The organism is Streptomyces sp. NPDC060049 (assembly GCF_042736715.1).
Lineage (GTDB): Bacteria > Actinomycetota > Actinomycetes > Streptomycetales > Streptomycetaceae > Streptomyces.
In genome coordinates this window covers 1-57227 of the sequence record NZ_JBHWVV010000012.1, presented here as the reverse complement: position 1 = coordinate 57227, position 57227 = coordinate 1, and the positions used below count along the sequence as shown (strand labels likewise).

The following is a 57227-nucleotide window of genomic DNA, read 5'->3' as shown; positions in this document are numbered from 1 at the left end:
TCCAGCGTCAGCGTTGCCAGGCCGGCCGGGCCGTGGACGTGCAGGACCGGGCCCGTCGGGCCGGTGCCGACGGCCAAGGCGTGGACCGGGGCTCCGGTGAGCAGGGTGTGCCGGAGTTCCCCGGTCGACGGGTCCCAGATGCGTACGCCGCTCGGGTTCCCCGAGGCGAGCAGGGTGCGGCCGTCGTCCAGGGGGATCGCAGCCAGGGCCGATGTGTCGGGGGTGTGCCAGTGGGCGGCTGGCGAGCCGTCGGCGGGGTCCCAGAGTTGGATGTCGGTGGAGGTCGCGGAGGCCAACAGCATCCGCCCTTGCGACGGGAAGACGCACGGGCGCAGGAAGAGCACACCACCCCTGCGGTCTTGGGACCTCAAGGTGGTGACGATGCTTTCGGAGACCAGGTCGACCAGGACGATCCCGCGCCTGCCCACCACAGCGATCAGAGTGGTGGTGCCGTCCTGTGCGGGAACCGGCGCCATTGACTCCGGGGAGCTGATGCCCGGGCGGAGGAAGGCGGAGGAAGAAGGAAGAGGCGCTCTCCGTCCCGCTGACCGGATCCCACACCACGGAACGGATGACCCGCTCCGCCTCCACCCAGACGACCATCGGCAAGCCGTCCGGCGTCGTGGTGAGGCACGTCCGCAAGTAGGGTCGCGGGCGATGGTGTCACCGAGCTGCGCCAGCGTCACGGCGGGGTTCAGGGCAGCCACCGCATCCGGCGTGAGAGGCCGCAGCTGGTACACGTCGATGCCCGCGTCCAGGTCCACCGGGGTGCCGTAGTACCTCTGGGCCCATGCCTGGTACTTCTCAGGCGTCCCCTCGACCAGGCGGCGAAAAAGCCAGTCGGATCCGTCCGGAACGGAACGGCCGCCGTCGAATTCGACCGCTCCCGTCCACCACTGCTCGTCAGCGGTCTCCCGCCACAGGCAGATGGTGATGTGCGGGGTGCCCTCCAGCCGGAAGGCCGGATCCTCGACGCAGGACCGGAACACCTCCGGGACCGTGTCGACCACACCGGGCCACGGCGTCCCGTCGCCCGCGTACGGGCTCATCGGGGACGTGTGGTCGAACCCTCGGATGTACGCTCCGGCCGCCGAGAAGACGACGGAGTACGCGTCTCCCCCGCCATTGTCCATCGAGGCCAGCTCCTGCGTCGCGGATCAGTGGGCGTCGAACCGGTGGTGGCGCAGGTACGGTGCGCCGGGCTGGAGTACCGCGTCGAGCATCGCCATCGACCGGCACAGGTTTCACAGGGAGGCGATGTCCGGCAGCCGGCGAGCGAGATCACGAGCGTTCATCGGGCCATCCCATCACGCGGCGAGAGAACGGCGGACGGAGCCCCGGTGCTTCCGGCAGTCGGCTACCGACGGCTTCGTCCTGCCTGACCGGGCCCATCATCAGGCGGCGGTGCGAAGTGCGCAATCTGCCACGAGCCGCTGCCCTCGGGCTCGGCACCGCGGTGCGGTGCGGTGCGGTGCGGTTCTGGCGCTCAGCCCCCGTCGGCCTGGTGGGCGGCTGACGGAGCGTCGGCTGCGGTGCGGTGTGCTCAGTCTGTGAGGAAGGCGCCCTCGCGGCAGGCGCGGCAGACGAAGACGTAGCCCAGCTGGCCGCCGAGGTTCATCGCGGTCTGCGTGGAGATCCCTTCCTCCAGATGCGCCGCGAATTCCGTCGTGCCGGCGCAGGAGGGGCATGCGGGCAGTCGGTCGTCCTCGAGGTAGGAGGGACTGCCTCCGAGCGATCCGAGCACTTTGCGTTGCTTCCCGAATCGTTCTTCGGGTTCCCGCTTCCATCCCGAGCGGGCAAGGTCGTATGCGTCAGGCGCGGGTTCGTCGTGGTCGCCGTTCTCTTCGGGGTCGAGCGGCACCACGTGCGTGCGGATGGCCGAAGTGGCGGGCAGGAGCGTCACGCCCGTCTCGGGCACGGCTACCGGCTGCAGTTCCTCCCGGGGGAACAGGTAGACGCGGTTCGCGCCGGCAGTCGCGTCCCAGAATTCACATGCGCCGGGGTCGTTCTGGCACACGAATACCGACAGGACGCCGTCCTCGACGGGGAGATGGGCGAAGAACTGCAGCGGCCCTCCGCAGTAGGAGCTGCACATGGGCCAGGCGAATCCTGCGGGAGCCAGCGGCACGCCCCCGGTACGCGGGACGTCGGAGTCGGCCGGTGCGGTGCCGTCGTAGATCATCAGAGTTGTCTGCATGGCGAGAGGCTACGGGCGGCCCATGACATGGGAGCCTGCATGCCGTCCACTCCAGTGGTTGCGCTAGACGCTCAAGTGGCTGTTCGTAGACGCCGGTCCAGGGCAGGGGCACGGGTCTTTGCGCACCACTCGCGCGTTGTCGACGTACAGGAGCAGCGCGCCGTCCTCCGGGCATTTCAGACCGACCGAGATCCCCCGCAGCGTCGTACCGTCCACCGTCGTGCTGTCCACGCCGAAGGACAGCGCGACTGCGGCCTGGAACACGTCGTGGCCCGCGGGGCAGCGGGGCAGGTCCGACGGCTCGAAGCCGGGGCCCGGAGAGGCGGGGGGCAGCGGGGCCTCGGACGGTTCGAGCGTCCACGGGTACGCCGGCGGGTACACGTCCCCGTCCGCAATGCCGACCGGAAAGCAGCAGCCCACGCAGAAGCACTCGCCCTTGGCGACTTCGAGCCCGCCGCTCTCGGGACCGCATATCTCGCACTCGACGGCCAGCGTCTCGACCCGTCCGCCCGGTTCCAGGCGCGTGGCACTGCGCACCAGGCGCAGCACGTCGTCGTGGCCCGCCGACGGTTTCCCCGCCGACCCGTACGCCGTCCACCCGGCTTCCTGATCCATAGCCTGATCCTCGCACGCGGTCACACGGGCGGTCGGATCACTTCGTTCCCGGGCCGCTCCGGATCGTGGCCATGGCCGATGCCAGACGGCTGATGCCCTGCTGTGCCTCGCGGATGCCCCGGTATCGCCCCGGACCCCGACTGCCCGACCGCGCGCCTTCACCGAACTCTCGCGACCTGTCCCCGCGGCCAGTGCACCGGTTCCCGACCGGCGGCATTCAGCGGCTCGCCGGCCCGGCATCGAGTGGGCCCCCTGATTGCCCGCCAACGGACACCCCGATGACTGCCCCGCAATCACTCGGGCCGACGGTCCGGCCCGGGGCGACCGGATGTGTCCGATGAGCCTGGGCCGTCCGTTCAGGTGGCCGCGCCGGGGATGCGGTCGATGACACCGGCAAGGTCGAGGCCGGTGGGGAGGGTGCCGAAGGCCAGGCCGCGGTCGCCGGCGAGCCGCGAGGCGCAGAAGGCGTCCGCCACCGCGGTGGGTGCGTACCGGACCAGCAGGGAGCCCTGGAGCACCAGTGCCATGCGCTCGACCAGCCGGCGGGCGCGCAGTTCGATGTCCGCAGTGGGCACCAGCTGGTCGCGCAAGTCCCGCCAGGCGGCGTCGAGGCGGGCGTCGGCGCCCGCGGCGGTTTCGATCTCGGCGCGGAAGGCCTCGAAGGAATCGGGTTCGCGGGTCAGGGCGCGCAGCACGTCGAGGGTGCTGACGTTGCCGGAGCCCTCCCATATGCCGTTGAGCGGCGCATCGCGGTAGAGCCTGGGCATGCCGGATGCCTCGTCGTAGCCGTTGCCGCCGAGGCACTCGATCGCCTCCGCGACCATCGCGGGCTGCCGCTTGGTGACCCAGTACTTGCCGGCTGCCGTGGCGAGCCGCAGGAAGGCCCGCTCCTGGTCGTCGCCGCGCTGTGCGCGGTCGGCCGCACCGGCGACGCGTAGTGCCAGGGTGGTCGCCGCCTCCGACTCGACGGCCAGGTCGGCGAGGACGTTGCGCATCAGGGGCTGGTCGATCAGGGTCGCGCCGAAGGCCGCGCGGTGCCGGGCATGGTGGGCGGCGTGGGTCAGCGCGGTGCGCATCCCCGCCGCCGAGCCGAGGATGCAGTCCAGCCGGGTCATGGTCACCATCTCGATGATGGTTCGCACTCCGCGGCCTTCGGTGCCGACCAGCCAGGCGACGGTGTCGTCGAACTCGGGCTCGCTGCTGGCGTTGCTGCGGTTGCCGAGTTTGTCCTTGAGCCGCTGGATGCGGAAGGTGTTGCGGCTGCCGTTGGGGAGCACCCTCGGCACCAGGAAGCAGGAGAGTCCGCCGGGGGCCTGGGCGAGCACCAGGAAGAGGTCGTTCATCGGGGCGCTGGTGAACCACTTGTGGCCGCGCAGTCGCCAGGTTCCGTCGGGCTGCTTGGTTGCGGTGGTGGTGTTCGCGCGGACGTCCGAGCCGCCCTGCTTCTCCGTCATGCTCATCCCCGCCAGCAGGCCGCGCTTGCCGGCTGGAGCCCGCAGGCCGGGGTCGTAGACCAGGCTGGTCAGCAGCGGCTCGTATACCTCGGCGAGTTCCGGGGCGGAGCGCAGTGCGGGGATCACGGCGTAGGTCATCGACACCGGGCAGGTGTGTCCGGTGTCGGTGAAGCTCCACACCATGAACCCCGCGGCGCGTGCTACATGGGCGCCCTGCTTGTCCTCGGCCCACGGCGCGCCGCCGAGGCCCTCGCGGATCGCGACGTCCAGTAGGGCGTGGTAGGAGGGGTGGAAGTCGACCTCGTCGATCCGGTTGCCGTAGCGGTCGTGAGTGCGCAGCACCGGCTCGTAACGGTTGGCTTCCTCGCCCCAGCGCTGTGCCTGCTCGCTGCCGGCCAGGCGTCCCAGACGGTGCAGGTCCTCCACGTACCACTCGGCGCCCTCGCGGCATACGCCCTCGAGCAGGACCGGGTCGTCGGCCACGTCGTGGCCGACCAGAGGAGGGACCTGGTTGAACACCTCATGCGTACGCGCGGTGGGGTTGCTGCGCAGCGTGAGGTCGGCGGCAGTTGCAGTCATCGCGTGCACTCCACGGGTCGAGGGGTTGCCGAGGCGGGGCGGGCGCCCGCGCAGCGCAGGGACATAGCGGTCAGTTCGGTGACCAGGTGGTCTGCGGCGTCTTCGTCGGGTACGGACAGCGGGTCGACCAGGACTTCGCCGATCGCGCCGGTCAGGGCTGCGGCGGTGATCTGCGGGTCCTGGTCGGGCAACAGCCCGGCATCGACGCCTTCGCGGATCACCTCGGCGAACAGCTCGCGGTAGCGGCGCCGGAACTCCAATCGCTCGGCGCCGACCGCCGGCTCGGCCGGGGCAGCCAGCAGGGCTTGGGCCAGGCCACGCGCCTCCAGGGCGCGCCGCGCGAAGACGCCGACCCCCAGGGCCAGCCGCTCCACCGGGTTGCCGTCGCCCTGCCGGAGCACCTCGCCGAGCACTTCCACCTCCCGGGCCGAGGCGCGGCGGAAGACCTCGATGGCCAGTGCCGCTTTGGAGGGGAAGTGCTGGTACACCGAACCGGCCGACATCCCGGCTGCGGCGGCGACCGCGGTGATCGAGGCGCCGGCCCAGCCCACATCGGCCACCACGCAGGTGGCCCGTTCCACCAGGCGTTCCCTGGCGGTGGCCAGGCGGTCCTGCTCGGCAGGTGTCTTGCGGTATGCCATACATGAAGTGAACCACCGTTCAGAGCTTCACGCCAAGCCGCCAGGCCATGTCGTACACGGCGATTTCCAAGCTTCCGAGAGGCCGTTCCTCTCCCGACCCAGCTTTCCTTCGGGTGTTCCAGCAGGTGAGGTGTGCAACGGCGGCTCATTCATCGAGGATGTGCCGAACCCGCCGGGACGCCGATCTTGTCGTGGGCGAAGAACAGCAGGCCTGGATGACGGTTGCCTGGCTGTGCAGCCTCCCGTACCGTACTGCCCGCAACGCAGCATTGGTCTAGACAAGAGGTGATCCGTGGACTCGGCTCCTGAACTCCCCATCCGCTGGGGCATCCTGGCCACCGGGGGTATCGCCGCGGCGTTCACCGACGATCTTCACCGAACCCCGGGCGCGGTGGTCGCGGCCGTCGCCTCACGCGACGCAGGGACAGCACGCGCGTTCGGCGCCCGGCACGGGATCCCGCGAGCTCACGGATCGTGGCAGGGTCTGGCCGACGATCCGGACGTGGACGTGGTGTACGTTGCCACGCCGCACGCCCACCACCATCCGGCCGTCAAGATGCTGCTGGACGCCAGGCGGCCCGTCCTCTGCGAGAAGCCCTTCACCGTGAACAGCGTGCAGGCGCGGGAACTGATCACCCTCGCCCGCGAGCGCGGCACGTTCTTGATGGAGGCCATGTGGATGCTCCTGAACCCCGCCCTGCGCAAGGCAGCCGACCTCCTCGCCGACGGTGCGATCGGCGAGGTCCGCTCCCTCCACGCCGAACTCGGCTGGCGTGCCGAAGTCGACCAAAACCACCGGCTCCGCGACGTTACCGCCGGCGGCGGCGCCCTGCTCGACGCAGGTGCCTACCCTGTCGCGCTGGCGCACTTCCTGCTCGGCAGCCCGGACCGCATCCACGCGCAGGCCCACCTGACGCCGGAAGGCGTGGACGAGCACACGAGCATCCTGCTCGGCCACCCCGGCGGGGCCACCGCATCGCTGACCTGTTCCTTCGCCGCCACCTTGAGCCAGGCCGCCGTCGTCTACGGCACACGTGGACGCATCGATATCCCAGCGAACCTGTTCAACCCGCCAGGGATCGTCCTCCATCGTGAGGGACTCGACCCGATGCACTTTCCCGCCCCGGCCGTCATCGGCCACGGCTACGTGCCGGAGGCCGCCGAGGTGATGCGCTGCCTGCGAGCCGGGCAGACCGAGTCACCCTTGGTGCCCCTGGACGGCACCCTCGCGGTTCTCCGTACGCTGGACGCCGTCAGGCAACAGATCGGCCTGCGATACCCGCACGACGATCACGACTGATCTCCCCGATTGCCTGCGTGGCTGCGTGGCTGCCTGGCTGCCTGGCTGCCTGGCTGCCCAGACAGTCGCCGACCACCGCGGCGGTGGCGTACGGCACCCGGCGAGGACGGGCAGGAACCGAACGGTCCCGCCGGGTGCCCCTGCGGGAGTCGACCCGAGACCGCACGACGGTACGGGCTCGACTGCCGGAGGACACGCAGCCGGCCGGGGCCCACGCGGAGACGTGCCAATGGCCTCGAACAACTGGCCAACCCATCAAAGAGACACGCGCCAACCGTCCGCAGCGCCAGGGACCGACTGTCAGTGGCGTCGGTTCTTCGTAGGCCCGCTAAGGCCGGTGATGGGCAGGGTTGGGCCCGGACGGATGTTCGTGACGGGCAGGCCGTGCTCGGCGCGCAGGCGCTCGGCAACAAGCGAGCGTTGGCATGCCCGCGGATCGCGCTCGACGCAGAAGAGGGCGGTCACCGAGCCGCTCGGAAGCTCGGCCACGAGCGCGCCGAGGTCGAACGGGTCGAGGTCGAACGGGTCGAGGATCTCACGGGTGTAGCGCTCGGCGTACTCGGGCGCCGGCGCGACGCGGTTGCGTTTGCCACGCCCTGACGCATCGTCATCGCGGGACAACCACGATCGCGTTGCCGACCTTGCGTTCGGTGGGTGCGGTCGCCTGCCAGCTGTCCATAGGGCGGTTGTAGAGGGTCTCCCGTTGATCAGGAGGGTGGTATCGCCCCCGGAGCCGAGGCTCAGCGTCACTTGCAGCCCAGCGGGCGCTGTCCCTGCCGGCACCCGGCCGCCTCGCACGAGCCCGCTACCCGGTTTTGGTCTGAACCGAGTCCTGGTGGGTCAGCGGGCGAGGGAGACGGCGAAGGGCTTCAAGCCGTGTCGGCGCAGGATGTGGGGCACGACCAGGATCATGGCCTCGGTGGCGCGGGCTGTGGTGATGTCGCCGAGATCCTCGATCCGTTCGGGCTGCCAGCCCAGGTCGCCGAGCAGGCCGGTGACGGTCTTCTTCGCGTGTTCGTCATCTCCCGAGAGATAGGCGGTCGGTGGGATGGCCAGGGTTTCGGGAGCGGTCATGACCATGAAGAGCATGGTGTTGAGGGTCTTGACCACATGGGTGTCGGGGAGCGCGGACTGGAGCTTCTCGGCGAGGCTGCTGCCGGGATAGCACAGGTCGCCGGGCAGGCCGTCACCAGCGTCGCGGGTGGCGTTGGAGACGTCGACGAGGATCTTGCCGGCTAGTTCGGCGCGCAGGTCGGTGAGGCGTGCCAGCGTACTGTGGCCGGGCGTCGCGTTGATCACGATGTCCGAGGTGCGGGCAGTAGTGCGCTGGTCTGCGAAGGCCACCGGCGGGGCGAGCCCAATGGTGCGGGCGGCGGCGCCTTCTGCGCTCCGGCCGCCGAGGGTGACATGGTGTCCGGCTGCGGAGAGCTTGCCGGCGAGGTTGGTGCCGACGCGGCCGGCGCCCAGGATGCCGATGCTGGTCATGCGGTGATGCTCCTTGCGGTATCGGGGTGGGGAAGCGCGGAGACTTCCGGTCAGTCGGTCGGTGAGAGGACCTTGAGGGCGGCGCCGTGGACGCCGGGGGCGGCGGCCAGGAAGTCGCGGCTTCCGGTGTTCCAGGGGTCGCCCGCCAGGTCGGTGACGGCGCCGCCGGCCTCGGAGACCAGCAGGGCGCCGGCGACCAGGCCCGAGCGGACGTCGGAGAACTGCCAGAAGGCGTCCATGCGTCCGGCGGCGACGTGGATGAGCTGCATCGTGGCGGGAACGGACACGCGCACAACCAGCCCGTTGATGAGCATGGCGGTGACGGAGTCACCGATCCGCCGGAAGGTGCGCTCGCCCTCACCGGGCTTGGCCTGGCCGGTGCCGATGAGCGCGGCGCCCAGGTCGGTCTTGGCGGACACCTTCAGGGGCCGGTCGTTGAGGCGGGCACCGCCGCCGGCCACTGCGGTGTAGGTGTCGCCGGTCAGCGGCAGGTGGACGACGGTGAGTACCGGCTGGTTGTCGCGGACCAGGGTGGCGGTCACGGCCCAGTCGTCCATGCCGTGGACGTGGTTGATGTTGCCCTCGGCGGGGTCGACGACCCACCACTCCCCCGGCGGGAGCGCGCCGCCGGCCAGCTCGTCCTCGGCCCACCGCGCCCCTCGCCGGGCCCGCAACAGGGGTTCCCGCAGCACGTCCAGCACCGCGTCGTCGTTGGCGTGGATCTCGCCCACGACCTCGTCCAGACTCACGCCCCGGGCGTGCGGGGTGTGGCGGGCGCGCAGCGTGACGCCGGCGGTCTCCACCGCAGTTGTCACGTCGGAGAGGAGCGTCGTACCGGCGTCGAAAGGCATGGTTGTGCTCATGGTGGGCTCCCTGGGATCGGTCGAGGCGGGGCGGTCGAGGCGGGGCGGTCGAAGCGGGGCGGTCGAAGCGGGGCGGTCGAAGCGGGGCGGTCGAAGCGGGGCGGTTGCCTCGCCCCCGCACTTCGAAGGTAGGCCGCTTGGTCATTAACAACAAGTGCATGCTTGTCACTTGTAGAGTTACTGCCATGCAATTGGATCTGAACTTGCTCACGGCCCTGGACGCCCTCCTGGAAGAGGGCAGCGTCGCCGGCGCGGCAGCACGCCTCCACGTCACCGCACCGGCGATGAGCCGCTCCCTGGGCCGCATCCGCAAGGCCACCGGTGACCAGATCCTGGTCCGCACCGGCCGCAGCATGGTCCCCACCACCCGCGCGCTGGCCATGCGCGCCCAGGTCCACGCTCTGGTGCAGCAGGCCCACCAACTTCTGTCCGCGCAGCAGGAACTCGACCTGGCGGCTCTGGACCGGGTGTTCACCGTGCGCTGGCACGACACCCTGACCGCCGCATGCGGCACCGCGTTGACCACGGCAGTCCACCATCAGGCCCCCGGCGTCCGGCTGCGCCTGTCCGCCGAACCCGGGACAGACGACGCCGAGCTGCGCCGGGGTGAGGTCGACCTCGAATCAAGCTCCAGCGCTCCGACCCTCCCCGACATCCGCCACCGCCTCGTCGGCAGAGACCGGCTGGTTGTTGCCGTCCGCGCGGGCCACCCGCTCACCGCAGGCCCGCTGAGCCTCGAGCGTTACGCCGCCGCCGAACACCTCACCGTTTCGCGGCGCGGAAGCCTCCGCGACCCGATCGACGACGCTCTGACCACACGCGGCCTCGAACGACGCGTCGTCGCCGCCGGGCCCACCGCCGCCTTCGCGCTGAGACTCGCCCTCGACACCGACCTGGTCGTCACCCTCCCCGACGCGGTCACCCGCACGGCCCGGGAGCAACTGGGCCTGGCCACACTGCCGCCGCCGATCCCGCTGCCCGACGTACCCCTGTACCTGCTGTGGCACCAGCGCTACGACAACGACCGCGCTCACACCTGGCTGCGAGAGCTGGCCACCGAAACCGTCCAGGCACTATTCACACCGCCGACCGCCTCTTGAAGAGGATCCAGCCGCTTGCCTCGGGCCATGAGGACCAGCTTCGTCCGTCGGCACAGGGGGCGGAAGTGCTCTCCGCGGGCTTCCCGGTGGGCCTACGGTGAGGCCATGCTTCACGACATCACGCGCTTACATCACGTCGGCCACGTCGTCAGCGACATGGCACAGGCCATAGCGCTCTACCGGCGGCTCGGCTTTCAGGTTCCGCCGCCCAGCGTGCCGGCGCTGGCACCCCGTGAGGGTGCCGCGCCAGAGCCCTTCGGGGCAGCGAACACCCACGCCGACCTCTCCCGGAGCTTCGTCGAGTTGGTGACCCCGGTGGAGTCCGGGAACATGGCGGGCCTGCCACCTGACGCGCGGATCGTTGCGCTCCAGGCACCTCCGGAGAAGCTCTTCCTGGTCCTGTCGCGGATCGAGGCGACCAGCGCCCAGCTGGCCGGATGGCGTGATCGCTTCGAAGGACTCCACATCCTGATGTTCTCCTCGCCGGACATCGACGGCACGGGAACCCGGCTCACCGCTGCCGGCGTCGACCACGGAGGGGTGAACACCGTCGGCCGACCGGTCGAGACCCCCAACGGCGTGCGCACGGAACCCGTCCGCTACCTGGAGATCGACGGTGCGCCGGAAGGCCGGGTCGGCGTCGTTGCCGACTTGGACCCGGAATATCAGGACACCCGTCACCTCGACCACCCCAACGGCGCCCAGGACCTCGTCGAGGCGGTGCTGTGCGTACCTGACGGACAACTCCCCCTGGTGGGCCAGCGGTACGAGCAGTATCTGGGCCGGCCGATCTCCGCAGAGGGGCCGGTTACCCTCGTGGCCGAGGCCGACCTCCCGGATCTGCTGCCGGGTGAGGCTGCGCCCGCGCTCCCGGCGCTTGTCGCCTACACGGTCGCCGTCCCTGACATTGCCCGGGTGCGTACGCTGCTTGCAGAGAACGGACTGCCCGTACGCGAGACGGCCCGAGGGGAGATCTTCGTTCCGGCCGAAGCGGCCCTCGGTGCAGCTCTGATCTTCCGGGAGATCCGAGAGGGGGCATAGGGGCACTGCATTACCGCATTTCCGATGGCGCGGCTCGTTGGCAGGTGTCAGAGGTTCGCGGTCACCCTTCCGGGACCGGTGCGCAAAGCACAGTGCCTTCGCACACCGGTCGGCCAGGCTCTGCAGCGTTGGATAGTCGGATGACCACCATCTCGACGCGAGTGTGCGCGGGTGATCCTCGCTCAGCGGCGGCCGGTGGCGAGGACGACGAGGAACTGGCCGCCGCCCGCCTCGATGGCGGCGGTCACCGGCAGCCCCGGTACCAGTCGGGAGAACCGGTCCACCAGCCAATCCGCCGCCTCTTGTGCGTCCTTCCTGGTCGGACAACGGCCCACGATCTCGCGGCCCCCCTTGCGCTCCAGCCTGTCGGCAACGGCGATCAGCGGCGCGGGTTCGACTACGTACAGCCGCTCCGGCCAGGCGATGACCACCTTGACCGCGCCCTTGCGGGTGTTGCACCCGCGGTGTGCGAGCCGCTCGGCGACCTTGGCCTTCCGGTCGGCGGTCCGGCTGTCGACACTGGGCCCACGCGGGTCGTTCACCGACTCGTCGGGGTCGACCGGTTCGTCACACACCCAGCACTGCCAGCCGTCGCGCTCGGCCACATCATCAAGGAGACTCATCCGAGCAAACTAGCCTGCCCGGCCGCCACCCGCGCACCAGGGGCCCCGGCAAGGTCTCAACCCCGGCCAAGAGCGCTGCACCGTCTCGGCCTCACCGTAAGCCCGAGCACGAAGGCGGTCATCCTCTCCTCGGCTACCGCGCGGGAAGGATGGGTCGGCGCCGGCAACGGACATGCCCACGGCAGATGACCAGTCAGCCGAGACCAGCCGACGAGGGGCCGGATGGGCCACGGCTCGGCGGGCCGCGGCCGCGTCGCCGTCGGCAGCGGTACGGCTCCTGCCATCGTGGGCCCCCGCGCTCCGTCTTCCCCGGGAGGTACCTCCGTGTCCCCACGCCCGTATGGCCACGCCGGCCGGATCCGCCCGTCACTGCGCCTGGCTGCCACCACCGCCGTGTGCGGCGCCGTGCTCGCCGCCTCCGTGCAGCCCGCCCAGGCCGGCGCGGACCGCAATTCGCCGCCCCGGGCCTCTCTGCGCCAAGAGCTGCGGGAGCTGGTGGAGAGGCCCGACGGCCCTCCCGGAGTCATCGCCGTGCTGCGTAACGGCGACCGTACGGAGACCTACCGGGCAGGTGTGGCCGATGTGGAGAGCGGCCGGCTGCCGAAGGCGACCGACCACATGCGGATCGCCAGTGTCGCCAAGGCCTTCAGCGGAGCGGTGGCCCTGGGACTCGTCGACCGGGGACGGCTGCACCTGGACGACACGATCGGCGAGGTGCTGCCCGGTCAGCCTGCTGCCTGGCACAGGGTGACGCTGCGCCAACTGCTCAATCACACCAGTGGGTTGCCCGACTATTCCGCCTCGCAGGGGTTCATCGACATCGTCTCCGAGGACCCCCGCCACCACTTCGATTCCCGGGGCCTGCTGGAGTTCGTCGCCGACGAGGAGCTCGAATTCCGGCCGGGCAGCCGCTACCAGTACTCCAACTCCGACAACATCGCCGTGGCCCTCATGGCCGAGGCCGCCACCGGACGCCGGTACGAGACGCTGTTGCGCGAGCTCGTCTACGAGCCGTTGGGCATGGAAGCCACGAGCCTGCCGCAGGGTTACCGGCTGCCCGTGCCCTTCCTCCACGGCTACCAGATCGATCCGCAGGCCGGGCCCGTCGACGTCAGTGAGGCCGTGAGCGCCTCGGGGGCCTGGGCAGCGGGGGGCATCGTCTCGACGCCGAAGGACCTGACCGCGTTCATCCGGGGCTACGCGGGCGGCGCGCTCGTCTCGGACCGCACCCGACGGCAGCAGTTCAGGTTCATCCCCGGCGCTCTGTCCCAGCCTCCCGGACCCGGTCGCACCGAAGCCGGCCTGGCGATCTACCGCTACACCACGCGCTGCGGGGCGGTGTACGGCCACACCGGCAATACGCCCGGCTACACGCAGTTTGCGGCGGCCACGGCGGACGGCCGGCGCTCGCTGACCTTCTCGATCACCACGCAGACGGCCCTCAACAGCAACCCCGACCTGTTGGCACAGGTCCGGGAGGTCGAGGAGGACTTCGTCTGCGCCCTGCTGCGCGGGTGACCCAGGCGGTCGTGGAGACCGCCGAGGCCGTACGCGCCGTCAGCCGCGATTCCCAGCGGGTGCGAGGTTCACACCGATGGGGGAAGCTGGGAACGCCGTAGTGCCGGCGGGGGCAGAGTGGCGAGGAGGGTCCTTCGTGAACGTTTCAGCAACCGGCCGTCCCGTACGCACGTCCCGCCGGTGCCGGGTGCGCATGGCCACCCTGCTGTGCACGGCGGCGGCCATGACGGCCGCCGTGATCCCGGCCTCCGCGCACCCCGGTGGTACGTCATCGGCCCGGATCGTGGATCCTCTGGATCCGGTCGTGGTCGTCGACTGTTTCTCCCAGGCGCAGATGCGCCCCGAGGAGTACCTCCTGGCCTGCGGTGACGGTAACAACCGCCTCGTCGGACTCCGGTGGGACACCTGGGGGGCGAAGAGCGCGACGGCCACCGGCACCGACATGGTGAACGACTGCCGCCCCTACTGCGCGGCCGGCCGTTTCCGCGCCTACCCGGTCACGGTGACCTTGGGCAATCCGCAGGCCTGGCCCGAGCACCCCGACGTCCGGCGCTTCACGACGATCAGGATCCTCTACACCGACACCGCACCGGAGCCGGTCCCCAAGGACGTGACCTACAAGCTCGTGTACTGACGGAAGGACGCACCCACCAAGGACGCGGCGGAGCAGGAAGCCGCGGCCCTGGTGGGTCAGCCCGTGTCGACCACGAGATCCGCGCGGGCGCGGCCCGGGGCGATGAGCCGGGCGTTCGCCTCGTCCGAGCGCGCCACCCACTCGCGTGCGTGCGCCGGATCCTTGCCGTGGTGTACGTGCCGCTCGACCAGGCGCTCGATGCGCAGGGCCCGGTCCGGGGCGAGGTACCAGGCTTCGTCCAGCAGTGGCCGTACCGCCGCCCACTCCCCCGCATCGTGCAGCAGGTAGTTCCCCTCGGTGATCACGAGCGGTAGGGCCGGGGCGACGGGAACGCTGCCCGCGATCGGCTCCTCGAGGGAGCGGTCGAAGGCGGGGGCGTACACCGTGGCCGCGCCGGGTGCGCGAAGTCGGCGCAGCAGGCAGACGTAGCCGGCGGCGTCGAAGGTTTCCGGAGCGCCCTTGCGGTCGGCCAGCCCCAGCCGGGCCAGTTCGGCCTGGGCCAGGTGGAATCCGTCCATCGGGACGACCACGGCCGCCCGCGGCCCGAGCGCGTCGGCGAGCAAGGCGGCCAGCGTCGACTTTCCGGACCCCGGCGGCCCGGCGATGCCGAGGATGCGCCGCTTTCCCCGGACGGCGAGCGCACCCGCCCTCGCCACCAGTTCAGTCGTCTTCTCCACCTGTGCATCTTGCCCTAGGACCGCATCCCGCGGCGCCGGGAGCGGGCACCGCGAGGGGGCGCCGTCACGCCCGAGCCGTGCGGAATTCATTGACAGAAGGTGAACGGGGCCCGAGTCTGAGAGCGCTCTCAGCCTTCAAGCCGTCCAGTCGCTCCGTCCGCCCGCTCCCTCACCGGGCACCGCACTGGCCGGCATCAGGTCCCCCCACGAGGAGGAAAGCGTGTTCCGCTTATCGAAAGTACTGGCATTCGGGGTCGCGACGTCGGTCGTCGCCGCATGCCTGACGGTTCTCGGCCAGTCGGCGTCCGCGGAGGCCGTACCGGTCACCATCCCGCTCACGATCAAGAACAGCTCGGGACGGAGTGAGCCGGTCTACGTCTACAACCTGGGCACACTGCTCACGACGGGCCAACAGGGCTGGGCCGACGCCAACGGCACGTTCCACCCCTGGCCCGTGGGCGGCAATCCCCCCACCCCGGCGCCCGACGCGTCGATAGCGGGTCCGGCCAACGGGCAGACCAAGACGATCCGGATGCCCAAGTTCTCCGGACGCGTCTACTTCTCCGTCGGCCAGAAGCTCGTCTTCAAGGTCAGCACGGGCGGCCTGGTGCAGCCCGCCGTGCAGAACCCCTCCGACCCCAATCACAACATCCTGTTCAACTGGTCCGAGTACACCCTCAACGACGCCGGTCTGTGGATCAACAGCACGCAGGTCGACATGTTCTCGGCTCCGTACGCGGTCGGTGTGAAGGCGGCCAACGGTACGGTGGTGAATACCGGTCGGCTCAAGCCGGGCGGCTACAACGCAGTCTTCAACAAGCTGCGTTCGGCCGGCTGGGGAGGGTTGATCCAGAACCGCCCCGACGGCACACCGCTACGAGCGCTCTCGCCGGGTCACGGCATCGAGGCGGGCGGAATCCCGGCGGGCGTCATGAACGACTACGTCAATCGGGTCTGGACCAAGTACAGCTCCTCGACGCTCACCGTGACGCCGTTCGCGAACCAGCCGAACACCAAGTACTACGGCCGGGTCTCGGGCAACGTCATGAACTTCACCAACAGCTCGGGAGCGGTGGTCACCAGCTTCCAGAAGCCGGACTCCGACAGCATCTTCGGCTGCTACAAGCTGCTTGACGCACCCAACGACCTGGTCCGCGGCCCGATCTCCCGCACCCTGTGCGCGGGCTACAACCGGTCGACGCTCCTGACCAACCCCGGCCAGCCCGACGCGAACGGCGCCGACTTCTACCGTGACGCCGTCACCAACCACTACTCCCGCATCATCCACGAGCAGATGGCCGACGGTAAGGCGTACGGCTTCGCCTTCGACGACGTCGGCGCCCACGAGTCGCTGGTGCACGACGGAAACCCGCAGGAGGCCTTCATGACGCTGGAGCCGTTCAACTAGGTCGTCTCTTCCGGAATCGTGTCGGCCGAGCCCGCGGTGTCCGTGCCGTGCGAGGCGAGGCGGAGGGGCGCCCCAGTACCGGTCGTACTCGGGCGCCCCGCCGCGGCGGCCGACGAACGTGCCGGGCAGGTATACGTCACGACGCCCGAAGCTCTGGAGTTCCTCAAGTGCGGTTGGTCCGGCACCCCGGCGGGGGATCTCCCTGGCACGGACCGCATGGGGCCGGAAACCGTACGGTGAATGGGGGCAGGGGCATGGAATTCCTGGTGGTCGCGGGGTTCATCCTCGTCGCGCTGATCATGGCCGGGGTAAGGGGAAGCGGTGGGTCGTCGCGCAGGCGGCGGCGCAGGGGCTCGTGGGGCAGCGGCGGTGGGGACGGCTGCGGGGGCGGCTCGTCGTGCGGAGGCGGCGGGGGCTGCGGGGGCGGGGGCGGCGACTGACGGGGCTTGCGGCGCCGAGCCCGCCGCGCCGCCGCAACCGATCCGACCGGCTGCGTAGGGTCGGCCCTCGGCTCCTTCTCGGTCTCCGCGCGTGGCGGGACTGCCGCGCCCTCCACCGATCAGGTGGGGCGGCGGTGCGCGGCGGACGTCAGGCCGGGTCGGGGGCACCTCGCACGTCCGTGTCGCCCTGGGCGAGGGCGACGGCCTGGCGGACGGTGCGCTGCAGGGACTCCCTCGCCGGGTGCGTGGCGCACCGCGATCCACCGGCAGGCCTGTTCGTCGCCGCAGGCGGCGATGCCCGCCTCGCTGTCGCCCTGCGCGGGCACCATTCCCTTGGCGGCCGTCGGCAGCGAAGTCCGGGCGCCCCGCGGCACGCCCTCGTCGGCGCGGCATCGGCGCCGAACTCGACACCGGCCGATGTGAACTGGGCACCACAGTCCCACCCGCCGAAACCCGCCCCCGGAGTTCCGCGCCATCGCGGGCGCAGCGCTCTCGTGTTCCGGGGCAACAGGACGTCGGGGCGTCGCCCCTGCCCTCGTGCCGCGACCGCAGACGCTCTCTTCCCGGGCCGACATACGCGACGCGCGGGGTTCCGGTTACAGGTACGGGTCGAAGGGGATGCCCGCCGGCTTGGCCTCCGCCAAGTGGGAGGCGAAGGCACCGTCCTTCAGACCGAAGTGCGCGCTTCCGAAGTCGGCTTGGCTCAGTTTGTCGCGCAGGCCCGCGGGGTAGCCCGCCCATCCGACGAGCGCGGGGAACTGCCACGCCTGGCGATGGTTCTCGGGCGGTTCGTCGTTCGCGTTCGCCGCGCGGAAGCAGTGCGTGCCGATGCCGTCCTTGTGATACACGATCTTGGGGTGGGTGCCCTCCCAGCGGATCTGGTCGCGTGCGTGGATGACGAAGTCGCCGTGAGCGGAAGTCGAGACGTACTTGGCCTCGTTGCCCTGGATCCACACCACCACGTGCTCCCAGTCATGGCGGTGGCCGCCGAGACTGATGCCGGGTATGGCTTGGTCCTTCTCGAAGTACAGCCCGTACATCACGGCGCACCAGCCGTTGTTGCAGGTCCATCGGGAGTAGCCGTTGGTGTTGCCGAGGTCCGAGGCGTCCCGGCAGTTGCCGTTGAGGGCACCGGTGGGGCTGAGACCGCCGTTGAGAACTCCGCCCTGACCTATGGCGGCAGTCGGGTAGCAGCCGTCGGTGTCGTAGTCATAGGCCGGCTGGAAGGCCACCTCGATCGCTTCGGCCTGGCTGGGCAGGGCCGGGGGTGGCGCCGCGAAGGCCACCTGGGGAACGCCGACCACCAGCGCGAGGGCAGCGCCAACAACCCCTAACGACATCCGGATGTGACGGTTCGTCCGCAAAGAGTGCCTCCTGGCCGGTCGGGTTCGAGATGGGGGCGCATGACGACCACCGTCGGCCGACACGCCGGTGAGCATCATTCGCGAACGGGGGCGGCACAGCAAGAGTCCGGGCGACTCCTCTTTCTTACATAGGAGTCCTGAACTGTCCTATTGCTAAGGGAAGTTGAGTGCACCATGGAGATCGCGGGGGACTCCGTCACGCCTCCGTACGGTCAGCGGACAGAACCCTGGGCTCAGCCAGTCCGAACCAGGACGGACAGAGCCGGCCCGCGCGGAGGAACGCGCCACCGCAGAGCCGCGAAGCGTTCCGGCTGCTCAAGCAGACTCGGGAGCGGCCGACCGCTTGAGCCGGCTCGTCCCGGCCGCACACGCCCAGCTCCGCCTCGCTCGCCCGCGAACGCGGGATCCGCGTCGGCCGTAAGAGCGGCCGGCGGAACCGGACATGCCCCCGGCCCCGGTTCGGCGGGAGTGCAGGCGCCTACGGGCCAAGACGGGCCCTCCAGCCCGTTCACCGGATCGACGCGCACCGCCCCCGGCCGCCCGCTCGGCTCGAAGGACCGCGAGCCCGCACCCGTTACGCCCTCGGACGTGTCCTTGCGACCACGATTCCTACAGCCGACGCGCCCACCACGACGGTGGCACCGGACCCAGATGAACGGGCAGAAAGCAAGCTGAGCGTTGATGCCAACGGCGGCGTACCGGTGTCCACCCCGCGGCCGTGCTGGAGGCACACCCCGCCTGCCGCTCGAGCCGGCCAACGGCGATGTCGCCCTGCCGTCATGTCACCATCCGAGCTGTGGCTCGCCCAGCGCACGTCTTCACCCGCATGAAGACGTGGGAGATCCTCCACGACTCGGCGCTATCGGGCGCGAGCAAGCTCCGCTCCCGAGGTCAGGACAGCTTGCCGTCGTAGTCCGGCAGCTTGACGGTGAGTTCGGCGTGGCCGCCGACCAGGTCGCTCGCGTTGTTCCCGATGTTCGCGATGATCGTGTAGCCGCGGCCCTCGATCTCGGTGCGCTTGGCGGTCTTGTACGCGCTCACCTCGTCGAACAGGGCGGGCAGGTCGCGCACGTACAGACCCGAGACGGGGTAGCCGACGGACTTGAGGTTCCATTCGGTCAAGGAGTAGACGATCCCGGGGCGGGCGGTGACGAAGAAGATCGCCACTCCGCGCTCGTTGGCGTACCGGGTCAGCTCGCGGACCTTGGAGATCGCGGGGGTCGGGAGGGTCCAGAACCAGTGGAAGTCCGTCTCCAGCGAGCTGTTGTCGATGTCGAGCACGATCGCGGGCTTCTCACCGGCCGGCGAGGTGGCGATGCGTTGTTCGATGGTCGGGCGGACCGCGTCGATGACGGTGGCGACGTCCCGCTGCCAGGTTGCGTAGTCGATGCCGAGGATCGCCGCGTTGCCGCCGGGCGCGGAGGCAGACACCGACATGGTCACGGCAGTGGGCCGGACCGGCGCCGCCTCGGCGGCGGTGGCGGGCAGCAGGGTCAGGACTGCGGACGCGACGGCGACGCCGGCGGCGGCGGCGCGAGTCGTGCGGGTGCGGGTGCGGCGGGTGTCGAGCATGTGGGGGCGCTCCTGGGTCATGTCATAACTGGCATGTACGCGACCAGCGTTGGCCAGATTCATCCCCATGTCTACTGGCCGGTAGGAAACTTTTCGTGGCCGGGCGGTGAATCAAGGTGAAGGAAACGATCTCCGCCCCCCTACGGCCCCGTGTGAAGGGCGCTCAACGTGGCGATGTGAGCGTGGTGTCGTCTATCAGTGGTGCCGGACCGCTTGGGGCGTTGTCGCACGTGATGGAGTGATCGACTTCCGCAACAAGGAACGGGGCCCAGAACACGACGTGGTTCGCCGGCGCCGCGCTGGGCGGCGAGTTCGAGTTGGAGGTGTCGCAGAAGAAGTTGGCGGGCCCTCGTCGCGTGTCAGTCCTCGTAAAGCCCGTGCGTTCGGAGTCGGCCGGTAGAGACATGGTGGTCATCGATGAGGCACACCGGACGTCGTGGCCATGGGGCAAGCCGTGGGCGGCACGCCCGCGGTATCTGACCGGTACGCCCCGGGTCGCCGACCTGGGGACTGGAGCCGGCGAGGCGCCCGGGGCGCCCGGACAGCTGCACGCGGTCAACCGCGGTAGCGCCGAGGCGCTCATTGCGCGCCTCGCGGCGATCGTCCGTCGTACGGCCGGTTAGTCTCGGGGCATGCGGATCTGCGTTTCCTCGGACATGGACGAACCCGTGGCTCACGCCCTCCTCGGGGAACTGCGCGACCGCGGACACGATGTGGTGACGTTCGGGGCGCTGCGCCCCGGCGACGATCCGCAATGGGCGGCCTGCTCGGAAGCGGCGGCTCGCGAGGTCGCTGTCGGAAACGCCGACCAGGCAGTCGTGTGCTGCTGGACCGGTACGGGCGCGTCGATCGCCGCGAACAAGGTGCCCGGCGTGCGCGCGGCCCTGTGCACAGACGCCTATACCGCGGACGGTGCGCGCCGCTGGAACCACGCCAACGTACTCGCCCTCAGCTTGCGCCTGACCTCGGAACCGCTCCTCAAAGAGATCCTCGACGCCTGGTTCACCGCCTCGGTGAGCACGGACCCCGAGGACCAGGAAAACGTGGCGCGCATCGAACAGCTCGACAGCACCAGAACCACACCCTGAACGAAGAGGGTCACGCCCGCGGGTGGGTGGATCGCTTCCACCACCGCGATCCGGCCCGCTCCCCCGTGGGATGCGAGCCCGCTGAGGGCTGGCTGCGAAGACGCCCGTCGGGCGAAGGGGGAGCTAGTGCTGTGGTTTCGTGGCGCCGCGCACCGGGACCCAGCGGTCGTGGCGAACTCGCGAGTTGCCCCTCCGGTGTGGGACGCGGGAGCTAGAAGGCGGTTGAAACCGCCTACCAGGCCCTCCAAGGTGTCAGCGAAGCCCCGGGTTGTACAACGGGCTACTCGTGGTCGATCAGCGAGCCGTAGACCAGCAGCGACGAGGCGGCTTCGGGGCGACAAGAACGGCGCTGTGGGCCGACAGTACGCGCCAGGAAGCAGCCCGGGCCTGCAGGGCCGCGACGAAAGCGGGCTCGTCCGCGTCGAAGTCCGAGGGCTCCTCGTCGTACTCCTGCGGTCCTCGGCCACGAGCACGTCCCGGACGGAAGCGGCACCGTGCGGGCGGTTAGATCACCAGCCAACGTGCCGGTCGCGACCGCCTCGACCACGCCCAACTCGCCGACCTCGCCCACCTCGGAGTGCAATGGGCGCAGTAGCGGACTGGCCTGCGATGATGAGGACGTGCCAGAGCCAGGGACCACCGCCGTCGTCATTGTCTTGCCCGATGCCGCCCCGCTCCTCGATGCGGCGTGGCGTATCGACCCGGCTCTGGTGCGTCGTGGGGTGCCGGCGCACGTCTCGCTCCTCTACCCGTTCGTGCCGGAATCGGCGCTGACAGGCCAGGACGAGAACGACGTGCGTTCCCTGGCGGCGAGTACCCCGGCAGCTGATCTGCTCTTGGAGGAGGTCGTGACGGCGCCCGGCTTCGTCGCCGTCACCGTTCCGGGACTCCAACCGATCGTCGACGCGTTCCACTCCCAGTGGCCCGCGTTGCGCCCGTACAAGGGCCGCTTCGGGGTGCGGCCCGCCGCCCATGTCACGGTGGCTATGGGTGCGGACGACCCGACGACTGCCGCCTGTGTCCGCGCTGCGATCGGCAACCTGCTGCCGGTGCGCACCCGTGCGGCGGCGGTTCAGCTGGTCGTGCTGAGGGAGGAAGGCTGGCAGTCGCGGTTCACCGTGCCGCTCGGCGACCCGGACGGGCCGTGAACCTTCCGCCCGCCAGTCCCACGCCCTTGGCCGCGACTCACGCCGGCGGCAGACCGCGCGGCCGGCCGACAGCAGCCGTCTGGCCACCGTCGGCCGCTGGTCGCGGATGGCACCCTCTCAAGGCCGGGCCGGCGCACCGGCTCGATCGGTGGAGTACATGACCTGCTCGGCGTCCCACTCCACGAAGGTGTCGATCAGTCGCATGCCGATGGACTCGAGCAGCCTGCGGGAACGCTCGTTGGCCTTCTGGGTCACGGCGACTACCTCATGCCGCTCGGAGGCAACTGCGTCCAAGGCCCAGGACACCGCGGCGACGACCGCCTCGCGGCCATATCCGCAGCCCCAGTGCTCTGGCAGCAGCTGATACGACACCTCTGTCCGGCCGCCCCGGCGCGAGCATCGTTCGACCGACACCAGACCGACCACGGACCTGTCCGTGGTCAGGACCACGCTGAACGCGCCGAAGGCCGCGACGCACCCCTCCTCGCGGGCACGAAGTGTCTCCCCGGCCACGGGCCCACCGAGATAGCGGCGCACCTCGGCGTCGGTCCAGAGCCGCGACAGGGCGGCAACGTCACCGCGCTCGATCGGGCGCAAGACAAGTCGGTCCGTGCTGAGCGAAACGGGCCAAAGGCCAGGGTTCGAAGACGAAGACATGCCACTGATCCTGCCAGCTGAAGATCCACACCACGCCATCACTCCGGCCGCCAGCCCAAATGCGGCTGTCGGCCGCACCTTTGCGGCCCGATCGGTCTCCTGACGGCGGCGGGCGAGCGTCGCTGGACGAGGTTGGGGAGGCTGGTGCCGCCCGGTGCGCTGAGCTGGTTCAGGGCTGGTCCTGGGACGTGCACGCACCCGGTTGCCAGGACCCTGGCGCGTTCCTCCTCGACCGGCATCTTCAGGGTGGCCGTCGGTCGCCTGCGCTCAGGGCCGAGGGTGGAGCGGCACGGGCAGGCGGTCGAGCTCGATGCCGAACTCGGCACGGTAGACGGCGCGTACTTCCTCATCGGTCGCCAGCTCCTCCTCCGCGCGGTCGCCTTCCGCCGAGGTGGTGATGAAGGTGTGGTCCTTCAAGGTGATCCGGCCTCCGTCCTCGGTGAGACGGGAGCAGACCGGGCCCCTGGTGAAGCCGGACTCCGGGCTGGTGCGGTGCCACCAGGCGCCGGTCAGGAAGTCGGCGAGTGCGCGGGGACGGGTCTCCAGCCGGTACGCAGGCACGCCGTCGCGCAGCACCTCGAGGTCGCCGCCGCCACCGCCCACCTCGTCGTTCGTGCCGTGCGCGTCGTCCCCGGCCGGCCGGACGAGGAACACCCCGCCCGGATCCCTCTGCTCACCTGGCTCGTCCAGGTCGAGCGGGTATGCGCTGTGGTCGCCGAAACCCACGTCCGCCAGCCAGCGCCCGTCGACTCGTAGCGCCAGGTGGTCGTACGGAATGCTCAGCGCACCGTCCTTGCCGTACACCCGGGCCTGGAGGAGCTCCACCCGGTGGCCGAGGGCGCCCAGCAACTCGGCGAATCCGGCATTCAGTTCGTAACAGATACCGCCGCGGCCGACGGTCACGATCTTGTCGAAGACGGCGTCGCGGGTGAGCACGATGTCCTCGCCGAGGTGGATCGACAGGTTCTCGAACGGCACGGTGTGCAGGTGACGCAGGTGCAGCTCGCGCAGCGAGGCGGCCGTGGGCCGGGCGGGGCGCGCCGCGCCCAGGCGGCGCAGGTAGGCGTCGGTACGGGCGGAGTCGAGAAGTTCCATGGCAGCCACTCTTACGACCTGCCGCCCGCCGCGCCATGCGCCATTGGACCTAGGTCGACAGGCCGTTTCGTACGTACCAGGATGGAGGCGGGTGGTCCGTCAACGGCACCTGGGACAGGGTGTTCACCGCGCTGGTGGCCCGGGCCGACGCTGCGCGGCGGTCCCGGTAGGGCAGGTGGCGGCGTACACGTGAACTCTGCACAGTACGCGGACACCTGATGACAGTCCGCCTTGACGGGGTGTACGCGGCCGGCACCAGCCCCTGTGTTTCGAAGCCCGGGGTCATCATGGGGCCGCGCGTCACGTGGTTGAGAGGCGTCAGTGCCCATGCGCCGACCAGCCCCAGGACGAGCATGAGGACGGTGACCGGACCTCCGCCGACGAGCAGCTTGGTCGCCGGCCAGCGGCGCCGGCTCACCGACTGGGTGAGCCCGAAGACATGGGTGCCGTGCTCGAACTCGCCCGCGAAGAGCGATGCACCGGCGAACACGCCGAGGAGCACCGGCAGGCACAGCAGCACCATGGGGATGATGGACACGTACGTCTTGTACTCGGAGCTCAGCGCGGCCATGGCGCTCCGTGAACAGGGGTCGACGCCGATCCGCAGGCAGCCGGCGATACCCCGGTCCTGAATGAGGGAGACGGCGTCGAAGCGGTAGAAGAGCAGCACGGCGCCCACCGCCGCGATGAGAAGGGCGGTGATGAGGAGCTGGAGGCGCTGCCGGCGCCAGGCGACCCGGATCATGCTGCGGACGCCTCCACGACCTCGCCCTTGTGCGCCGCAGTCGGCCGCGCGGCCCTCAGGTGCGCCAATAGGCGAACCCGGACTCCTGCGCATGCTCGTAGCACCATCCTGAGCCACCGGGGAGAAACCAACAGCAGCCTCCGTCAACCCACCAGGCCCCTGGCGCGGCGCGTCGTCACCCGAGCTCAGCAACTCCCCGTCGGCGCGCCGCTCTGCGCGTCGACAACCTCCTCGCCCGTTCACGAGGTACGCGCTTCCGGGCCCGTTGGGGGCCGATCCGCTCACCGCCCACGGGCCCGAGGCTGTCCTCGAATCCTGCGCCGACGCCGGCAGTCGACGCCGGCACACCCGTAACGCCCGCGGCTGGGTAGCGCCGGATTCGCCTTCGGTTCCGCGGCTCATTTTGCGACGGTGACCAGAAACCCGAGTCCTGCGATCAGCCCGACGTAGGCGAGCACCAGCAGCAGACTGCAGAGGATGAGCAGCCATCCGGTCACGATGGCGAGCAGCGCCTTACCTCGGTCACGGCCCCCCAAGTGCTTGCCACGCCGGCGTCCGAGGTGCCCTGTCGGGATGGCTACGATGCCGCACAGGAACGTGCAGGCCGTGTAATAGCCGCCGTACATCAGCCAGAACATGGGCGTCACGACGATGCCCACGATCAGGCTGCTGCCCACAACAGCCGCCCAGATACCGGCCCGGGCGGGTGTGTTGCGCGACTCGACTGTCGGCACGGCTGTCTGCTGAGTGTCACCGGCCATGGATCTCCTCCCCCGTCAGCGCCTAAAGCCCTGGTCAGCTCGCACATTGGATCTGCCCCGGCTCAGGGCCTGGCGTACCAGCCGTTCTCGCCGCTGCCTTCCGACGGGTCGTACGACTGGTGCAGTCCGAGCAGCGCGGCCACCAGCCGGGGGTCCCAGCTCCCGTCGAGGACCCGGTACTCGTCCGCGACGCCCCGAAAGACGAGGTGCGCCCGCCGTGAGGAGTCGCGCCAGATCACCCTGCGCGGCTTGCCGAAGGCGTCGTCGCCCTCGCCGAGGAGGGACAGGATCAGCCACACCAGGCTCACGGGCAGGCCGACGGGCCACCACACGGCCCACCAGAACAGGCGCCCGCGGAAACCGCGTACGGAGTGTCCGGTCACCGACTCGACGGTCCAGCGGGCTCGGGCGCCGCGCAGGGCGCGGCCGCGCCGGTACGTGATCCGGCCCAGCGGGGCGCCGTGCGGGTCGTCGACGCGGTACACGGCGGGGCGTCCGCTCACGCGCGATCCCGTCCCCTCCGTCGACACCCGGGCGATCGCGATCTGGCCCTCACCGACGATGTCGAAGGTACGGGCGGAGGAGTGCGCGGCGCCTCCGTGGCCGTCGGGCACGCGGCAGAGCAGCCCGATGGCGATATCCCCCTCGCGTCCCGCGCCGTCGCCGTGACGCACGACGACCGGCAAGGACGTCCCGTACCGCACGTTGTACGTCATCCGCCCCTGGGCCACGCTCAGTCCTTCCCCCGCGCCGCCGCACGACGGCGCTTCCGGCCCTCATGATCTCATTCGCAGGTCGGAGAGCGATCGGAGGGGAAGCCCCGGGCACCCGGAGCACCGCGAGAAGACTCGGCGGGGGTGGTTCGCGACCCCACTCCTCCCTTGATCCTCGCCGCTGCGTGTGACCAGGTTTGCCGCCGGCAACCGACGATCAAGCAGGTGGGCGTATGGCGGGGCAACCGCCGTCGCCATGGGCCAGATGATGCAGGCGCACCCCGCACCGGGCGGAGCGCCGGTGGGCATCGCAGCCGTGTAGTGCACGTCATCGAGCCGAAACCGACCAGGATGCACCCATCGGCGCTGAACTCAGAGCACGCACCGGTAGCGGAGCTCCGTGAGTGTGATCTCGTCGTAGACGTCGTCTTGCGCCGCCCCGTCGGCTTGATAGCCGGCTTGCTCGTAGAAGCGCCGGGCTCGTTGGTTGTCACAAAGAACCCACAAGACCGACACCTCGAAGCCCTGCTTCTTCATCTGCGCGTGTGCCTCGTCCAGGAGCCTCCTGCCGATGCCCTGGCCGATCAGATCGGGAGAGACGTAGAGGGCGTAGACCTCGCCTGCCCGCCCCGGAGTAGACATCTCGGTCCCACACGGCCCGAAGCAGACCCAACCCACTGGGCCACGGTCACCGAGCGCCACAAGGTCTCGTGACGTCCGACCGGGTTGAGAGAACCGCTGCCGCCGTCGACCGGCATCACCTTCGACCGTCAGGGCATCCAAGTACGTCTGGGGAACCATGCCGGCGTACGCCGCCTGCCATCCCCGGACACGGATCGTCGAGACGGCCTCGATGTCAGCCCCATCCATCTCCCGCACATGCACCATCGCGCCACGGTAATGCCACGGGCACCCTGAACGAACTGCTTTACCGCTGCCGGTCCGTCAGGATCGACAGCACTTCCTGAGGGACGGTCGTCCGCAGCCGCGCTGGGGCGACAGCTCTCCTACCTCGCTTCCGGTGGCCACGGGCGTGAGGCTCTCACGCCGATTCCGTTCGGGCGACCGAGTCATGCCCTGTCCCGCCAGGGGCAGTACCCGGGGGGCCCCGCAACGTGCGCCCGCAACAGTTCGGCAAAATGGCGACGATGCTGCGGCATGAAGGCGCAGACGCGGATCGGCGTCGCCGCCGGCCCGCCTCTGCCCGGCCACCGCGACGACTGCAAGGCACGGGAGACGTACGGAGCCAAGGTCGCCGTCGGCAAGACCTCAACTCGCCCTAACGTTTGTGATGTTGCTCCCGTACCTGAGCGGGCGGCAGCTAGGTCTGCTGCCGGTGGATGCCCGCATGTTGGGGGCAACGGCGCCCGAGCTTGGTGCGGCCGGCCGAGACGAGCGAGAGCACCGTCCGATAGCGCGTGTTCGAGTTGGAGGACGACGAGGAGCTCGGTCGGGTGCGGCGGCCAGGAATCGGGACTCGCGCGGCCATGCACCGCTCTCTCCTCAAAGCCGGCGACTGCTCGAGTATCGCGGCCTCACCATCCCACCCACCACGCCAAGTCGCGCTGGACTACGCCAGGCTACAAGTCCTGGTCGGCCACCTACCGGGACCCGCCTGGGCCGGCCTGCGACATCACCACCCGTTTCGTCGGATAGCCGGGCAGCCCTCGACGTCGCCATCACCGACGCCGGTTCACCAGGATCTCCAGAGCCACTGCGGACACCGCGGCGGCCACACGTATCCACACGGCCTGGGACGTTGGCCCGGAATCGGAGGTTCCGGGGCAACACCCCACATCCCGTTCGAGCGTGCGTGGTTGGCCCATCGATCACGCTTGCTTTCCGTACAAGCGCCCTGAAAGCCTTCGTTCGATTCAGCTGACGCAGCAGCAACAGCAGTAACAACGGAGGCAATACGCATGTCCCCACGCATGTCCCGGCGCTCGTCCCGCATTCGAATACGCCGGGCGTGGCTGACGGCCACCACCGCAGTCACGCTGGTGCTGACCGGCCTGTCGGCCCCGGCCCACGCGGAGGGGACTCCTCCGCCGGTGCCCGAATCGTGGCGCCAGGATCCGCAGACAGCTGCGAGCGGTGCCGCGCCCTTGGGCACCAGGGCGTGGAGCAGCCCCGGCGGCAAGGCCGACCCCTCGGACTTCGTCCTGCAGGCCGGCGCGATGAACGGAACGACCGCCGACCGCGTCGCCCGTCTCGACGGCGTACTGCCGAAGGCGGGCGTATCGAAGCTCCTCGCCAGTGCCAACCGCACCGTCAACACCACGTCGTGCAGCCGTGACCCGTTCGGCACGGCACCCGCTCCGGCCCTCAAGTGGTGCCTGGAGGGCGACGACTCGACCTCGCGCGAGTGGATCCCGCAGGCCATGACCGGCGTCTCGGACGCCGCGGACAATGAGCAGTACGGCGTCGGCAACGACGCGAACATCCAGCTCTACGCGTCCTACGACAACTGGGACCCGGGTCGCGACAGCAATGGGAACGAGGTGGGCGACTGCAACCCCGACGAGTTGAAGGCGAACGACGCCTGCAGCCAGAAGGGTGTGCGGATCTCCTTCGTGCAGCGCCGCACCGACGGCACGGTGAAGTACCGGCATGTGCTGCTGGCCTGGACGTACATGAACAATTCCGACCACGTCTCCTTCGACGGAGTGCACTCCGACGAGGGCTCGACGGTTCCGAACCCGGACGAACACATGCAGAACGGCCTGCACGCGGGCGGCATGGTCTGGTACGGCCACTATCTCTACGTCGCCGACACCCGGAACGGCATCCGGATCTTCGACATGGAGAAGATCATGGACCTGGATCCCAACGGGGACGGCAAGGCCGGTGACGAGATGGGCGCGGACACCGACGGGGTGAAGACCACGTCCAACGTCGAGGACAAGACCAAGGTCGGCCGCCAGAACAACGTCTGGTACGGCTTCGGCTACCGCTACGTGATGCCGCAGGTGGCAGCCTGGAAGTTCAAGGCCGAGCAGTCCAACCCCTCGGGTTCGTTCAAGTGCGTCAGCACGGGCGCCCCGAAGGCGTCCTACCTGTCGCTCGACCGCAGCACGACACCGGACCGGCTGATCATGGGTGAGTACTGCCGTCCTGAGAGCGGCTACCCCTCCCCCGGGCGGATCGCCTCGTTCCCCGTCAAGAACCTCGAGAACCGTTCCGGCGAGGTGGCGGCCGAAGGCTGGGCCAACTACCTGCCGATGACCAACGGTGGCGCTCAGGGTGCGCTGGCGATGGGCGAGAAGCTGTACGTCAACCAGAGTGCCGGCCACAACGACCCGGGCAACCTCTGGCGTTACAAGTGGAGCAACGGTGAGCTGGTGTCCAACGGCAGCGCGATCAAAACCGCCACGGGTGCCGAAGACCTCTACTACGAACGCGGCGCGCAGCGTCTGTGGTCGGTCTCCGAACACTACGGTCCGGCGGTGAACGCCGAGGCCCTCGAAGACGGCAAGTCGGCGCCGTGCCTGGGCCTCGTGTGTGAGCGCGTCCTCTACGCCCACAGCAAGGCTCAGCTGGACGCCCCGTAGTCAGGCTCCGAGCCACCACCGACATCGGCTCCCGCTGCGCTGATCACGCGCGGCGGGAGCCGATGTCATTGCGTTCCGGGCAGGACCCGCAGACCCGTAGCGCGAGGAAACCACGCCAGGCCCGTGCCGCCTCCGGTGATGAGGATGGTCCTGCCGGTGAAACGGTCTACTCGGGTGTTCCCGTCAGGGTGCGCACGAGGTGGTCGCCGAGGTGGGGCAGCCAGTCGGGCCGTGCGTTGCCCAGGAGGTGGCCGCCGTGGGGAACGGACAGGTAGCCGCCGTGCGGCGCCAGGCGGGCCAGGATGCCCGAGCCGCCGACGATCCGCCCCCAGCACCGGGAGGAGCTGTCCGTGCGTGGTGAGAACACCTGAGACCTGTACGGCCGGTCACGTGCGGAGCCAGATGGTGAGGGCCGCGGCGGTGGCGGCGCCGGCTACAAGGGGCGAGACGGCGTCGCGGGCACCCCGGACGGCACTATTCGGCCAGGGGTAAAACCATGGTGCTCCACGGCTCACGTAGGGGACCGTCGGCATACGCGGGAGGCCCAATGAGGGTTTCCCCGGTCTCTACGAGGAGGCACCGTGTACGTGCGCAAGCTTTTCGCGGTGATTGCCGCTGCGGCCGCTCTACTGGGGGGCACGTCCCTTGCCGGGCAGGCGTCGGCCGCAGCCCAACCGTCCGTCTACGGCCAACAGGCCCGCGCGGCAGGACTGACCAGTGCCCAGGCGGGCCGGCTCCAGAACAAGGTCGACGCCTACCTGGCCGACCACACCGGAAGCCGGCAGATCTCGGCGAACAAGCTCGCCACCGAGTTCGGCACGGTGACGGTCAGCGCGCCGGGCCAGGCCCAGGCCCGGGACCTCGCCGCCCCGGGTGTCGCACTGGCGTGCGGCAACGGCCACCTCTGCATCACGGACGGCCTCGGCTACTACTACGACTACTACTACTGCGGGCTCTACAACTTCAACGGGGTAGGGATCGGCTCCTTCAACAACAACCAGACGTGGGGTACGAAGGCCTGGTTCTACAACTCCGACCGAACCATCCGCTTTTACCACACCGCGAAGGGCAGCAGCAGCAACGTGGACTGGTCTCCCGTGTACTTCATCAAGCCGTGCTGACCTGACCAACGCCTCACCAGCGGGCGCTGAGAGAGCCCCTGCCCTCGCTCGGGTGGGGGCTACCTGCTGTCCAGCGGCAGAACGCCGACACAGACCTCTCCGCAGTGCTCTGCTGCGCGGGGGAAGAGGTCGAATGGCGCCGGGCACCGAAAACAGGTGGTCCCCTCGACACGCCGGCGCCGCCCTGAGGCGGCCGGTCGGACGACCGGCTCCGCATCGGCCCCTTGCGTCTTCGTTCAGGCGGCGACGACGCGGAAGAAGCGTTCCGGGATCAGGATCCGTCGGCGCCTTTCCGCAGCTGGTACAGCTTTCCGGAATCCGAGGGACCGACGTTCTGGTGGATCCCGGGCTCCCGGTCGGTGCCGCCGACGCCCCACGCCTGCCAAAAACACCCGGGGACGTGGACGCGGACCTCCTGGGTCCAGACGTTCCACCCGGGCTCGTACGACCAGGTGCCGGAACCCGAGCACCGCCGTGACGGGTCGCCGGGTTCGTCGGAGGGGCGGTGATTGCCGACGCCGGCGGCCGTGACCCGGCCGTCCGAGGTGAAGACCAACCTTCCGCCCGTGTGGTCGACCCAGGTGCCGACCATGGTCTCCGCACCGATCGCCGGCGGCTCGTACGCGGGCAGCAGGCCGGAGGTGAGCCCGAGGGCGCCGAGGAGGCCCGTTCCCACCACCACCGCGGCGCCCCCCAGGGCCACTTGCCGGACCAGTCCCGGGTGCCGGGGCCGGGCGACCAAGCCGCCCACGGAGAGTGCGGCCGTGGCGTCCGCCCAGAAGACGAGCACGAGCCGCGTGTCCACGCTGTTGTACGCCGCGAAGGCCGCGATCGGCGGTGCCACCAGGGCCGCCACCGTGAGCGGAACCCACCACCACGCCTCGCGGCCGCCGATGCGGCGGCCGAGCAGGTCGGCCAGCGCCACCGCCGGCAGCACGAAGACCAGGGACAGCACGAACGCGATCACCCCGACGATCACGCCTAAGGAGAACAGGGCCGCCACCAGGGCGGCGTAGTCGACCGGGGTGTCCGGCGGCGGTTCCGTCCGGACGTACAGAAGGACCACGACGACGGCGAGCGCGACCTCCAAGCATCCCGCCAGCGCCGAGACCAACAGCATCCGGCCGTACGACCGCTCCTGATGCACGGCCAACCCCCCTCGCGGCACGGCGAAATGAACGCGTTCGCCAGACTGGCGGCGTGGATCCATTCTGCCAGCCGGACTGAACGCGTTCAATTAATTCTTCGTGCGCCCCCCTCCCCGCCACCCAACACCGCCGCCGCCGCCGACACCGCTGACACCGCTGACACCGCCGCCGCAGCCGAACAGCGCACATGCGACACCGGCAGGGCGAGCGAAGGGCCACCGCCTCCCCCAGCGGCAGCCCCTCAAGTGCCGCTGCAGGGCTCGCCGCTGCCACGGGTCACCGGGAATCAGTCACGGCCGCCCGGCCCTCGTCGTACAGTCGATCAATGATTGGCCGGCGGCATTCCTGCACGGCCGAGAGGAGCCGTTGATGACCACTCCGCGGGACTTGTTGATCGTTTCCATGGACCTGGAGTCCAGTCGCCCTGTCGAACAAGGCGACCTGTCGCTTGCGCTCGCAGGGGCCGAGGTGATCGACCTCCTCGCCGCCCAGGCCATCAGGCTGGACGGGGATCACATCGTGCCGGGTGATCAGCCGACCCTGGTTGATCACCTGTTGGACGAGGCAGCCGCGTCGCTCGTTCGGGAGGTGCCTTACGAGTCGGTCGCCGACTGGCTGTGGCGCAGGGGCCGCGGTCTGTCCGCGGCCTACCAAGCCGCGCTCGAGCAGGAAGGGCAGCTCATCAGGCAACGCCGCCGCGGGATCTCCTTCCGGGCCGGTCAGCTGGTGCTGGTCGATTCGCCCAGCCGCCGCCGGTCTGCGGACCGCTGGGCTTCGGACGAACCCGTACTCGCCACCCTCGCGGAGGCCGTAGGGGTCCGCGGAAAGCGGACGGAAGACACTCCGGACTTGGCCGACGACGTCGCAACCGTGCTGGCCACCGTCAACGACGCGTTGGTGGAACTGGCGGCCGTACGACAACGCCGAGCCATCGAGGACGCGGCTTTCGACAACATTTGGCGGGGCGGCGCCGGATGACGACGGAGCGTCCGCAGGCTCCCCGGCCCCCCGTAGAGAACTCCATCGGTCACCGCCGGGGCGAAGCCGCCGTCGGCATGCCGTGCGCACCAGCATCCTTCACCGCGCTGAAGTACCACCCGGCCGTGCCGGACCACCCCGCAGCCGGGGGAACCGGCCGCGGCCACTGAACCTGATCGAGTGGGGTGAGCGCTCTCCCGCCGCGGCGGCCAACGCGGGACAGGAGCGGTCGCCGCGGGCGAGGCGTACTCACCCCACGGCAACCGCCCCTGCCTGCGTAGACACGGAGTGAAGGCAATCATTCCGGAGCGTAAGGACCAAGGCTCCAACCGGGAGAAGAAGGGCGCGAGAGGCGGGTCGGCTCGTCGGCCACGACGCCGTTCTCCACAAGGAACGGAACACCGTCGAACGCCCTGATCAACAAGTTGAAGGCCTGGCGCGGCATCGCCACCCGCTACGACAAGACACTGGAAGCTGCCTCGCCGGCCTCCACCTCCGCGCCTCAATGACCGGATCGACGACCTCCTGGAGGTGGCCGACCGATCACATCATCACACAGGCCCTAGTTGCCGATACCCGCGCTGCCGATCCCCGTGTTGCCGATGCCCGCACTACCGACTCCGGTGTTACCGAAACCGGCGTTGCCCACTCCCCCGTTGAAAATGCCGGAGTTGCCCACCCCCCAGTTGGCGATGCCCGAGTTGCCCACCCCCCAGTTGGCGATACCCGAGTTGCCCACACCCGAGTTGCCGATGCCGGAGTTGCCGACGCCGTCAGCGCTCGCCATGGCGGCTCCGCCGAGGGTCATGACCGCAGCGGTACCGACGACAGCCGCCACGCGAAGAAGATGCGCACGCATCACTACATACCTCCTGTTTCTGGACATTTCCCTACATCTCTAACACGTCGCTCTCTCGAAGACCCGGCATAACTGCGCTCACGCCCCCATGTGGCTCACGACAGGCGGTCAACGGGGGACCGTCTGGCGGGCAGCTTGGCTGCGGCCGTGACGACTCGCACCCGCGGAGTCGCTCAGTCAGCCAGAGGGTCGCGCAGTGTGCGTCGAACCTCTACTCCGCTGCGAGGCAGCTCGCGAGGACGCCGGAGCCGGGGACGCACTCGGCGGCCAGGGCGAGCATCAGCTCGAAGGTGACGTGGCGGGCCCGCAGTTCGGCGGCGAGGCGGTTCTGGGCGGCCGGCCAGGCCGGCCAGGTCGAACCGCTGTCCGAGGCGCCCAGGTCCCAGGGCTTGCCGGAGGTGAGCTGCGGCCACTCCCCCAGTCCGGCACCAGGGCATCGGGAGTGCGGCCGGGGGAGCGAGTCTGCGTTCGGATCGTCGGCGTGGCGGGGCGGGGTGATCCGACGGCCGGCGAGTGGGAGCAGCTGCGCTCAGCAGGAGGCGCCGATCAGGGATCTGGAGCAAGGGAACGGAGCAGAGGAACGGAGCAAGTCGCACGCCACCTCGGACACATTTACGATTAGGGTGACGCCCTCGGGGTTCCGGCGACGTGTGTTCGCCCAGATCGAAGGGGCCTGCCATGGCCAGGTCTCATGCCTTCCGAGGAGCCCCCTGTCGCCGCGCGGCAGTTCCGGCGGCGGCGGCTCTCCTTCTCGCCTCCCTGTGCACGGGCACCGCCCCCGTCGGAAACGCCGCCGCACCGGTGCGGACGGATTTCGACACGGCCACCGTGGAAAAGCTGGACGCGGCGCTGACGAAGGCGATGAAAGAGGCCCGTATCCCGGGTCTCAACGTCGGTCTGTGGATCCCCGGCCGCGGTGTGTACGAGAAATCGTTCGGCGTCGGCGACAAGGCGAACGACACACCGATGAAAAGCGACCTGTTCACCCGGATCGGCAGCGTCACCAAGCCCTTCACCGTCACCGGGGTCCTCCAGCTGGTCGACCACGGCAAGGTCGGACTCGACGACCCCATCTCGAAGTACGTCAGCGGTGTCCCCGGCGGGGGCGCCGTCACCGTCCGCCAGCTCGCCGAAATGCGCAGCGGACTCTTCGACTACACCCACGATGAGAAGTGGCTCGCGAACCTGAGCGCCGATCCGCACCGCGCCTACACCCCGCGCCAGCTCCTCGACACCGCCTTCGAGCACCCCGCGAACTTCAAGCCCGGCGCCCAATGGGAGTACAGCAACACCAACACCATCCTTCTCGGCCTGCTCGTCGAGAAGGTGAGCGGACAGCGACTCGCCGACTACCTCCAGGCTCACGTCTTCGCCCCCCTGAACCTCGACGACACGTCCCTGCCCGGCGACGGCACCATGCCCGACCCGCACGCGCACGGCTACACCGACTTCACCCCCGACGGCACCGTTGCCGACGCCACCAACTGGAACCCTTCGTGGGGCTGGGCCGCCGGCGCGATCGTCTCCGACCTGGAGGACTTGCACACCTGGGCCCCGGCCCTTGCGGACGGACGGCTGCTGACGAAGAAGACGCAGGCCGAACGGCTTCGCATGCTGCCGACCGGCTTCCCCGGCATCTCCTACGGCCTGGGAATCCTCAACACCAACGGCTGGATCGGCCACAACGGCGAGATCCCCGGATACGAGTCGATAGCCGTCCAGCTCCCGGCGGAGAAGGCCACGCTCGTCGTACTCGTCAACTCCGACATCGACCACCAGGGCAAGAACCTGTCCTCCATCGTCGCCAACAGCGTCACTTCCATCGTGACCCCTGGCCATCTCTGGCCCGCCCCGGTGCCGGCCAAGCCGCAGTAGCCCGACCCACTCGTTGCCTTTCCCCGCCGACCTGACCGGCTGCGTCCATGTCTCCGCCAAGGGCCGTATGCGGACATGAGCGGGAGGGGGCAGCCTGTGCAGGACCCAGACTGCCCCGGTTGCGCTGTCAGTGCAGTCCGCTGTACGCGGCCATCACGATCTCCATGCCACGGTCGTCCTCCTGCCGGTCCCGGTCGATCATCTGGTTCATGACATAGGCCACCGTCATGCGTGAGCCGGGATCACTCACGACCAGTGAGCCGCCCCATCCGCCCCAGCCGAAGGTGTTGCCGAACTTGCCGAAGCCCGCCGTCCAGGACATCGGCGTCCTCAGAACGCGGTCCTCGCCGTTGAACACCGCCTGCCACGCGGGCTCGCAACCCTGGGGGGACAGCAGGCGCACACCGCCGACCGTGCCCTGGTTCGCCAGTACCGACTGGACGAGGGCGACAGAACGAGCGTTGCCGAAGCCGTTCACCGCCGGGATCTGCGCACGGCGCCAGGCCAGAGAGTTGGCGTCCCTGACCTGGATGGCGGCGCCGGTGTTCTCCCGGCGGGCGCCGTCCGGTCCGGGCGGCGCGCTCGCGGCGTACTCGTCGGTCGACGACGGCGGCGGGATGAGCGGTGCGACGCGGGAGTCGTGCTCCGCAGAGAGCCCGATGTGGAAATCCGCGCCCAGCGGCTCGGCCACTTCCTCTGCGAAGAACTCGCCGACACCACGGCCGGTGACGCGGCGGACGATCTCACCCACGAGGAACCCGAAGGTGAGCGCGTGATAGCCGGCGGCCGTTCCCGGTTCCCATTCGGGCGCCTGCGCGGCCAGCCCTGCCGTCACGCTCTCCCAGTCGTAGAGCTCCTCGACCGCCCTCAGCCCGGACAGGTCCGGCAGCCCCGCAGTGTGCGACAGCACGTGCCGTACCAGCACGTTCTCCTTGCCTGCCGCGGCGAACTCGGGCCAGTAGGCGGCGACCGGCGCGGACAGGTCGAGCCGGCCCCGGTCGGCCAGGATCAGTGCACAGAGGGCGGTCATGTTCTTGGTCGTCGAGTTCACGCCGGCGAGGGTGTCGCGCTCCCAGCCGACGGAACGGTCCGCATCGGCGTACCCGCCCCAGATGTCGACCACCGGCTCGCCGTCAAGGGAGACAGCCGCCGAGGCGCCCACGTCGTCCTTGCCGAGCAGAGCTGCAAGTGCCTCACGGACGGCGTCAAACCGCGGCTCACAAAATCCTTTGATGTCGGTCATGGTCATGGGCATGAGCCTCAGGTAACGCAAGGGCTTTGTGCCCGACAATTCCCGCACCGGTTTTGTCGGGCGGGGCGCGATCGAATGTTCTCTACTGCAGCAAGGCGGCCTGTCGGCCGCGCGGACGATGGAAACGCAAAAGGAAGGACGTATACGCGTGCTGGAGCGGCTGAATCAGGCGCTGGAACACCTGGAGGCCTGCCTCGACCGGGAGATCGACATGGCGGAGGTGGCCCGGATCGCCGCGGTGTCGGAGTACCACTTCCGGCGGCTGTTCTCCGCGCTCGCCGGGATGCCGCTCCCGGTCTACGTGCGGCGCCGGCGGATGACGCTCGCCGGGGCCGAGGTGCTGGCCGGGGAGCTGCCGCTGCTCGATGTCGCGGTGCGGTACAGGTACGGCTCGGGCGAGGCGTTCGCCCGGGCGTTCCGGTCGGTGCACGGCATCGGGCCGGGCGAGGCCCGGCGCACGGGTGCGGTGCTCACGGCACAGCCCCGCATGTCTTTTCGTGTCGTCGTCGAAGGGAGTACGACCATGCGGTACCGGATCGTGGAGAAGGAGTCGTTTCGGGTCGTCGGCAGGAAGGCCCGGGTCCCGCTCGTGCACGAGGGAGTCAACGAGGCCGCATCGGCGCACGTGGAGAGCCTGGACGAGCAGGCGATCGTGCGGATGAAGGAGCTGCCCGGCCGGGAGCCGGAGGGGATCCTGTCGGCGGTGGTGCACCTGACCGACAGCCGGGAGGAGGGCGCCGAGGTGGACTACTGGGTCGGTGTGGTGACCGGTCCCGAGGCGGCACCCGCAGAGCTCGACGCCCTGGACGTGCCGGCCGGTACCTGGGCGGTCTTCGACAACCACGGGCCCTATCCGAGCGCCCTCCAGGAACTGTGGCGAGACGTGTTCACGCAGTGGTTCCCCTCGAACTCGTACGCGAGCCGGCCCGGTCCGGAGCTCCTGCGGACGCAGCCGGTGCAGATCGGCGCGGAGACCGACTCCCAGCTGTGGATCCCGGTCGAGCGGGGCGGCGAGAGCGCCGGGGCTTGAACACCGTTACCTGGACGTCGGAGCCGCAACCCACAACCCCCGGGGGGCCGGCCGGCCGACCCCGGGGCTCCCCGGGCCGTGACCTCAGGTCGTCAGGGTGGCCGTGGCCAGGGCCCCTTGGAGGATCCGCTCATGGGGCAGAGAGAGGTCGAAGAGACGGCCCAGGATTTCCAGCAGCGTGCGCCGCATCCGCTCTTCGTCCTCTTCACCCGTGTAGCCATCTCGGCCGGTGACTGGCAGTCCGGCTTCCACCATGGCCGCTGTCACCTCCGCCGCCACCGCCGGGTCCCCGTCGATACCGTCGTATCCCCATGATCCGTCCAGGTGCAGATTGAACGAGCAGGCGGAAACGCCATCGTGGTAGTACTCGAAGAACGGCGGCACGGGCTTGCCGTTGTCCTCTTCGTACTTCACCTGGAAGACGTGCGCGCCGCCCGCCGAGACCTGAGCGAGATCGTCGAACTCCGAACTCCCCCCACCACGGGCCGTACATGACCGCGAACGACAGGCCGGGGTGCTCGCCGTACCGCAGTGCACGCCCTCGTCGCCATCCCGGCGCAGTCGCCGTCCCCGGTGGCGGACCTCTCCCCCGCGGGCGAACCGCCCTGGGAGGGCGTCAGCGGCCTTCCAGGGCGGCGTCGCGCGCGGCAGGCAAATCAGCGGGCGTGGTGCTGGATTCCGCGCTGGCCCGGAACACCGCTCCGCCGGGTCGTAGCCGACCGGCGCCGGGTACTCCGGCGCCGCCGCCGGCCCGGGAACGGGTTCCTCCGCGCTGGAGCACTGGGCGCCAGAGCCAGGAGAACCACGAGGACGAGGACCGCGACGAGGATGAGCACGGTAACGAGGGTCATGTTCCTGCCTTCCGTCGGGTACTGACGAACTGTAATTACTTGGTGTAACCGGAATAACGGCCGCTAAACACTCTCGGTAGGGAACGAGCGTTGCGGAGGCCGGGCTGCGTGACGCCGTTGACGTTCGCCGGTGGGCGTGATGACGCTGAGGAGGGGGCCGAGTCCGTCACAGATCAGGTGGTACTGGCTGCCCGTTTCCACGGGTCTCCACCAGCGACGGACCGGTAGCGGCGCCCCCTTTTCGCCCGGATGCGGGAGCCATCCACGCACGCCCTGGACCAGTACGGCGAAGACCACGCCGTGCTCTTTCGCTCCGGCGAGGGCCTGATGGGCGGTGGGCTCCTCCACGCCGTTCTCATCCACTGCCAGGAATCCCTCATCGCAGCGGGGGAAGAGACTCTTCTCGGTCTCGCCGAGCACCGCCTGGACACGACCGTCGTCTACGAAGCCACGGTGTGGGCCTCGGGGTTCGAGGCCGCGGGATCAGGCCCCCGCGACCAGGCATCGCGTGGCCGTGGTGTCCGTGCACGCCGGCTGCCCTCACCCTCAGCCATGCCTGTCACGCCGTCAGGGGCGTCAGGGGCGTCAGTCAGCGGCTCTACGCGGTGTCTTGTGCAGGATCCAACTGCCAGGCACTGGAGGTGATGCCAAGACTCCTCCGCATCTCATCCCTGGCCAGGGTCAACCGGTCCCACAACTCGTCTGAGCGTCTGTCCAGCTCTCGCATGGTGGCCTCCCGATCCGGGGTGCCCCGACGTAGATCTTGCACCAGGCCGTACATCTTTCGGAGCGAACCGTTCACCGCTCCCAGCGCAACCAATACCTCATCGGAGACGCTCATCTGGGCTTCGGCATGCTGTGAAACATAGGCCGCCCACACGCTGTCCAGCGCAGCACCTGTCTCCGGCTCGATTCGTCCGGTCTTCCGGAGTTCGATACCGCACGACACCAGCGCATCCCTCGCACTGCGAGCAGCCGCATTGATCCTCGCGTAGGACGCTCGGCGCCCTTCGAGGACCTGGGTGTCCTGAGCGTGCTTCCGGTCCTCCAGGCGGTGCCGGTCCAAGCGTTCCCGGTCTTCTTTGCGAAGCCGCTCCGCGCCCCGCTGCGTCAGCAGCACTGACATGAGCGTGACCAGCCCTCCTACGACAGCAGCCCCGAGAGTAAGCAACGCCGACCCCATCGATCCCCCTCCGTCGACTTCTCCGGACGTACCCACTACTCGCATGCATCAAAAACGTCGTCTGTCACCGGCGCGCCCCGAGACGTAGCGATCTCGTTCCACCAGGTACCGCAAAGACGGCGAGGGCTGGAGAGGATGGTGTTGACGCCTCTGGTCGGGGAAGGCGCAGTGCCGAGACCCACCACACCGAGGGAGCAGCATGCCAACCGTGGCAGACGTCAGAGCCCAGGGGTTTGGGGGCGTCTCGGGTGCCTCCGCTACTACGGCTTGAACTTGTTCCCGTGCGTCGGTGAGTTGTGCATGGCGTTCGAGCTGTAGGACGACCGGTCACTCGCGGCCTGCACCCTACGAGCCTGCTCGATCAGCAGGCCCTCCGCGGTCTCCGTACGCCGGTTTCCCCGGCGCAACAAAGTCCACACCATCCACACCGCCGCCAAGGCCATCACACCAAAGAACACACCGAGCTCGACCATGCCGCCCCCCGTCACACGAAACTGGAACACAACCCTACCCAACGGAGTCGAACAGTGAGCCGCAGAAGCGCCCCTCACTGCTCGGTGGACTCGACTTCACCAAGCAGGGCCCTTGCCATTCGGCGGTGGCGTCCCCAGCCTCGCCTCGGACTAGGGCCTGTCCGATGGGTCGTGTGAGCTGATCAGGGACGTGGCCTACTGTCCGTTGGAACGAAGGGGGCCGCATGGCACGCGATACAGCCGAAGCAGAGGCGGGGATGAAGGGGATCACGTTTCCTGCCTGGCACGGAAAGCACTACGTGACCCTGACTGAGCTACTGGTTCGCCTCGGCAGCTTCTGCGTGGACCTGACGTGGCGCGTCGAATTCGACGAGATCGTCGATCCTCGCTGTGTCGAGATGGCGAGAGGGTCCGCCGGCGCCGGCATGGACACGTTGACACTGTTGTCGTTGACGACCCCCTTCCTCCAGTTGATCGACGCCGAGGCACGTGGGTTCGCCGGGGACGAGCTGGTGCTCGTCCTGACCGAATTCGACAGCTCTGTGGGATGTCAGGTCGGTCGACGGGCGCGTACTCAGCGAACTTCGCCAGCACTACCCGGGTGCCAAGGACCTGTGAATGGTGCGCTTCACTGCGGACGGAGCCATAGGCGGATCGCGGCCACGGTGACCGTTCCGTGGAAGACGTAGGCCCGCTTGTCGAAGCGTGTGGCGATGGCGCGGAAGTTCTTGAGCCGGTTGATGGTCCGCTCGACTTCGTTGCGGCGGCGGTAGATCGTCTTGTCGAATCCTGTGGGTCTGCCGCCTTGGCTGCCGCGGCGTCGGCGGTTGGCCCGCTGGTCTCTCGGCTCGGGGATCGTGTGCTTGATCTGGCGTCTGCGCAGGTGATGCCGGTTGCGGCGTGACGAATAGGCCTTGTCTCCCCCGACGTGGTCGGGCCGGGTGCGCGGTCGTCCACCAGCTTGTCGGGGCACGCGGATCTCTTCCAGGACGCGAATCATCTGCGGTGCGTCCCCCCACTGGCGGGCGTGATGACAAACCCGAGCGGGCGGCACCCACCTTCTCCGGCGAGGTGGATCTTGTTGTGAGCCCGCCTCGCGAGCGTCCCAGGGCCTCATCGGAGCGGTGATGCGCCGGGCTCCTGCGCCAACCCGGCACTTCCGGGGCACGAGTGGAGGCACCAGCGGCGTGCTGGTGAGCGCGGCAGGTCGTGGAATCGACGCTGACCATGCTCCAGTCGATCCGGCCCTCGGCGTCGGCGTCGGCCTGGACGGCCCGCAGGATTCTCTCCCACGTGCCGTCCGCGGACCACCTTCGATGACGGTCGTGAACCGTCTTCCAGCTACCGAAGCAGGGAGGCAGGTCCCGCCAGGGGAGGCCGGTCCGCTGCCGGAACAGAATCCCGTTGATCACCCGACGGTGGCATTGCCAGCGTCCACCCCGCCCGTGATTGGCCGGCAAGTGCGGCTCCAGCCGATCCCACTCTTCATCCGAAAGATCTCCCCGCCCCATGTCCCACAGAACGAGTTCCCAGCAGGAGCGTCACACGCCCCGGCCAGCCCCCTCGCGCGTGTCCGGCGCCCGAGATGCGACGGCGCCGGACGCGGCGCACGATGAACAGGGCACGTGTCCTTCTCCGACCGTGCACAGCTGGGGGGATCACCCGTTCACGTGCGAAGAAGCGGGGAGACCCATGAAGAAAACCCTGATGGCCGCACTTGCCACTTCCGTGATGGCCGTCATGCCGGCCGTTCCGGCGACGCCCGCTGCCGCTGCTTCGGCGTTCTGCAACCAGACGACCCCGAGCACGTCGCTCCTCGGCTACAACAAGGACACCGGAGCCGTGGGCACCGGCACCCTGTCGGCCGGGCGCTGGCGCTACGGCTCGAACATCGAGGTTCCCGACGGGTACACGCACGGCGTCGCGAGCCGCGACTCGATGCTGTTCTACAACGCCGACACCGGAGCGGGGGAGAGCGGCACCTTCAAGGGAGGGAAGTACACCCGCGTCCAGACCTACGACAACTTCTCGACGGGCTGGACCAACGTCGTGGCGTCGGGCGACTCGGCCCTCTTCTACAACGCCGACAACGGCCAAGGGGGCACGGGCACACTGAAGAACGGCCTGTACCAGCACGTCCGCTCGTACGACAACTTCAGCACGGGCTGGGAGTCCATCGCCGCCTCGTGTGACACGGCGGTCTTCACGAAGCCCGGCGAAGTCGGGTACGGGACCCTCAAGGGCGGCGTCTACACGCATGTGAACGGCAGGGGCACCGAGGACCTGGGCACCCTGGTCGCGACCAAGGACACGGTCCTGGCCCTGGCGGACAACGGTTCGGGACTCCGGTACCGCATCGCCACGGCGACCGACGGCAGGCTCGGCGGGTTCCGCGACATCGGCACGTCGGGCATGTGGCAGGAGGAGGGCCGGACCTCGGACAGCCTGATCTTCTACAAGACGGACGGCACCGCGTGGACCTCCAAGCTCAGCAGGAACACCTACGCCAACGTCGGACCACTCGCCGGGGTCTCCTCGGACTGGACGTTCTTCGCGGGCGGTGTGTGAGCCCGCGAGCAGAGCACCCGCAGGCGGCGTTCACCCGGTCTCCGAGGTGAACCGCCCTCAGTTCCTCCCACAGCGACCGCTGGAAGGCCGTCACCAGGGCCTGCACCACCATCGGCTGCATGTGCGCCGACAGGGTCTTCATCGACCCCGACCGCGGTTACGCGGCAGATGCCGCTCCAGCCGCATCCACTCGTCATCTGAAAAATCCCCTCGCCCCACACCGACCGCAACGATCCAGCGCGAGGCGAGTCACAGGACCCGTCGGACACGGACTAGCTGCCGCTGCACGGGAGGTGACTGCGTTTCAGCCACCTGGCTCTGCTCTCGTGGTCCCGGTTCCTGCTGGCATCGGGCCGTTCCCGCCAGGGCCAGGACGGGGTCTGGCAGAGGAACGGAGTCGTGTACTCCCCACGGGGCTACCCGGTGAGCCACTTCAGCCTCGGTGACGACATCGACTACATCGTCACCGACCGTGACGGCAGCATCTGGACCGCGTACGGCGACAAGGGCATTTACGGAAACCACCCGGAGAGCAGCGGCGGCCTGGCCCGCTGGAACACCGACGGCACCCACACCTGGAGCCCCCGGGGTCGTCTCCCCGTATGGCCCCTCGGCGGAAGCGCGGCCGCCACCGAGGAGGCCGTGGTCTGGCTCGCCTGGTACAGCCACGAGGGCGCCTTCCTGTCCGGGTCGATCCCAGCACCGGCGACATCACCAGCTACCGCAACCCCTCAAGGACACCGAGGGCATCGCGGTCCGCGGCACCCGGATGCTCCTCACCCACCGGTTCCACAACCGGCCCGACATTGAACTGAGCCGCGCGGAACTCGTCGGTGGGGCCTGGGTGACCACCACGCAGGAGAGGCCGCGCATGCCGGGACCGGTAATCACGCGCTGCGCCCAGGGCCGCGACGGCGCCCTCTGGCTCCGCGGCGGCGATACCTGGACACGGCGAGCCGGGGTGGGCGGAGCGGCTGTCAGACCGGTGCCGCCCACCCCGGTGGTCACTCGGCCGCGATCTCGCTCACGATCCACGCCCCGAGTTCTTCGGTCATGGTGGTGTGGCCCTCGTTGCGGCCGGCGCAGCGGAAGGCGTCGAGCTCGCTGTCACCCGCCGCGATCGGGTGGTGCAGCGCCTTCGGGTCGTTGATGTCGCCGGACGCGACGGCGCTGATGCTGGGGATGAAGCAGGACGTGGTGATGACGTCCGGGTCGACTTCGTTGCCGAGAAGGCTCATGAGGAGGGCGGCGAGGCCGAAGCTTCCGGTGTCGCCGACCGGGGACTGCATGGTGAACAGGCCGCCGGGAGCACCGTCGATGTCGGGCAGACCGCTGGTGCGCACCATGGTCGCCTCGTCGCCCGTCTTCTGCAGCCTGGCGACGATCTGCTCACCCTGGGCCTGGATCTTCAGCCAGGTGTCCTGCAGCGTTTCGCCGTCGCCCCTCACCGCGGTCGCACCGGCCTCCGCGCCGTTTCCGACGCCGGTCTTCACGCCGTTGGCGACACCGATCTTGCGGACGTTGCGCGGCCATCCCCCGAGTTCGTCGAGCTTCTGGAGGAACGCCAGCCGCTCCGGTGCCTGCTGCGGCTCGGCGTCGACCTTACCGATGTGCCACCGCGCCATCTCCTTCGCCGCCGGGCTGTTCAGCAGCCCGGAAAGCTGACGCAGCACGGGGCCCAGGGTGGGAACGTCTCCCCACTTGTCCGTCGCGTAGTGGGTGAAGGCCTGGAGGGAGAGGGGGAACCACGCCCCCTGGTGAGGGGTGTCGTAGGAGAGGTAGATGTCGGTCTCGTGGTCCGGAAGGCCGGGGTCGTTCTCCATCCTGGCCAGCGCGTAGCGGGCGATGAGCCCGCCCATGCTGAAGCCGCCCACGGCCAGCTTCGCGTTGCCCACCCGCTCGTCGACGGCCCGGCGGATGCACTCGATCGCGGTCTCGGCGTTGGCCGTGATCGAGGCTGTCCGGTCGTGGTAGCCGAGGATGATCACATCGCGGCCGAGGGCGTGGAGTTCGCTGACGAAGCGGAAGTTTCCGTTCTCCTCCAGCCCGTGCCAGAGCTGGTCCAGGTTGGTGGATCCGCCCGAGAAGCCGTCGGAGAGGATCACGGGCCGCGTGAGCTGACGGCGGTTCAGCGGGCTGTAGTACACCCAGGCCGTACCGCCCTGCAGGGGCCACTCGTCGTGGGCTTCCGGCGCGGGAGGAAAGGAGGAACGGGCCTGCGGGGAGGCGGGCCCCCAGATGTCAACGACGGTGTTGGACATGCTTCGTCGGCTCCTTGCGTAGTCGTGGAACCACCGCACGGCACGCGCGGTGATCCGGGGCGGGCAAAAAGCTCCTGAGACCCAGCAGCTCCTGCCGCACGGCATCCTCACACCGTGCCCTCGGCCGCTCCCCGTGCCTCTGACCGGGAAACCATCCCTCCGAGTGATCATCTTCGGCATTCGGGCGAGCGGCGGCACGCCAAAATCGTTTCGTCATCGGGGTTGCCGGAGGCACCGGACTGGGCCGTCTCTCTGTACGGGTTCGACATGGCAGGTCCGTACCCGCGCCCACCGACAGCCCGTAGCCATGAGCGCGGTGGCTCCAGGGTCGCCGGGGATGTGCACGCCTTCCGTCCTGGCGATCAGGATCCGGTCGTGGACTCGGTGTCGGGGTGAAGGTCGAAGACCTCGGCCAGGCCGACGATACGCAGGACGCGGAGCGTGTGGGCGGGAACGGCTGCGAGCGTGATGTGGGCCCCAGCGGCGATTGCGTGGTTGCGGGCGGCGATCAGGGCGCTGATGCCACTGGAATCGCAGAATTCCAGGCGGGCGAGGTCCAGGACGAGGCGCTGGCCGGGCTCGAGCCCCAGCGTGGCGGTGAGGTCGCGCAGTTCGGCGGCGGTGGCGTAGTCGAGTTCGCCACTGACCCCTAGTACCGGGCCGTTCGGGGTACTTCGGACGGTGATGTCCAGCGGGCTCATTTCGGGTTCCCGGTCGTAGGAGCGGCGGTGGGGGCGCCGAGTGCGAGGAGGGCGGTGTCGTCGTCGAGGCCGTCGCCGAAATCGTCCAGCAGGCCGGTCAGGGCCTCCATGAGGGCGTCGGGAGGCCCGCCGGCGTGGCCGGCGGTGAAGTCGCGCAGGGCCTCGTCCCCGTACAGGTCGGTGCGGCTCTCGCCGGTGCGTGCCTCGGTGAGGCCGTCTGTGTACAGCAGGAGGGTGTCGCCGGGGGTGAGGACGGTGGCGGCGCTGGTGAAGGGCGCGTCGGGCAGGATGCCGACGAGGAGCCCGCCGGGAGTGGGCAGGAAGTCGGCGGTGCCATCGGCGCGCAGGACGAGGGCCGGCGGGTGGCCGCCCGAGGCCAGGCGGACAGTGACCTGACCGGTGTCCGGGTGGGGTTCGAGGGTGCCGAAGACGGCGGTGCAGTAGCGGGGGTCGCCGGCGCTGTAGCGCTCGTGAAGGATCTTGTTGAGAGTGGACAGGGCGGCGACGGGGTCGGGGTCGTGGAGGGCGGCGGCCCGCAGGGTGTAGCGGGTCAACGAGGTGACGGCGGCGGCCTGCGGGCCCTTGCCGCAGACGTCGCCGAGGAAGAAGGCGAAGCGTTTGCCGTCGACGGGGAAGACGTCGTAGAAGTCGCCGCCGAGCCGGTCGAGGGAGGCGGTGCGGTAGTGGGCGGCGATCTCCATGCCCGGAATGTCCGGAAGGGTGTCGGGCAGCAGCGATGACTGGAGCGCGGCGAGGGCGTCCTGGAGTCGTGCACGGTCCGTCTCTGCCCGGTGGCGTGCTTCTTCGGCAGCTTTCCGGGCGCGCAGGAGTTCCTCTTCGTAGGCGCGGCGGTCACGGGAGTCGAAGAGCGTGGTGCGGATCAACAGCGGATCGCCTGTTGTCCCGTACTTGACCGTGGAGGAGGCCAGCACCGGCATCCGGCCGCCGGCCTGCTTGATCTCCAGGGCGATCCCTCCGATTTCCCCCTTCATGTGCAGCAGCGGCGCGAAGTGTGTCTCGTAGTAGAGCTTGCCGCCGACGGTCAGCAGGTCGGCGAACCGCATCCGGCCCACCACGGCCTTCCCTTCCAGGCCGAGCCAGCCCAGCAGCGTGCTGTTGATCTTCGCGATGGTGCCGTCCATCAGCGTGGACAGGTACCCGCACGGCGCGCTCTCATACAGCTCCTCGGCACTGTCCTCCAGCAGCGCGGCGAACGCCGCCGCGTCCGCCGCGTCCGCCGTCTCCTTGTCGTCGTCGGCATCGTGCGGTGCGGCATCGTCCGCGTCGGCCTCATGCGGGTCGGGCAGCTGCCCGGTGCGGCACATCACCGCAGGTCCGCGAGGAAGTCGCTGATCGCCTGGTTCGTGGCTTCGGGCGCGGACAAGTGCGGGCAGTGACCGGTCGAATCGAGCGTGACCAGCGTCGAGCCGGGGATCGCCTGGTGGACGAAGGCTCCGACCTCACGCGGGGCGATGGCATCCTGGGTGCACTCCAGCACCAGCGTCGGCACGCTCACCCGCTTCAGATCGCCCCGCGAGTCCGAGAGGAACGTGGTCCGGGCGAACACGCGCGCCATGTCCGGGTCGGTTGCGCAGAAGCTGTTCGTCAGCTCTGCACCGAGCTCGGGGCGCTCCGGGTTTCCCATGATCACCGGCGCCATCGCCGCCGACCAGCCCAGGTAGTTCGACTCCAGCGAATCGAGCAGCTCGCCGATGTCCTCGGCGCTGAAGCCGCCGCGGTAGCCCTCGTCGTCGATGTAGCGGGGGGAGGGTGCGACCATCACCAGCGCCCCGATGCGCTCCGGCGCCATCTCGGCGGCCAGTACGCCGATCATCGCGCTGACCGAGTGGCCCACGAACGCGACATCGCGCAGGTCGAGCGCATCACAGATCTCGACGACGTCACGGGCATAACCGTCCAGGGAGGCGTAACGGTTCTCCGAGAAGGCGGAGAGGTCCGACCGGCCCGCGCCCACGTAGTCGAAGAGCACCACACGGTAATCCTCTGCCAGAGCGGGCACCGTCAGCCGCCACATGTTCTGATCACAGCCGAACCCGTGCGCCAGCACCACCGTCGGCCCCTGGGGATTGCCGGTCACGGTGACATTGTTCCTGCGCTCGATATCCATACCCAGCAGTCTCTCAAGCCTCGCCCATCCCCCCGACCAGCCTCAAGATCACCGCACATCCCACCCGGCGCCTTCACAGTCGAGGGCGGCAGCTACTGGCGTGAGTACCGCTAGTGCTGTGCCCTTCGGAACCGGCACGGGGCAGGACGCTCAGCTGAACAGCCAGTCATCCAAAGGACGACGCCGTTCTGCACGGCTGATGACTGCAGTCAGCGCGGCCCCCGAGCCGTAGGCGTACGCCGCTGCCCGCGAAGGCGGGTACGTTCAGCCGTACGGGGTGCGGCCCTGGCCATCAGGGCCGCGACGGGGGCCGCACCCCGACACCGCTCGCTCCCGCGACGGGGGCCCCATCTCGTCGTACTGTCCATGACCACGGGCTCCCCCGGTCTCTCAGCCGGCAGCCGCAGCCGTCCCGTCTCCGGAGCCTGAGGCGGATCGGCTTCTGCCGTGGCTCCGGAAGGCGGGCGCGGCACTCCTGGCCGAGCGGGCTCTCTCGGGCAGGACGTGTGGCCGGACGTGCAGGAGCACGACTCCTTGCAGCTCAGCGCCGTTGCCTTCGACGACAGCGACCGGAACACGTGGTGCGTCATCGCTGGGGGGTTAGCGGCTACCGCGGTGCAGCCCGTGTCTGACCCCCGCGTCGGTCGGCCCCCTGGCTTGATCCCGCGCTGCCCGCCGACCTCGCTCCCTCCAGCCGCTCCACACGCATCCCGGTTGCCGGGCGCCCCCACGCGCGTGACGATGAAGAGGGTGACCTCCGCTGTCAGCGAGGAGGACCTCATGACCACGGAGCGAAGACGTTGGGTACCGGATCGTAACCGTTGGGTACTGTTCTCCATCTCCGTGGCGCTGACAGCCGGCCTCGTAACGGCCACGGGCGACACCACGACCGCCGCGCCCGTCGGTCACCGGCCGACCGAAGTGGTGGCCGACGCCCCGTCACCGCAGCCCACGGGCATGTCGGCAGACGCCGAGCAGTACCTGACGCATGTTCTGGACCTGCTCCAGAACGGGTCGCTGGACCGGGACAGGGTCGACTGGCCGGAGGTGAGGCGTCAGGCCTTCGCCGAAGCGGCCGGTGCCAAGACCACCGCCGACACCTATGACGCGATCGACCTCGCCGTCAAATCCCTCGACAACCCCCACACCTTCTTCCTGAGGCCGGAGCAGGCCGCCGCGATGAACCCGTCCGCCGAGGCACCCGGCACCACCGGGCCGCCGCCGGTACCCCGCGGCCGGCTCGTCGGACAGAAGATCGGCTACGTTTCGCTCCCGACGACGGAGAAGATCCCGGGCTATGCCCGGGCAGGCGCACAGGTCGTCCGTACGCTCGACGCCTCCAAGCCCTGCGGGTGGATCGTCGATCTGCGCAAGGACAGCGGAGGAGCGATCTGGCCCAAGCTCGACGTCCTGGCGCCGCTGCTGGGTGACGGCCGACTCGGCGCCTTCGTGGGCGCCGACGGCAAACAGAGCACATGGGAGCTGAACAAGGGCGAGCTGTCCGTCGGCGGTGAAGTCATCCCCAAGGACTTCCCTCCGAGCGTCGAAACAGGCGAGTCGGGGATCGAGGACTACGTGACCCACAACGCCTATGTGCTGCATCGGCCCCGGCCCCCGGTCGCGGTCCTCACGGGCCCGGAGACGGCGAGTGCCGGCGAAGCCACCCTGATCGCTTTCCGCGGCCGACCGGAGAGCCGAAGCTTCGGACTGCCCACGGCCGGGCTGGCAACGGGCAACGCGACCTACCCGCTCGGCGACGGCGCGCTCCTCATCCTCACGGAAACAGCCGACCTGGACCGCACCGGGCGCCGCTACACCAACGCCCCCATCGCCCCCGACGACCGCGTGGACTTCACCGACCGCGACGTGGTCCGCGGCACCGGTGATCCCGTGGTCGACGCCGCCCGGAAGTGGCTGGAGTCACGGCCCGCCTGCCGGCCGTGACCGACACAGCGCCTCGCGGGCCACGTCGGCTGACGACCCGGCATTTCACCGCACTCCGGAGTGGACCGGTCTCCGCTGCGACTCCCTCCCGGAGCTGAGGGCGGCACGTGCCGCAGAGGGGTTCCCACCCACCCATGTCCACGACCCGCTCGGCGTGTCAACTGGCCGACGAGAGCCAACCCTTGCCGTCCCGGCGTCGAAAAACCGGGTGCGGGTCGCAGGCCCCAGACTGTTTGCTCACCTCATGAACACGACCAGACCGGTGCGTCTCCACCCTTGGGCGGACAACGACCTTTGGCTCCTCCGGCGCCGCAATACCCCGGAGATGACGACCCACCTAGGCGGCCCCGAGCCGGACAGTGCGCTCCTCGCGCGCCACCGCCGCTGGACGGCCATGAGCGCGAACGCTCCCTACGAGGGCCGGGTGTTCCGCGTGGAATCCCCGACGGGCGACTCCGTGGGTACGGTCTCCTTCACACCGAAGGAACACGACGGAGAACCGATCTTTGAAGTGGGCTGGGGCGTCCTCCCCGAATATCAACGCCAAGGTTGGGCGACGGCTTCCGTCCGAGCCCTCCTTGCCCACCTGGCCGCCCTCCCCTCGGCGCACCGCCGCCCGGGGGTTCACGCGTATCCCCGCGTGACCAACCCGGCCTCGAACGCGCTCTGCCGCGCGATGGGCTTCACCCTCCTCGCCGAAACGGTCCACGAATACCCCCCGGGCCAGCACCACTCCAGCAACAACTGGCGCTTCACCCTGCCGTTGCGCGACATCGGGAATGCGCACGACGGCGACGTTGTCAGTGGTGTCGGCGAAGCCTCGTGAAGCGCCGCCCGCCACCAGCCGCAATCAGAACCGGCTTGATCCCGCCTCTGAGACGTCGGCCGACAGCAGAGCGCTCATGAAAATATGATCCAGGGGGGCGGTGTCGACCTCCTCGTGCGGACCAGATGAAGGAGTGCTCCCATGAGGGACAGATCGTCCGAACGGCGGCGCATCCTGCAGTCACCCCCGCCTGAGCTCGTTGCGGAAGCGGGGCGAATCCGGGCGGGTCGGTTGCGGTGATCGACCCCGACCTCATCGGCGACCCCAACGGCTACGTCCCGGGGGAAGCCGTCCAGGGTGTCTGGCGGGTCGGTCAGGACGGGAAGCTGACCGGCGAGTTCGTGGAGAATCCGAGCTACGGGCCGCCCAAGGACGACTTCGCCAAGCTCACGGACTCCAAGCACTGGCTGGACTGGCTCGGTGAACAGCCCGCCGTTGCGGTGCGCGACTCCATCGCGGGGATCTTGGACGAACAGGTCCCCGGAGCGGTTCTGGACTGGATCAAGGTCCTCGACGCTCCGCGCTACCTCACCGGAGGCCGCCCCCGACCGGACGATGAGAGCCACATGATCGTCACTCGGGCCGGCATCGCCCTGTCCTTCGCGCTCTCCGTGACCAGCCCCGGACGCAAACGGGAGATCCTCCAAGGCGCGTTCTCCTGGGTCGCTGTCGGACTCGACGAGCCCGGCAAACGCAAGGACCAGGTCTGGCTCGACCTACGAGCTGATCTGGACTGGGCCGAGACGGAACTCCGCAACCGCATCTACCTCGCCGGCCACACCCCAGCCCCCGGAACCACCCCCTGAAACGACGCCCCGCGGTCACGTCCAAGCGCCGGCGCGCCTATCGGATCGGGTGCCGAGAGAGGCGCGGCCACGGCCCGTAGATCCGTCCCGGGCTCCCTCTCACGGGCACCTCCGAACGCCCACGGCGACGGCAAGGTCTCCTTCGGCGCGACGGCCGAAGTCGAGTTGGGTTCATCCACGAGCGGTCCCTCGTCGGCCCGGGCACCGAAGCGGCGTACGGCAAGCACGGCGGTCGGCGCCGGCCGGCCGTCGACGGTGACACGCTCGCGGCGTGGCCGGCGGCCGGCGCGGAGCTTCGTCTGTGGGTCTCCGGACTTGCGGAGTTCACGCCTCCGGTCATACTCGCGGTCGCCGGTCCGCCGTGATCGGATACATCGCCGCGGGAGCCCCGATGGGCTCGGTGGCGACCGACCGGCTCGATGTGCTCCTCCGTCCCGGCGGAACACCGCGCTCCGGGCGGCGCGACGCGCGAATCGGCCGACGCCGAGCAACCCACCGATCCGGCCGCGGAGCTCGTACCCGGAGCCAGCACATGCACGTCAAGTGCGCCTGCCCTCCGCCTGCAAGGCGTCCCGAGACGGCACACGCGTCAGCTTCCCGGGGCAGGAGGCATCCGGTTCAGCCGGTGAAGAGGCCGTGGCGGCCGGCGCCGCCCGCGAACCGGTCGACCCCCGCATGAGCGTCACCCAGGCGTCGTGGCACTGGACCCGGCTGCGGGGCGCCGGCGCCCGGAGGGTGCGCTGCTCCCACTCGGCTCGGGTCAGCTGCTTTCGGCGAGCTCCTCGAGGAGCTCCGTGATCGTCGTGGCGCGCTCCTACGCGAAAAGCGCAGCCGGTCGCGGGTTGCCTCGGCCGTCGTGATGCTCGTGGGCTTGTGCCGCTCAAACCCCCCGTTTGCACCGCCGGTAGAACTCGATACCTGGGGTGCGGCTCAGTCTTCGCCGTCCGCGCTGGGGCTCAGTCTTCGCCGTCCGCGCTGGACAGGGCTCGGGTGATCAGGCGGGTGGCGAATTCGGGGTCGTCGGCGATGCGGTTGATCTGCTCCGCGAGGAGGATGGCGGTGGCTTCCAGAGGATTCATCTCCTCCTCGGTCCACTCGCCGTACTGCTGGCGCCACAGGCTGGGACTCAGGCCGGTGCCCGCCGCGATGACCATCCCGGCCATGGTGGGAATGGCCTCCGGAGGGACGCTCCTCGACATCGTGCTCATCGTGGCCACCAGGTTGGGCACCACGAACTGGATGACGTCCTTGTCGTGCTCCTCGCAGGCCTTCCGCAACCACGTCATGAACATGTAGATGAGCGTGCACGTCCCGTCGAGCAGCTCGTGAGCTCCCATGGGCCCCAACGAGGCGACGAACTGCTCGGTCAGCAGCCGCTGCTCGGGGCCGGCCTCGGACTTGTCGTCGTAGATCGATTTCAGGCGGGAGTCGATCAGCATGAGCGCCGCACCCACATCGCCGGCCGGAGCGTACTGAGGTTCGCAGGACGATGACACTGAGCTCTCCTTGGCGTCGGCGGCCACACCCGCATGTCCGTACCGTAGGCCCCCGCTCAGGCCGGGGGCTGGTAAATCCAAAGGAAGGCCTGTTGTCGCAGGGCGGCACATAGCGCGGGATCGGGGTGACACATACTCCCCGGGAAGTGATGTCATACCCATCATGACAGGTCAGAGGGTGTTTTCGTAGGACGAACGGCACAGGTGGCCAGCCTTGTTCGGCCCTCTCCAAAGCACCCAGAATCTCCGTTATGAATCACTCGGGGAAAGTCGATCAGGACGACATCGTGCGGGCGCGGAACGTGCTGCTCGCGTCGGGACGCCGCACGCCGCGCGAAGAAGTCGACGCCTACCGGGTGCTCGCCCAGGTCAGCCCCGCCTCGTACCTGCCGCTCCTGAGCAGGGCGCTGCAACGTCTGAGCTACGACACGACCTCCGGCAAAAAGCATGTGGCCTGTCTCGCGCTGTGCGAGGAGGCGGTGGCAGCGGCGCGGTCAATCGATCCGGCCGAACCTGCCCGTGCGGATGTTCTGTACGAGGCCCTCAACACGTGCCAGAGAGAGCTGTACGGCGTGGGTCGACGCGCCGAAGGACTCGCCATGCGCGCCGAGATGCTCGCCATTGGCCGCGCGCGGGCCGAATCGTCCGCGGGCCACCCCGTGGCCAGAGAGCTGCGGGACTGGGCTGCGGGACTCTCCGAGGAAGGCCGGTATGCCGAGGCTGCCGATGCCATGACCGAGTTGGTCGCAGGCATCCTGCCCGACGGGCCCGGCAGCGGGGCTCTCGCCTGGTCACTCCTGGAGTGGATCGGCGCTCTCCACAACGCCGGCCGGCCCGGCGAAGCGCTCGCCGCGTTCGAGACACTCGTCAGCATGGAAGCGGCCGAAGCCGCGAGCGACCGCGGGTCGATGGCCTGCCATCTGTACTCGCTCATCGGGTACGCGCAGATGCTCGACATCCACGGCCGGGGCGAGCAGGCGGCCCTCGCGCGGCAAGAGGCACTCGCCTTGCTGAAGGAGTTGGCCGATACCGGTGAGCGTAAGACCTGGAGCGGCTATCAGGCGTCGTTCTGGGCGGTGTTGCTGTGTTTCTCCGGCGCCGAAAGCGATAGGCCTGCGCCCGTTGGACCGCGTCCGCCTACGGGGGCGGCGCCCGTGCAGTGGTCGCCCGATGTCAGGCAGCGCTACTTCGACAGCCGTCATGCCCTCCGCGAAGAGGTGGACACCCTTGCTCCGCGAGCCACCGAGGATCCCGACCAGTACCTGGCCGAACTGGTCCGCCTGCACCGCGTCCTCACCATCCGCTCCGCCGTCCACTGGGAGAACCGCACCCATCTGTTCGCGGAGCGAGTGCGCTCCCTGTTCGATGAGGGAGTGGATCTGGCCCGCCGGCTGTCCCAGCACGACCCGGCAGACGGAAGGCGAACACTGGCCGGGATCCTGATCGACCGATCGACCTTCCACACCGCCGCCCGCGAGTTCGGCCCCGCCCTCGATGACTTCCGCGAGGCCCTGAGCTACCTGGGGGAGGCCAACTGACCCGAGCCGGCCAACGTCCACCCCGGGGACCGGTGCGCGCGAGCCGCTCGCGCCAGGTTGAGGAACCCCGGCCATCGCCGCCTGCGGGGCTTACTGCCGTGGCCGGCCGCCCGACAGGTCGTCGGCGCGGAAAAGATCTTTCCCGTGCTTGTCCCGCCCGGTACGGTCGCGGAGTTGCTTTCGCTGTTGGGAGCCACGAACTGCGCGTGTGGCCCCGGTGAACCACCGACTGAGAGCAGGTTTCTGTATGGCATGTCGTATCGGTGAACTCGTGCTCGGTTGCCGCGATGCCGAACTGTTGGCGCAGTTCTGGTGCGAGGTCCTGGGCTACGTTGTGGTCGGCCGCGAGGAGGGATGCGTGGAGATCGGGACGCCGGAAGGGTTCGGGGGTCCCCAGCCTACGATCTTCTTCAGCGTCCGGGACGAGCCGGAGCCGGGGAAGTCCCGGCTGCACATCGACGTCAACCCAACCGACCGCGACCAGGACGCCGAGCTCGAACGCCTCCTGAAGCTCGGTGCACGCCGGGCCGACGTCGGCCAGACCGGGGACGAGCAGTGGCATGTCCTGGCCGACCCCGAGGGCAATGAGTTCTGCCTGCTCAAGGCCCGCATCAAGCCGCTCTGACGCTCGTCCGACGCCCTCCGGTTACGCCGCGGCCTGCGGTTCCCCCGCGGCCGCGGCATGCTCCGCCCGGACGGGCCCCAACCCCGCTTGCGCCATGCCAAGGGGCCTTGGCCTCCGCGTACTGATTCGGGCGGCGCCGACCGCCGGCTTCGTCAGCTGCCGCCCCTTGGCGCCGCGACGAGACCCAGTTCCTTCCGCGTTGCGAGAAGGAATGCCTTCTGAGCTGTCCAAAGCCTTTCGAAAGCTTCGGGAGGAAGGGCCGCCTCGGAGCACGTCGCGCGCGCGGCGGCGATCTGACGAACACTCCTGACGACGTCCGCGGCGGCGTTCAGCGTGTCTGGTGACTCCGACACGAGCCGAACAGCCGTGGAGGCCCCTTCGAGCCCTTCCTTGTAGGGTCGCCCTTCCTGGTCGAAGTAGGGCATCAGTTCGCCCGGAATCCGCGGATGCGGGACGGCAGTTATGTTGGCGGTCGACTCAAGGGCGAACGCCACGTACTGGCGGTAGGCGAGCACGAAGTCTTTGTAGGCAGCGAGACGGATGTCCCGCCACTGGCGTGCGTGGTCACGGTGCCACAGCCGGTCCTGGTTGCGGATGGACAACCACCCGCCCACGACCACACCAAGCAGCGCAACTGCTCCCGTGATCGCAGTACTCAGAAGGTTCACCTGTTCTGCCTCCCCCGACTCGGTGGACCAAGCCAGTCTCCATCACGGCGCGCTCACGAACGAGAGTGTGGAGCAGTCGATAGCGGTTGAGCGCGCGGCGCAGGAATTCACGGGCCTGGGCCGCCACTACCCAGCGGGGGCCGGGGGTGAAGACCTGGCGGAACCCGGTACAGAACAGGGCGCCGCCGGCAAGGACCGTCGTCACCCACGCCGGAGCGTGCAGCCCTGCCGCTACGACCGTCACGGAGGCACTGGTCGGCGCGCCCGGTTCTATCGCGCGGTGCGCGCGCCGCGAGGCGTCCGCGCGGCGCTGGTAGAACGCCGGCTCTCGTTCGGCCAGGGCCAGCAGCGGGTCGGGGGCCAAGGTCCAGGCGTCGGTATCCGGCGGGGGCTGTCTGCGCATGCCGAGCATCATCGTCACCGCCCGGGCCGATGTCAGCTCATTCACCGCACCGGTCAGCGCCGTTCCGGCCGGACACCCCCCTTCCGGGCCTTCGCCCTACCCGCGACGGAACAGGTCGCCGGTGTGGACCGGGCACCGTTGGGCCCAAGTTGCCGGAGCGCGCGGCACCTCGCGGCCCCAGATGAGCCACTCGCGCTCGACGGCGTCATAGATCGGCGTGTCCGTCATCCCCCGCAACACCTTCGCAGGTTCGGAGGACCCGGCCCGCTGCAGAGGGGAAACGATTTGCTCCATACCGTTCCAACGACACGGGCCGGCCGACGTGGCGGTGCGTAACCGTTCCGACACCAAGCGCGGCCTGTCGGCCCTACGCCCGACGGCCCTGCCGCTGCTCGTCATGGAGACCGCGACCTTGCCGCTGCCGGCCCGGGACGGGGCCGACCGGCCGGGTGGCGGTCGTTGGCCAGGGCGAGGACCGTCGCTCCTGATCGCGCCACCGAAGGCACGGTGAGCGGTCGGGTCCGGTCTCCGCTCAGGTTGGGCCAGCCACCCTTCCGGTCCGCGATGCCGGTGGCGCCGGGGCGCCGGGGGCGGAACCGTGAGGGTGCCGCCCTGTTCCCCGAGCAGTCCCGAACCGCGAGGCCCCTGAGCCGGCTGAGGTGAAGAGGATGGCGCGGTGGTCCTTCCGCTCCGCCGCGAGGCCGCACCCAGGACACCGGAGCCGGGGACGGACTCGGCGACTGCAGCCCCCACCGCTTTCCTTGCCATGCCGGTCTCTCAGCGTAACTGCGCGCTGGGCGACACGGACAACAAAGCTCGGCCTTTGCGAGTGCTGGCGCCAGGGCCGGCTGCTCGCGGCAGGGGCATCGCGCCGTGAAGACTGGTAGCACGCACGCGGCGCCGTCATGACCAGCCTGCTGCGCGCCACATGCGACCAGCATCCCGAGCCGGCCGAGATTTGCTGGCGCCGGACGACGCCACCGTGATCTACGACGACAGCGACTGGGCCTTCTGGGGCGACAACGCCGGTCCGATCCGCAACTGGATTGGCCGCCTCCTCGAACTGGTCCGCTCCGAACTCCACGACACGGCCCACCGGATCGGGCGGTCTCACTGGCGTCGCCGCCACCTAAAGGTTGTTGCAGAAGGGTGGGTGTGGGCAGGTCGATGTGTGGTCTGGGCTGCTCTTTCACCGAGCCATGGCGAGGTTGTGCATGGTGGCGA

Annotated in this window: 50 protein-coding genes and 4 pseudogenes (1 of these 54 running past the window's edge); 21 read left to right on the top strand and 33 right to left on the bottom strand. The window is 69.4% G+C overall.

Features of this window, described 5'->3' with window-relative positions; translation table 11 throughout:
• From ACFWBY_RS22815 to ACFWBY_RS22795, 5 genes are all read right to left on the bottom strand, one after another.
• On the bottom strand, positions 1–1133 hold the 5' portion of the coding sequence (locus tag ACFWBY_RS22815; protein ID WP_385333949.1) for a WD40 repeat domain-containing protein. The gene continues 16 nt to the left of window position 1, outside the view; only the first 1133 of its 1149 coding nucleotides appear in the window; the start codon lies at positions 1131–1133; its stop codon lies beyond the left edge, outside the window.
• A gap of 410 nt (positions 1134–1543) precedes the next feature.
• On the bottom strand, positions 1544–2197 hold the full coding sequence (locus ACFWBY_RS22810; RefSeq protein ID WP_385333952.1) for a hypothetical protein: 654 nt from the start codon (positions 2195–2197) through the stop codon (positions 1544–1546).
• 63 nt (positions 2198–2260) lie between these two features.
• Positions 2261–2812, bottom strand: a complete 552-nt coding sequence (locus tag ACFWBY_RS22805) for a hypothetical protein (RefSeq protein WP_385333955.1) — start codon at positions 2810–2812, stop codon at positions 2261–2263.
• A 356-nt stretch (positions 2813–3168) separates the two neighbouring features.
• Positions 3169–4845 (bottom strand): acyl-CoA dehydrogenase family protein, encoded by a 1677-nt coding sequence (locus ACFWBY_RS22800; RefSeq protein WP_385333958.1) that lies wholly within the window; start codon positions 4843–4845, stop codon positions 3169–3171.
• Positions 4842–5486, bottom strand: a complete 645-nt coding sequence (locus ACFWBY_RS22795; RefSeq protein ID WP_385333961.1) for a TetR family transcriptional regulator — start codon at positions 5484–5486, stop codon at positions 4842–4844. Before ACFWBY_RS22795 ends, ACFWBY_RS22800 begins: the two co-directional genes overlap by 4 nt.
• Positions 5487–5778: 292 nt before the next feature.
• Between ACFWBY_RS22795 and ACFWBY_RS22790 the strand changes: the two genes are divergently transcribed.
• The gene (locus tag ACFWBY_RS22790) at positions 5779–6786 is read left to right on the top strand and encodes a Gfo/Idh/MocA family protein (protein WP_385333963.1); all 1008 of its coding nucleotides are present in this window, start codon (positions 5779–5781) and stop codon (positions 6784–6786) included.
• A 300-nt stretch (positions 6787–7086) separates the two neighbouring features.
• Here ACFWBY_RS22790 and ACFWBY_RS22785 read toward each other — a convergent pair whose 3' ends face one another.
• The 3 genes from ACFWBY_RS22785 to ACFWBY_RS22775 form a co-directional block, all read right to left on the bottom strand.
• The gene (locus ACFWBY_RS22785) at positions 7087–7407 is read right to left on the bottom strand and encodes a hypothetical protein (RefSeq protein WP_385333966.1); all 321 of its coding nucleotides are present in this window, start codon (positions 7405–7407) and stop codon (positions 7087–7089) included.
• Between the two features lie 219 nt (positions 7408–7626).
• The gene (locus ACFWBY_RS22780; RefSeq protein ID WP_385333969.1) at positions 7627–8271 is read right to left on the bottom strand and encodes an NADPH-dependent F420 reductase; all 645 of its coding nucleotides are present in this window, start codon (positions 8269–8271) and stop codon (positions 7627–7629) included.
• 50 nt (positions 8272–8321) lie between these two features.
• Positions 8322–9134 carry an inositol monophosphatase family protein gene (locus ACFWBY_RS22775; protein ID WP_385333972.1) on the bottom strand — a complete coding sequence of 271 codons (813 nt, stop codon included), beginning with the start codon at positions 9132–9134 and terminating at the stop codon, positions 8322–8324.
• Positions 9135–9319: 185 nt separating this feature from the next.
• Between ACFWBY_RS22775 and ACFWBY_RS22770 the strand changes: the two genes are divergently transcribed.
• Positions 9320–10234 (top strand): LysR family transcriptional regulator, encoded by a 915-nt coding sequence (locus ACFWBY_RS22770; protein WP_385333974.1) that lies wholly within the window; start codon positions 9320–9322, stop codon positions 10232–10234.
• Between the two features lie 27 nt (positions 10235–10261).
• On the top strand, positions 10262–11275 hold the full coding sequence (locus ACFWBY_RS22765; RefSeq protein WP_385409692.1) for a VOC family protein: 1014 nt from the start codon (positions 10262–10264) through the stop codon (positions 11273–11275).
• A 182-nt stretch (positions 11276–11457) separates the two neighbouring features.
• On the opposite strand, the gene ACFWBY_RS22760 is transcribed toward ACFWBY_RS22765, so the two are convergent.
• Entirely contained in the window at positions 11458–11898 is a 441-nt protein-coding gene (locus ACFWBY_RS22760) for a hypothetical protein (RefSeq protein WP_385333980.1), read from the bottom strand.
• A gap of 324 nt (positions 11899–12222) precedes the next feature.
• Here ACFWBY_RS22760 and ACFWBY_RS22755 point away from each other — a divergent pair, with 324 nt between their 5' ends.
• Together ACFWBY_RS22755 and ACFWBY_RS22750 are read left to right on the top strand one after the other, a co-directional pair.
• Positions 12223–13416 (top strand): serine hydrolase domain-containing protein, encoded by a 1194-nt coding sequence (locus ACFWBY_RS22755; protein ID WP_385333982.1) that lies wholly within the window; start codon positions 12223–12225, stop codon positions 13414–13416.
• Positions 13417–13552: 136 nt separating this feature from the next.
• On the top strand, positions 13553–14050 hold the full coding sequence (locus ACFWBY_RS22750; protein WP_385333985.1) for a hypothetical protein: 498 nt from the start codon (positions 13553–13555) through the stop codon (positions 14048–14050).
• Positions 14051–14106: 56 nt separating this feature from the next.
• Here ACFWBY_RS22750 and ACFWBY_RS22745 read toward each other — a convergent pair whose 3' ends face one another.
• Entirely contained in the window at positions 14107–14727 is a 621-nt protein-coding gene (locus ACFWBY_RS22745) for a nucleoside/nucleotide kinase family protein (RefSeq protein ID WP_385333988.1), read from the bottom strand.
• A gap of 280 nt (positions 14728–15007) precedes the next feature.
• On the opposite strand from ACFWBY_RS22745, the gene ACFWBY_RS22740 reads away from it, so the two are divergent.
• Entirely contained in the window at positions 15008–16135 is a 1128-nt protein-coding gene (locus ACFWBY_RS22740; protein ID WP_385334102.1) for a glycoside hydrolase family 64 protein, read from the top strand.
• 1036 nt (positions 16136–17171) lie between these two features.
• Here ACFWBY_RS22740 and ACFWBY_RS22735 read toward each other — a convergent pair.
• Together ACFWBY_RS22735 and ACFWBY_RS22730 are read right to left on the bottom strand one after the other, a co-directional pair.
• Complete coding sequence (locus ACFWBY_RS22735) at positions 17172–17915, bottom strand: NPP1 family protein (RefSeq protein ID WP_385334104.1); 744 nt, start codon at positions 17913–17915, stop codon at positions 17172–17174.
• Positions 17916–18830: 915 nt separating this feature from the next.
• Complete coding sequence (locus ACFWBY_RS22730; RefSeq protein WP_385333991.1) at positions 18831–19532, bottom strand: HAD family acid phosphatase; 702 nt, start codon at positions 19530–19532, stop codon at positions 18831–18833.
• 611 nt (positions 19533–20143) lie between these two features.
• On the opposite strand from ACFWBY_RS22730, the gene ACFWBY_RS22725 reads away from it, so the two are divergent.
• Positions 20144–20599 carry an RpiB/LacA/LacB family sugar-phosphate isomerase gene (locus ACFWBY_RS22725; RefSeq protein WP_385333994.1) on the top strand — a complete coding sequence of 152 codons (456 nt, stop codon included), beginning with the start codon at positions 20144–20146 and terminating at the stop codon, positions 20597–20599.
• A gap of 521 nt (positions 20600–21120) precedes the next feature.
• The gene (locus ACFWBY_RS22720; protein ID WP_385333997.1) at positions 21121–21747 is read left to right on the top strand and encodes a 2'-5' RNA ligase family protein; all 627 of its coding nucleotides are present in this window, start codon (positions 21121–21123) and stop codon (positions 21745–21747) included.
• A 117-nt stretch (positions 21748–21864) separates the two neighbouring features.
• Here ACFWBY_RS22720 and ACFWBY_RS22715 read toward each other — a convergent pair whose 3' ends face one another.
• The 6 genes from ACFWBY_RS22715 to ACFWBY_RS22690 form a co-directional block, all read right to left on the bottom strand.
• Complete coding sequence (locus tag ACFWBY_RS22715) at positions 21865–22344, bottom strand: GNAT family N-acetyltransferase (protein WP_385333999.1); 480 nt, start codon at positions 22342–22344, stop codon at positions 21865–21867.
• Positions 22345–22671: 327 nt separating this feature from the next.
• Positions 22672–23499 (bottom strand): arylamine N-acetyltransferase, encoded by an 828-nt coding sequence (locus ACFWBY_RS22710; protein ID WP_385334002.1) that lies wholly within the window; start codon positions 23497–23499, stop codon positions 22672–22674.
• 49 nt (positions 23500–23548) lie between these two features.
• A complete protein-coding gene (locus ACFWBY_RS22705) occupies positions 23549–24244 on the bottom strand; it encodes a hypothetical protein (protein WP_385334004.1) in 696 nt (231 codons plus the stop codon).
• Positions 24245–24642: 398 nt separating this feature from the next.
• Complete coding sequence (locus tag ACFWBY_RS22700; protein WP_385334007.1) at positions 24643–25005, bottom strand: hypothetical protein; 363 nt, start codon at positions 25003–25005, stop codon at positions 24643–24645.
• Positions 25006–25067: 62 nt separating this feature from the next.
• Positions 25068–25736 carry a hypothetical protein gene (locus tag ACFWBY_RS22695; protein ID WP_385334009.1) on the bottom strand — a complete coding sequence of 223 codons (669 nt, stop codon included), beginning with the start codon at positions 25734–25736 and terminating at the stop codon, positions 25068–25070.
• Positions 25737–26090: 354 nt separating this feature from the next.
• Positions 26091–26519 carry a GNAT family N-acetyltransferase gene (locus ACFWBY_RS22690; RefSeq protein ID WP_385409696.1) on the bottom strand — a complete coding sequence of 143 codons (429 nt, stop codon included), beginning with the start codon at positions 26517–26519 and terminating at the stop codon, positions 26091–26093.
• Positions 26520–27637: 1118 nt separating this feature from the next.
• On the opposite strand from ACFWBY_RS22690, the gene ACFWBY_RS22685 reads away from it, so the two are divergent.
• The gene (locus ACFWBY_RS22685; protein ID WP_385334015.1) at positions 27638–29269 is read left to right on the top strand and encodes a hypothetical protein; all 1632 of its coding nucleotides are present in this window, start codon (positions 27638–27640) and stop codon (positions 29267–29269) included.
• Between the two features lie 166 nt (positions 29270–29435).
• Here the strand turns inward: ACFWBY_RS22685 and ACFWBY_RS22680 are convergent, their stop codons facing one another.
• On the bottom strand, positions 29436–29636 hold the full coding sequence (locus ACFWBY_RS22680; protein WP_385334018.1) for a hypothetical protein: 201 nt from the start codon (positions 29634–29636) through the stop codon (positions 29436–29438).
• Positions 29637–29856: 220 nt separating this feature from the next.
• On the opposite strand from ACFWBY_RS22680, the gene ACFWBY_RS22675 reads away from it, so the two are divergent.
• Positions 29857–30390, top strand: a complete 534-nt coding sequence (locus tag ACFWBY_RS22675; protein WP_385334021.1) for a hypothetical protein — start codon at positions 29857–29859, stop codon at positions 30388–30390.
• A 271-nt stretch (positions 30391–30661) separates the two neighbouring features.
• Here the strand turns inward: ACFWBY_RS22675 and ACFWBY_RS22670 are convergent, their stop codons facing one another.
• On the bottom strand, positions 30662–31537 hold the full coding sequence (locus tag ACFWBY_RS22670; protein WP_385334023.1) for a hypothetical protein: 876 nt from the start codon (positions 31535–31537) through the stop codon (positions 30662–30664).
• A 370-nt stretch (positions 31538–31907) separates the two neighbouring features.
• Between ACFWBY_RS22670 and ACFWBY_RS22665 the strand changes: the two genes are divergently transcribed.
• Together ACFWBY_RS22665 and ACFWBY_RS22660 are read left to right on the top strand one after the other, a co-directional pair.
• Positions 31908–32516: a GPP34 family phosphoprotein gene (locus ACFWBY_RS22665; protein WP_385334026.1), complete on the top strand. Its 609-nt coding sequence runs from the start codon at positions 31908–31910 to the stop codon at positions 32514–32516.
• A gap of 222 nt (positions 32517–32738) precedes the next feature.
• Positions 32739–33056: pseudogene (locus ACFWBY_RS22660) on the top strand (hypothetical protein); the annotation flags it as partial.
• 22 nt (positions 33057–33078) lie between these two features.
• Here the strand turns inward: ACFWBY_RS22660 and ACFWBY_RS22655 are convergent.
• Entirely contained in the window at positions 33079–33354 is a 276-nt protein-coding gene (locus tag ACFWBY_RS22655) for a pentapeptide repeat-containing protein (RefSeq protein WP_385409691.1), read from the bottom strand.
• A gap of 849 nt (positions 33355–34203) precedes the next feature.
• On the opposite strand from ACFWBY_RS22655, the gene ACFWBY_RS22650 reads away from it, so the two are divergent.
• A complete protein-coding gene (locus tag ACFWBY_RS22650) occupies positions 34204–35250 on the top strand; it encodes a serine hydrolase domain-containing protein (RefSeq protein ID WP_385334031.1) in 1047 nt (348 codons plus the stop codon).
• 127 nt (positions 35251–35377) lie between these two features.
• Here the strand turns inward: ACFWBY_RS22650 and ACFWBY_RS22645 are convergent, their stop codons facing one another.
• Entirely contained in the window at positions 35378–36493 is a 1116-nt protein-coding gene (locus ACFWBY_RS22645; protein WP_385334106.1) for a serine hydrolase domain-containing protein, read from the bottom strand.
• Positions 36494–36650: 157 nt separating this feature from the next.
• Here ACFWBY_RS22645 and ACFWBY_RS22640 point away from each other — a divergent pair, with 157 nt between their 5' ends.
• A complete protein-coding gene (locus tag ACFWBY_RS22640; RefSeq protein WP_385334034.1) occupies positions 36651–37532 on the top strand; it encodes a GyrI-like domain-containing protein in 882 nt (293 codons plus the stop codon).
• Between the two features lie 84 nt (positions 37533–37616).
• On the opposite strand, the gene ACFWBY_RS22635 is transcribed toward ACFWBY_RS22640, so the two are convergent.
• The 4 genes and pseudogenes from ACFWBY_RS22635 to ACFWBY_RS22620 all read right to left on the bottom strand — a co-directional run bounded on the left by ACFWBY_RS22635 (position 37617) and on the right by ACFWBY_RS22620 (position 41550).
• A complete protein-coding gene (locus ACFWBY_RS22635) occupies positions 37617–37946 on the bottom strand; it encodes a hypothetical protein (protein ID WP_385334037.1) in 330 nt (109 codons plus the stop codon).
• A 1035-nt stretch (positions 37947–38981) separates the two neighbouring features.
• Positions 38982–39509 (bottom strand): hypothetical protein, encoded by a 528-nt coding sequence (locus ACFWBY_RS22630; protein ID WP_385409690.1) that lies wholly within the window; start codon positions 39507–39509, stop codon positions 38982–38984.
• A gap of 317 nt (positions 39510–39826) precedes the next feature.
• Complete coding sequence (locus ACFWBY_RS22625) at positions 39827–40069, bottom strand: hypothetical protein (RefSeq protein WP_385409689.1); 243 nt, start codon at positions 40067–40069, stop codon at positions 39827–39829.
• A 598-nt stretch (positions 40070–40667) separates the two neighbouring features.
• Positions 40668–41550 (bottom strand): annotated as a pseudogene (locus ACFWBY_RS22620) (IS5 family transposase).
• A 181-nt stretch (positions 41551–41731) separates the two neighbouring features.
• Here ACFWBY_RS22620 and ACFWBY_RS22615 point away from each other — a divergent pair.
• Positions 41732–42607, top strand: a complete 876-nt coding sequence (locus ACFWBY_RS22615; protein ID WP_385334045.1) for a hypothetical protein — start codon at positions 41732–41734, stop codon at positions 42605–42607.
• On the opposite strand, the pseudogene ACFWBY_RS22610 reads toward ACFWBY_RS22615, so the two are convergent.
• The 5 genes and pseudogenes from ACFWBY_RS22610 to ACFWBY_RS22590 all read right to left on the bottom strand — a co-directional run.
• Positions 42528–42752, bottom strand: a pseudogene (locus tag ACFWBY_RS22610) (hypothetical protein); the annotation flags it as partial. The gene ACFWBY_RS22615 and the pseudogene ACFWBY_RS22610 overlap by 80 nt on opposite strands.
• An 859-nt stretch (positions 42753–43611) precedes the next feature.
• Positions 43612–44868, bottom strand: coding sequence for an esterase/lipase family protein (locus ACFWBY_RS22605; protein ID WP_385334051.1), 1257 nt, complete (start codon positions 44866–44868; stop codon positions 43612–43614).
• Between the two features lie 362 nt (positions 44869–45230).
• Positions 45231–45569 carry an STAS domain-containing protein gene (locus ACFWBY_RS22600; RefSeq protein WP_385334054.1) on the bottom strand — a complete coding sequence of 113 codons (339 nt, stop codon included), beginning with the start codon at positions 45567–45569 and terminating at the stop codon, positions 45231–45233.
• On the bottom strand, positions 45566–46894 hold the full coding sequence (locus ACFWBY_RS22595) for a SpoIIE family protein phosphatase (protein ID WP_385334056.1): 1329 nt from the start codon (positions 46892–46894) through the stop codon (positions 45566–45568). The genes ACFWBY_RS22600 and ACFWBY_RS22595 overlap by 4 nt, the downstream gene beginning before the upstream one ends.
• Positions 46894–47697: an alpha/beta fold hydrolase gene (locus ACFWBY_RS22590; RefSeq protein ID WP_385334059.1), complete on the bottom strand. Its 804-nt coding sequence runs from the start codon at positions 47695–47697 to the stop codon at positions 46894–46896. The genes ACFWBY_RS22595 and ACFWBY_RS22590 overlap by 1 nt, the downstream gene beginning before the upstream one ends.
• A gap of 843 nt (positions 47698–48540) precedes the next feature.
• Between ACFWBY_RS22590 and ACFWBY_RS22585 the strand changes: the two genes are divergently transcribed.
• From ACFWBY_RS22585 to ACFWBY_RS22575, 3 genes are all read left to right on the top strand, one after another.
• Entirely contained in the window at positions 48541–49641 is a 1101-nt protein-coding gene (locus ACFWBY_RS22585; RefSeq protein ID WP_385334062.1) for a S41 family peptidase, read from the top strand.
• Positions 49642–49885: 244 nt separating this feature from the next.
• Positions 49886–50467 carry a GNAT family N-acetyltransferase gene (locus tag ACFWBY_RS22580; RefSeq protein WP_385334065.1) on the top strand — a complete coding sequence of 194 codons (582 nt, stop codon included), beginning with the start codon at positions 49886–49888 and terminating at the stop codon, positions 50465–50467.
• Between the two features lie 236 nt (positions 50468–50703).
• Complete coding sequence (locus ACFWBY_RS22575) at positions 50704–51273, top strand: hypothetical protein (RefSeq protein ID WP_385334068.1); 570 nt, start codon at positions 50704–50706, stop codon at positions 51271–51273.
• 956 nt (positions 51274–52229) lie between these two features.
• Here the strand turns inward: ACFWBY_RS22575 and ACFWBY_RS22570 are convergent.
• On the bottom strand, positions 52230–52769 hold the full coding sequence (locus ACFWBY_RS22570; RefSeq protein ID WP_385334071.1) for a hypothetical protein: 540 nt from the start codon (positions 52767–52769) through the stop codon (positions 52230–52232).
• 251 nt (positions 52770–53020) lie between these two features.
• Here ACFWBY_RS22570 and ACFWBY_RS22565 point away from each other — a divergent pair, with 251 nt between their 5' ends.
• Both ACFWBY_RS22565 and ACFWBY_RS22560 read left to right on the top strand, forming a co-directional pair.
• Complete coding sequence (locus ACFWBY_RS22565; protein WP_385334074.1) at positions 53021–54307, top strand: hypothetical protein; 1287 nt, start codon at positions 53021–53023, stop codon at positions 54305–54307.
• 247 nt (positions 54308–54554) lie between these two features.
• Complete coding sequence (locus ACFWBY_RS22560; RefSeq protein WP_385334076.1) at positions 54555–54932, top strand: VOC family protein; 378 nt, start codon at positions 54555–54557, stop codon at positions 54930–54932.
• A gap of 152 nt (positions 54933–55084) precedes the next feature.
• On the opposite strand, the gene ACFWBY_RS22555 is transcribed toward ACFWBY_RS22560, so the two are convergent.
• Complete coding sequence (locus ACFWBY_RS22555; protein ID WP_385334078.1) at positions 55085–55600, bottom strand: hypothetical protein; 516 nt, start codon at positions 55598–55600, stop codon at positions 55085–55087.
• Between the two features lie 1385 nt (positions 55601–56985).
• Between ACFWBY_RS22555 and ACFWBY_RS22550 the strand changes: the two are divergent.
• Positions 56986–57227, top strand: a pseudogene (locus tag ACFWBY_RS22550) (hypothetical protein); the annotation flags it as partial.

Bases quoted from the DNA above. Each gene is read 5' to 3' on its own strand.
- ACFWBY_RS22735 (WP_385334104.1), bottom strand. From the start codon at position 17,915: ATGTCGTTAGGGGTTGTTGGCGCTGCCCTCGCGCTGGTGGTCGGCGTT.
- ACFWBY_RS22765 (WP_385409692.1), top strand. From the start codon at position 10,262: ATGAGGACCAGCTTCGTCCGTCGGCACAGGGGGCGGAAGTGCTCTCCG.
- ACFWBY_RS22710 (WP_385334002.1), bottom strand. From the start codon at position 23,499: ATGGAACTTCTCGACTCCGCCCGTACCGACGCCTACCTGCGCCGCCTG.
- ACFWBY_RS22645 (WP_385334106.1), bottom strand. From the start codon at position 36,493: ATGACCGACATCAAAGGATTTTGTGAGCCGCGGTTTGACGCCGTCCGT.
- ACFWBY_RS22705 (WP_385334004.1), bottom strand. From the start codon at position 24,244: ATGATCCGGGTCGCCTGGCGCCGGCAGCGCCTCCAGCTCCTCATCACC.
- ACFWBY_RS22685 (WP_385334015.1), top strand. From the start codon at position 27,638: ATGTCCCCACGCATGTCCCGGCGCTCGTCCCGCATTCGAATACGCCGG.
- ACFWBY_RS22630 (WP_385409690.1), bottom strand. From the start codon at position 39,509: ATGTCAGTGCTGCTGACGCAGCGGGGCGCGGAGCGGCTTCGCAAAGAA.
- ACFWBY_RS22605 (WP_385334051.1), bottom strand. From the start codon at position 44,868: ATGTCCAACACCGTCGTTGACATCTGGGGGCCCGCCTCCCCGCAGGCC.
- ACFWBY_RS22615 (WP_385334045.1), top strand. From the start codon at position 41,732: ATGAAGAAAACCCTGATGGCCGCACTTGCCACTTCCGTGATGGCCGTC.
- ACFWBY_RS22800 (WP_385333958.1), bottom strand. From the start codon at position 4,845: ATGACTGCAACTGCCGCCGACCTCACGCTGCGCAGCAACCCCACCGCG.
- ACFWBY_RS22600 (WP_385334054.1), bottom strand. From the start codon at position 45,569: ATGAGCCCGCTGGACATCACCGTCCGAAGTACCCCGAACGGCCCGGTA.
- ACFWBY_RS22690 (WP_385409696.1), bottom strand. From the start codon at position 26,519: ATGGTTCCCCAGACGTACTTGGATGCCCTGACGGTCGAAGGTGATGCC.
- ACFWBY_RS22595 (WP_385334056.1), bottom strand. From the start codon at position 46,894: ATGTGCCGCACCGGGCAGCTGCCCGACCCGCATGAGGCCGACGCGGAC.
- ACFWBY_RS22810 (WP_385333952.1), bottom strand. From the start codon at position 2,197: ATGCAGACAACTCTGATGATCTACGACGGCACCGCACCGGCCGACTCC.
- ACFWBY_RS22590 (WP_385334059.1), bottom strand. From the start codon at position 47,697: ATGGATATCGAGCGCAGGAACAATGTCACCGTGACCGGCAATCCCCAG.
- ACFWBY_RS22780 (WP_385333969.1), bottom strand. From the start codon at position 8,271: ATGACCAGCATCGGCATCCTGGGCGCCGGCCGCGTCGGCACCAACCTC.
- ACFWBY_RS22795 (WP_385333961.1), bottom strand. From the start codon at position 5,486: ATGGCATACCGCAAGACACCTGCCGAGCAGGACCGCCTGGCCACCGCC.
- ACFWBY_RS22580 (WP_385334065.1), top strand. From the start codon at position 49,886: ATGAACACGACCAGACCGGTGCGTCTCCACCCTTGGGCGGACAACGAC.
- ACFWBY_RS22760 (WP_385333980.1), bottom strand. From the start codon at position 11,898: ATGAGTCTCCTTGATGATGTGGCCGAGCGCGACGGCTGGCAGTGCTGG.
- ACFWBY_RS22665 (WP_385334026.1), top strand. From the start codon at position 31,908: ATGACCACTCCGCGGGACTTGTTGATCGTTTCCATGGACCTGGAGTCC.
- ACFWBY_RS22775 (WP_385333972.1), bottom strand. From the start codon at position 9,134: ATGAGCACAACCATGCCTTTCGACGCCGGTACGACGCTCCTCTCCGAC.
- ACFWBY_RS22730 (WP_385333991.1), bottom strand. From the start codon at position 19,532: ATGACCCAGGAGCGCCCCCACATGCTCGACACCCGCCGCACCCGCACC.
- ACFWBY_RS22565 (WP_385334074.1), top strand. From the start codon at position 53,021: ATGAATCACTCGGGGAAAGTCGATCAGGACGACATCGTGCGGGCGCGG.
- ACFWBY_RS22805 (WP_385333955.1), bottom strand. From the start codon at position 2,812: ATGGATCAGGAAGCCGGGTGGACGGCGTACGGGTCGGCGGGGAAACCG.
- ACFWBY_RS22700 (WP_385334007.1), bottom strand. From the start codon at position 25,005: ATGGCCGGTGACACTCAGCAGACAGCCGTGCCGACAGTCGAGTCGCGC.
- ACFWBY_RS22770 (WP_385333974.1), top strand. From the start codon at position 9,320: ATGCAATTGGATCTGAACTTGCTCACGGCCCTGGACGCCCTCCTGGAA.
- ACFWBY_RS22725 (WP_385333994.1), top strand. From the start codon at position 20,144: ATGCGGATCTGCGTTTCCTCGGACATGGACGAACCCGTGGCTCACGCC.
- ACFWBY_RS22560 (WP_385334076.1), top strand. From the start codon at position 54,555: ATGGCATGTCGTATCGGTGAACTCGTGCTCGGTTGCCGCGATGCCGAA.